At 58.5% G+C, this 57,671-nt stretch carries 51 protein-coding genes (1 of these 51 running past the window's edge); 26 read left to right on the forward strand and 25 right to left on the reverse strand.

The genetic code is table 11. The features are described 5' to 3' along the window. The first annotated feature begins 366 nt into the window (after window positions 1-366). From DW645_RS04880 to DW645_RS04910, 7 genes are all read left to right on the forward strand, one after another. Window positions 367-2,646, forward strand: coding sequence for an EAL domain-containing protein (locus tag DW645_RS04880; protein WP_147356631.1), 2,280 nt, complete (start codon window positions 367-369; stop codon window positions 2,644-2,646). Between the two features lie 127 nt (window positions 2,647-2,773). Continuing rightward, window positions 2,774-4,306: a diguanylate cyclase domain-containing protein gene (locus DW645_RS04885; RefSeq protein ID WP_118226581.1), complete on the forward strand. Its 1,533-nt coding sequence runs from the start codon at window positions 2,774-2,776 to the stop codon at window positions 4,304-4,306. Window positions 4,307-4,413: 107 nt separating this feature from the next. Continuing rightward, entirely contained in the window at window positions 4,414-5,037 is a 624-nt protein-coding gene (locus DW645_RS04890) for a flavodoxin family protein (RefSeq protein WP_118226583.1), read from the forward strand. A gap of 200 nt (window positions 5,038-5,237) precedes the next feature. Beyond that, window positions 5,238-5,579, forward strand: a complete 342-nt coding sequence (locus DW645_RS04895; RefSeq protein ID WP_118226585.1) for an arsenate reductase family protein — start codon at window positions 5,238-5,240, stop codon at window positions 5,577-5,579. A gap of 86 nt (window positions 5,580-5,665) precedes the next feature. Beyond that, window positions 5,666-6,796: a GTP-binding protein gene (locus DW645_RS04900; RefSeq protein WP_118226587.1), complete on the forward strand. Its 1,131-nt coding sequence runs from the start codon at window positions 5,666-5,668 to the stop codon at window positions 6,794-6,796. Window positions 6,797-6,891: 95 nt separating this feature from the next. Continuing rightward, the gene (locus tag DW645_RS04905; RefSeq protein ID WP_118226589.1) at window positions 6,892-7,491 is read left to right on the forward strand and encodes a tRNA (cytidine(34)-2'-O)-methyltransferase; all 600 of its coding nucleotides are present in this window, start codon (window positions 6,892-6,894) and stop codon (window positions 7,489-7,491) included. A 144-nt stretch (window positions 7,492-7,635) separates the two neighbouring features. Continuing rightward, the gene (locus DW645_RS04910; RefSeq protein ID WP_118226591.1) at window positions 7,636-8,736 is read left to right on the forward strand and encodes an ATP-binding protein; all 1,101 of its coding nucleotides are present in this window, start codon (window positions 7,636-7,638) and stop codon (window positions 8,734-8,736) included. A gap of 40 nt (window positions 8,737-8,776) precedes the next feature. Here the strand turns inward: DW645_RS04910 and DW645_RS04915 are convergent, their stop codons facing one another. From DW645_RS04915 to DW645_RS04930, 4 genes are all read right to left on the reverse strand, one after another. After that, window positions 8,777-11,269: an excinuclease ABC subunit UvrA gene (locus DW645_RS04915; RefSeq protein ID WP_118226593.1), complete on the reverse strand. Its 2,493-nt coding sequence runs from the start codon at window positions 11,267-11,269 to the stop codon at window positions 8,777-8,779. A gap of 52 nt (window positions 11,270-11,321) precedes the next feature. Beyond that, on the reverse strand, window positions 11,322-12,440 hold the full coding sequence (locus tag DW645_RS04920) for an AAA family ATPase (RefSeq protein ID WP_118226595.1): 1,119 nt from the start codon (window positions 12,438-12,440) through the stop codon (window positions 11,322-11,324). A gap of 93 nt (window positions 12,441-12,533) precedes the next feature. Beyond that, complete coding sequence (locus DW645_RS04925) at window positions 12,534-14,537, reverse strand: translation factor GTPase family protein (RefSeq protein ID WP_118226597.1); 2,004 nt, start codon at window positions 14,535-14,537, stop codon at window positions 12,534-12,536. A gap of 305 nt (window positions 14,538-14,842) precedes the next feature. Continuing rightward, a complete protein-coding gene (locus DW645_RS04930) occupies window positions 14,843-15,331 on the reverse strand; it encodes an N-acetyltransferase (protein WP_118226599.1) in 489 nt (162 codons plus the stop codon). A gap of 77 nt (window positions 15,332-15,408) precedes the next feature. Here DW645_RS04930 and DW645_RS04935 point away from each other — a divergent pair, with 77 nt between their 5' ends. Continuing rightward, entirely contained in the window at window positions 15,409-15,705 is a 297-nt protein-coding gene (locus DW645_RS04935) for a hypothetical protein (protein WP_055310006.1), read from the forward strand. 48 nt (window positions 15,706-15,753) lie between these two features. Here DW645_RS04935 and DW645_RS04940 read toward each other — a convergent pair whose 3' ends face one another. After that, entirely contained in the window at window positions 15,754-16,458 is a 705-nt protein-coding gene (locus DW645_RS04940) for a class I SAM-dependent methyltransferase (protein WP_118226601.1), read from the reverse strand. Window positions 16,459-16,892: 434 nt separating this feature from the next. Here DW645_RS04940 and DW645_RS04945 point away from each other — a divergent pair, with 434 nt between their 5' ends. Next, the gene (locus DW645_RS04945) at window positions 16,893-17,294 is read left to right on the forward strand and encodes a hypothetical protein (protein ID WP_118226603.1); all 402 of its coding nucleotides are present in this window, start codon (window positions 16,893-16,895) and stop codon (window positions 17,292-17,294) included. Window positions 17,295-17,418: 124 nt separating this feature from the next. Here the strand turns inward: DW645_RS04945 and DW645_RS04950 are convergent, their stop codons facing one another. Continuing rightward, complete coding sequence (locus DW645_RS04950; protein ID WP_118226605.1) at window positions 17,419-18,231, reverse strand: putative RNA methyltransferase; 813 nt, start codon at window positions 18,229-18,231, stop codon at window positions 17,419-17,421. Between the two features lie 151 nt (window positions 18,232-18,382). On the opposite strand from DW645_RS04950, the gene DW645_RS04955 reads away from it, so the two are divergent. Next, a complete protein-coding gene (locus DW645_RS04955; protein WP_118226607.1) occupies window positions 18,383-19,765 on the forward strand; it encodes an MATE family efflux transporter in 1,383 nt (460 codons plus the stop codon). A 27-nt stretch (window positions 19,766-19,792) separates the two neighbouring features. Here DW645_RS04955 and DW645_RS04960 read toward each other — a convergent pair whose 3' ends face one another. Next, complete coding sequence (locus DW645_RS04960) at window positions 19,793-20,659, reverse strand: LysR family transcriptional regulator (protein WP_118226609.1); 867 nt, start codon at window positions 20,657-20,659, stop codon at window positions 19,793-19,795. Between the two features lie 158 nt (window positions 20,660-20,817). On the opposite strand from DW645_RS04960, the gene DW645_RS04965 reads away from it, so the two are divergent. Together DW645_RS04965 and DW645_RS04970 are read left to right on the forward strand one after the other, a co-directional pair. Then, complete coding sequence (locus DW645_RS04965; RefSeq protein ID WP_118226611.1) at window positions 20,818-21,720, forward strand: DMT family transporter; 903 nt, start codon at window positions 20,818-20,820, stop codon at window positions 21,718-21,720. Window positions 21,721-21,807: 87 nt separating this feature from the next. After that, window positions 21,808-22,533 (forward strand): uracil-DNA glycosylase, encoded by a 726-nt coding sequence (locus tag DW645_RS04970; protein ID WP_118226613.1) that lies wholly within the window; start codon window positions 21,808-21,810, stop codon window positions 22,531-22,533. A gap of 50 nt (window positions 22,534-22,583) precedes the next feature. Here the strand turns inward: DW645_RS04970 and DW645_RS04975 are convergent, their stop codons facing one another. The 3 genes from DW645_RS04975 to DW645_RS04985 all read right to left on the reverse strand — a co-directional run bounded on the left by DW645_RS04975 (window position 22,584) and on the right by DW645_RS04985 (window position 25,766). Continuing rightward, window positions 22,584-23,264, reverse strand: coding sequence for an SDR family NAD(P)-dependent oxidoreductase (locus DW645_RS04975; protein ID WP_118226615.1), 681 nt, complete (start codon window positions 23,262-23,264; stop codon window positions 22,584-22,586). Between the two features lie 9 nt (window positions 23,265-23,273). Continuing rightward, entirely contained in the window at window positions 23,274-23,996 is a 723-nt protein-coding gene (locus DW645_RS04980) for a VUT family protein (protein ID WP_229077142.1), read from the reverse strand. Between the two features lie 156 nt (window positions 23,997-24,152). After that, window positions 24,153-25,766, reverse strand: coding sequence for a peptide chain release factor 3 (locus DW645_RS04985; RefSeq protein WP_118226617.1), 1,614 nt, complete (start codon window positions 25,764-25,766; stop codon window positions 24,153-24,155). Window positions 25,767-25,981: 215 nt separating this feature from the next. Between DW645_RS04985 and DW645_RS04990 the strand changes: the two genes are divergently transcribed. The 4 genes from DW645_RS04990 (at window position 25,982) to DW645_RS05005 (ending at window position 28,906) form a co-directional block, all read left to right on the forward strand. Then, window positions 25,982-26,362, forward strand: a complete 381-nt coding sequence (locus DW645_RS04990) for a GntR family transcriptional regulator (RefSeq protein WP_117743314.1) — start codon at window positions 25,982-25,984, stop codon at window positions 26,360-26,362. A gap of 23 nt (window positions 26,363-26,385) precedes the next feature. Then, window positions 26,386-27,267, forward strand: a complete 882-nt coding sequence (locus tag DW645_RS04995) for an ABC transporter ATP-binding protein (protein ID WP_117842966.1) — start codon at window positions 26,386-26,388, stop codon at window positions 27,265-27,267. Continuing rightward, window positions 27,264-27,962, forward strand: coding sequence for an ABC-2 transporter permease (locus DW645_RS05000; protein WP_118226619.1), 699 nt, complete (start codon window positions 27,264-27,266; stop codon window positions 27,960-27,962). Before DW645_RS04995 ends, DW645_RS05000 begins: the two co-directional genes overlap by 4 nt. A gap of 68 nt (window positions 27,963-28,030) precedes the next feature. Continuing rightward, window positions 28,031-28,906, forward strand: a complete 876-nt coding sequence (locus tag DW645_RS05005) for an EamA family transporter (protein WP_117647372.1) — start codon at window positions 28,031-28,033, stop codon at window positions 28,904-28,906. Window positions 28,907-29,000: 94 nt separating this feature from the next. Here DW645_RS05005 and DW645_RS05010 read toward each other — a convergent pair whose 3' ends face one another. The 3 genes from DW645_RS05010 to DW645_RS05020 all read right to left on the reverse strand — a co-directional run bounded on the left by DW645_RS05010 (window position 29,001) and on the right by DW645_RS05020 (window position 31,421). Next, window positions 29,001-30,299, reverse strand: a complete 1,299-nt coding sequence (locus DW645_RS05010) for a chloride channel protein (protein WP_117647370.1) — start codon at window positions 30,297-30,299, stop codon at window positions 29,001-29,003. A gap of 126 nt (window positions 30,300-30,425) precedes the next feature. Next, the gene (locus tag DW645_RS05015; RefSeq protein WP_118226621.1) at window positions 30,426-30,959 is read right to left on the reverse strand and encodes a TIGR00730 family Rossman fold protein; all 534 of its coding nucleotides are present in this window, start codon (window positions 30,957-30,959) and stop codon (window positions 30,426-30,428) included. 36 nt (window positions 30,960-30,995) lie between these two features. Next, window positions 30,996-31,421 carry a potassium channel family protein gene (locus DW645_RS05020; RefSeq protein WP_035136976.1) on the reverse strand — a complete coding sequence of 142 codons (426 nt, stop codon included), beginning with the start codon at window positions 31,419-31,421 and terminating at the stop codon, window positions 30,996-30,998. 251 nt (window positions 31,422-31,672) lie between these two features. Here DW645_RS05020 and DW645_RS05025 point away from each other — a divergent pair, with 251 nt between their 5' ends. Both DW645_RS05025 and DW645_RS05030 read left to right on the forward strand, forming a co-directional pair. Beyond that, window positions 31,673-34,477 (forward strand): transporter substrate-binding domain-containing protein, encoded by a 2,805-nt coding sequence (locus DW645_RS05025; RefSeq protein ID WP_118226625.1) that lies wholly within the window; start codon window positions 31,673-31,675, stop codon window positions 34,475-34,477. Window positions 34,478-34,519: 42 nt separating this feature from the next. Beyond that, entirely contained in the window at window positions 34,520-34,999 is a 480-nt protein-coding gene (locus tag DW645_RS05030; RefSeq protein ID WP_118226627.1) for a pyridoxamine 5'-phosphate oxidase family protein, read from the forward strand. Between the two features lie 69 nt (window positions 35,000-35,068). On the opposite strand, the gene DW645_RS05035 is transcribed toward DW645_RS05030, so the two are convergent. The 4 genes from DW645_RS05035 to DW645_RS05050 form a co-directional block, all read right to left on the reverse strand. Continuing rightward, on the reverse strand, window positions 35,069-37,261 hold the full coding sequence (locus DW645_RS05035; protein ID WP_118226629.1) for an ATP-binding protein: 2,193 nt from the start codon (window positions 37,259-37,261) through the stop codon (window positions 35,069-35,071). Beyond that, a complete protein-coding gene (locus DW645_RS05040; RefSeq protein ID WP_118226631.1) occupies window positions 37,258-38,127 on the reverse strand; it encodes an ABC transporter substrate-binding protein in 870 nt (289 codons plus the stop codon). Before DW645_RS05040 ends, DW645_RS05035 begins: the two co-directional genes overlap by 4 nt. A gap of 142 nt (window positions 38,128-38,269) precedes the next feature. Continuing rightward, window positions 38,270-38,401, reverse strand: coding sequence for a hypothetical protein (locus tag DW645_RS10165; RefSeq protein ID WP_255413287.1), 132 nt, complete (start codon window positions 38,399-38,401; stop codon window positions 38,270-38,272). Window positions 38,402-38,481: 80 nt separating this feature from the next. Continuing rightward, entirely contained in the window at window positions 38,482-39,219 is a 738-nt protein-coding gene (locus DW645_RS05050) for a tRNA (N6-threonylcarbamoyladenosine(37)-N6)-methyltransferase TrmO (protein ID WP_233540716.1), read from the reverse strand. Window positions 39,220-39,359: 140 nt separating this feature from the next. Between DW645_RS05050 and DW645_RS09930 the strand changes: the two genes are divergently transcribed. From DW645_RS09930 to DW645_RS05075, 5 genes are all read left to right on the forward strand, one after another. Continuing rightward, a complete protein-coding gene (locus DW645_RS09930; protein WP_158568685.1) occupies window positions 39,360-40,187 on the forward strand; it encodes a TipAS antibiotic-recognition domain-containing protein in 828 nt (275 codons plus the stop codon). 51 nt (window positions 40,188-40,238) lie between these two features. Beyond that, entirely contained in the window at window positions 40,239-40,484 is a 246-nt protein-coding gene (locus DW645_RS05060; RefSeq protein WP_117635838.1) for a glutaredoxin, read from the forward strand. 419 nt (window positions 40,485-40,903) lie between these two features. Continuing rightward, window positions 40,904-42,190 (forward strand): hypothetical protein, encoded by a 1,287-nt coding sequence (locus DW645_RS05065; protein WP_118226633.1) that lies wholly within the window; start codon window positions 40,904-40,906, stop codon window positions 42,188-42,190. Between the two features lie 57 nt (window positions 42,191-42,247). Further along, a complete protein-coding gene (locus tag DW645_RS05070) occupies window positions 42,248-42,514 on the forward strand; it encodes a hypothetical protein (protein WP_055252529.1) in 267 nt (88 codons plus the stop codon). A gap of 8 nt (window positions 42,515-42,522) precedes the next feature. Continuing rightward, on the forward strand, window positions 42,523-42,789 hold the full coding sequence (locus DW645_RS05075; protein WP_055252530.1) for a ribbon-helix-helix protein, CopG family: 267 nt from the start codon (window positions 42,523-42,525) through the stop codon (window positions 42,787-42,789). 131 nt (window positions 42,790-42,920) lie between these two features. On the opposite strand, the gene DW645_RS05080 is transcribed toward DW645_RS05075, so the two are convergent. Beyond that, window positions 42,921-43,874: a tRNA-dihydrouridine synthase gene (locus tag DW645_RS05080; RefSeq protein ID WP_117640864.1), complete on the reverse strand. Its 954-nt coding sequence runs from the start codon at window positions 43,872-43,874 to the stop codon at window positions 42,921-42,923. Window positions 43,875-43,997: 123 nt separating this feature from the next. On the opposite strand from DW645_RS05080, the gene DW645_RS05085 reads away from it, so the two are divergent. Then, a complete protein-coding gene (locus tag DW645_RS05085; RefSeq protein ID WP_118226635.1) occupies window positions 43,998-44,525 on the forward strand; it encodes a DUF3592 domain-containing protein in 528 nt (175 codons plus the stop codon). Window positions 44,526-44,588: 63 nt separating this feature from the next. Then, window positions 44,589-45,722, forward strand: a complete 1,134-nt coding sequence (locus DW645_RS05090) for a hypothetical protein (RefSeq protein ID WP_118226636.1) — start codon at window positions 44,589-44,591, stop codon at window positions 45,720-45,722. A 123-nt stretch (window positions 45,723-45,845) separates the two neighbouring features. Here DW645_RS05090 and DW645_RS05095 read toward each other — a convergent pair whose 3' ends face one another. The 3 genes from DW645_RS05095 to DW645_RS05105 all read right to left on the reverse strand — a co-directional run bounded on the left by DW645_RS05095 (window position 45,846) and on the right by DW645_RS05105 (window position 49,547). Beyond that, window positions 45,846-47,111, reverse strand: a complete 1,266-nt coding sequence (locus tag DW645_RS05095; RefSeq protein WP_117635842.1) for an MFS transporter — start codon at window positions 47,109-47,111, stop codon at window positions 45,846-45,848. Between the two features lie 11 nt (window positions 47,112-47,122). Further along, window positions 47,123-48,187 (reverse strand): ornithine carbamoyltransferase, encoded by a 1,065-nt coding sequence (locus DW645_RS05100; protein ID WP_117635843.1) that lies wholly within the window; start codon window positions 48,185-48,187, stop codon window positions 47,123-47,125. 121 nt (window positions 48,188-48,308) lie between these two features. Next, on the reverse strand, window positions 48,309-49,547 hold the full coding sequence (locus tag DW645_RS05105; RefSeq protein WP_117635844.1) for an agmatine/peptidylarginine deiminase: 1,239 nt from the start codon (window positions 49,545-49,547) through the stop codon (window positions 48,309-48,311). Window positions 49,548-49,786: 239 nt separating this feature from the next. Between DW645_RS05105 and DW645_RS05110 the strand changes: the two genes are divergently transcribed. After that, entirely contained in the window at window positions 49,787-50,350 is a 564-nt protein-coding gene (locus DW645_RS05110; protein ID WP_117563584.1) for a TetR/AcrR family transcriptional regulator, read from the forward strand. Window positions 50,351-50,552: 202 nt separating this feature from the next. Here the strand turns inward: DW645_RS05110 and DW645_RS05115 are convergent, their stop codons facing one another. The 4 genes from DW645_RS05115 to DW645_RS05130 all read right to left on the reverse strand — a co-directional run. Next, the gene (locus DW645_RS05115; protein WP_118226638.1) at window positions 50,553-51,833 is read right to left on the reverse strand and encodes an MFS transporter; all 1,281 of its coding nucleotides are present in this window, start codon (window positions 51,831-51,833) and stop codon (window positions 50,553-50,555) included. 159 nt (window positions 51,834-51,992) lie between these two features. Further along, window positions 51,993-55,244, reverse strand: coding sequence for an ABC transporter ATP-binding protein/permease (locus DW645_RS05120; RefSeq protein WP_118226640.1), 3,252 nt, complete (start codon window positions 55,242-55,244; stop codon window positions 51,993-51,995). Between the two features lie 221 nt (window positions 55,245-55,465). Continuing rightward, the gene (locus DW645_RS05125) at window positions 55,466-57,157 is read right to left on the reverse strand and encodes an FAD-dependent oxidoreductase (protein WP_118226642.1); all 1,692 of its coding nucleotides are present in this window, start codon (window positions 57,155-57,157) and stop codon (window positions 55,466-55,468) included. Window positions 57,158-57,383: 226 nt separating this feature from the next. After that, a protein-coding gene (locus tag DW645_RS05130; RefSeq protein ID WP_118226644.1) for a redoxin domain-containing protein crosses the window boundary here: on the reverse strand, window positions 57,384-57,671 show its 3' end. Its footprint extends 675 nt past the window's final position; only the last 288 of its 963 coding nucleotides appear in the window; its start codon lies beyond the right edge, outside the window; the stop codon is at window positions 57,384-57,386.

Here is a 57,671-nt window from a genome sequence, read left to right on the forward strand (position 1 = left end):
CTATTTGCTCAATGTGTTCGGCTGAGATCGGAAATCAACCCCTTATATGTAACAATCATACCGGCTTCCTAACGTTCAGAATGGTTTCTACTGTCTGCTGCGGTGTTTGGTTGGAATTGTCCAGCCAAAAGCCGATCCGTGGTGTTGTCTGCATTTTACTAAATACAAATTCAATGTATACAGAAAGAAATATATAAGGAGTGGGAGGGATTCCGCCGTAGTCGGCATTGTAGGAAAATCCAAAAGTTTAGATTTTCTCAAAATGCTTATCTTTTGGTCTTTGGTTCGGAATAGTGTAGTGCTGGCGGTCTATCTCTTGTTTTCGGTTGCTTGCTTCCTTACCGTACATGAGCATTTAGCTACGGAGTGTCACACGCCGACCCCGCCCTGGGCGAAGCCTCCAATCGCATGACGCTCGATGCCGATCATCGCATGTACGACTACAAGCTACGTCATGCCATGCACCTTGATCGACGCAATATCACGCAAGTCCACACCGACGACTTCGAGATAAGCGACCGCATTTTCGACGCCTTTTCGATGCTCAACGAAGGCCGTTATTTCTTTATCGAGAACTTAGACAAGGACCGCACCCTTTGGTCGCAAGGTGCCTTGCGCGATCTCGGTCTTCCTTCGGAGCACATAGACAGCTGCCGCGATTTCTGGAAGACGCGCGTCCATCTCGATGACCTCGAGGCCTACGCCAACGACATCGACCAGATCTATAACGGCTCCAAGCACCGTCGAGTCATGCAGTACCGCGTGCGCAACGCCGCCGGCGACTACGTCCTGTGCCGTGCTCGCGGGTTTCGTATCGATGGCGACGGACACGACCCCTCGCTCTATGTCGGCGAGCTCGTCAACCACTCACTTGCCGAGACCGTCGACGCCGCTACGGGCCTCGGAACGCAGCGCATGCTGATCAACGCTATCGATGCCTGCCGCCGCGATCGTTGCGAGACAGGGCTTATAGCGGTGCGCATTCGTGGCACGGCAAAGCTCAACGAGCTCTACGGGGCCGAGGCTGTCGACAACATGCTTGCCGAATACGCAGACCGCATGTTGTCGATCACCCGTGGCAGGAGTCGCGTCTACCGTTCTCGAAGCGTCCAGTTCGTCGTGCTCAGCAACGATTTGGATCACGAGGCATTCGAGCAACTGACCCATCACCTTAAAGAAGCCGTTTTCGCTCCCGTTCGAATCGCGGGCGACACCATTACTCCCGTCTGTCTTGTCGTCCCGGCCTTTTACGAGCGTCTAACCAACCAAGCGACCGCCGTTTTAGGCGAACTCGACCGTCGCCTTCGCACGGCCGGCGGACTTGTTCCCAACGACAGCCTCCCCATACCCGAGACAGAGCGCAAAAGCACCATCGTCGAGCGCATCGATACGCTCACGGGCCTCTATCGACCCAGCGAGTTTATGCGGCGCGCCAACGCATTTCTCCAGACAAGACGCGACGGTGCCTGGTGCATCGCCACCGTCGACATGGGACACATGCGGCTGTTCAACGAATGGCACGGACAGGCCGAGGGCGACCGCACGCTCGCCGACGTGGGCACGGTCCTCAAAGACATCGAGAATGCCGACATGGGCGTCGCAGGGTATTGGGGCCAAGACGACTTTTGCATACTCATCCCCTTTGAGCACGACACCGTCCATCAAATCTATAGCCGCGTTCGCGAGGCCGTGGCCAAGCACGATAACGGCGTGGGTTTCTGGCCGTCCATGGGCGTTTTCCCCATCGACCCCAGCGAGGAAATCACCATCGATGCGCAGGCCAAGGCCATGTTTACCAATCGGCGCGCGAAAAGCGACTTCAAGGAGCGCATTGCCATTTTCCGCCCCGACGAGTACGAACGCGAAATCGTGTTCCACCGCACGCTGACCGAATTCCAGTACGCGCTCTCAAACGGCCGCATTACCTACTACTTGCAGCCCCAGGTCGACATGGAAACCGGCGAGATCATTGGCGCCGAGGCACTCACGCGCTGGATCGACAAGGACGACTCCCTCATTTCGCCCGCCACCTTTATCCCCACTCTCGAGGAAAGCGGCTTTGTGATGACGCTCGACAAATACGTTTGGCAGGGCGTTGCCATGTGGCTGCGCGAGCGTATAGATCGGGGGCTTCGCGTGGTTCCGATCTCGCTTAACGTGTCGCGCGTGGATATTCTTGCCTGCGACGTTGCCGAACATATGGGGGCGCTTGCCGCCCAATACAACCTACCGCCCGAGCTCATGCGTATCGAGATCACCGAGACGGCTTATACGGGAGAGTCCGAGGCCGTGGATAAGCTGACGGCCGGCCTGCACACCCGCGGCTTCTCGACCTATATGGACGATTTTGGCACCGGCCAGTCCACGCTCGCGATGCTCAAGAACGTCAACGTCGACGTCATCAAGCTCGACCGCACGTTTGCGCCCGTCGACGGCGATCAAGGCCGTAGTGCGCACATCATTTCATCGATGCTCGAGATGGCGCAGTCGCTCCATTTGCCCGTTGTGATCGAAGGCGTCGAGACCAATGAGCAGGCCAACATGCTGCGCAACATGGGTGCCCGCTACGCTCAGGGTTTCCTCTACTACCGCCCCATGCCGGCGAAAGATTTTGAGGTATTGCTCGATGGCGGCAATAACAATTGATACGCTCGCGCGCAGAACGCTACCGTTAAGGGACATGCTTGTCCCCATTGGCTAACTTGTATTCCCAAATCGAGTTGAATTGGGGATATGATACAAACCACTGTCTCGCCCAAGGAGGTTATGCATCATGAACGAGTCCTATCGCCTGGGCGAGCAATCGATCATCGCCCATCTACAGCGACTTGCGAACGGGGCCTCAACCGCCGAGCTCGATGTTGCCGCGCTGCCCACGGAGCTGCGCGCCATCGGCGAGCAGCTGCAAAAGACGTATGCCATCCTGCATCAGGAACGGCAGTTACTCGAGCGCGGTGCCTATATCGATACACTCACCAATCTTGGCAACCGTAGTGGACTCGACCACCATGTCGATCAGCTCTGGCGCAAAGGCACCTCCTTCACCTGCGCCTATATTGATATCGACCACCTCAAGCACTGCAACGATACGTTTGGCCACGCCGAAGGCAATCGCTACATTCTGAGCATCTGCCGCGCGCTCACCGAAACCATGGAGCACGATGAGCTTCTGTTCCGTATCGGTGGAGACGAATTTGTACTTGTGTCCCCCACGACAGACGAAGCCGAGCTCGAGCAGCGCCTGGAGCGAACACGCGCCGATCTTATCGGAGCGACATCAGACGGTAAGGCGCCCATGATCGCCAGTTTTAGTTTTGGCTGTTCGCGTGTCGACCCGCTGGCAGGCGATACGCGTCATCAGATGACCATGGACGCCGACCGCAAAATGTATCGCTACAAGCTCATGCACCGTGTGCAGCAACCGAAGGAAAACGATGCTCCGCAACGCCCGATCACAGAACAACCCCCCCCCTGCAACGATCGGGTGTTCCAAGCGATCTCGATGAGCTCCGAGATACGCTATCCGTTTATCCTTAATCTCGATACCGGCGAATCGCAATGGTCGGTTAATGCCGTGCGCGATTTTGGCCTGCCCTCCCAGCATCCCTACAACTCACTCGATATATGGCTTGCCCGCGTTCACCCCGAGGACCGCGACAGCGTACGGGCCGAGCTCGATATGGTGCTAAACGGCACGTGGCACTTCCACTACATGCAGTATCGCGTCTTGGATGCCACCGGGAAATACGCGCTTTGCGACTGTACGGGCTACCGCTTGGACGGCACCGATACCGAGCCCAACATGTATGTGGGCATTATCGTCAACCGAAGCTTGGCAGATACGACTGATTCCGTGACCGGCCTGGGCGATATCCATGCCCTGGTCAACGCCATTGGCGAAATGCGTCGCGTGGCGCGCGAGGCGGGCTTGATCGCCATTAAAATCGACGATGTCGCTCAGGTCAATACCCGCTTTGGCTTTGAGGCGGGCGACCGCGTTTTGGCAGAAAGTGCCGCCTGTCTCATGGATTGCTCGCGCGGCAAGGGTCGTCTGTTCCGCTCTACCGGACCGATGTTCGTGGCGCTCTTCGACGACATCGATCCCCAAGAGACCGACGCGATCGCAGAGGAAATCGAACGGTTCTTGGGGTCGCCCGTGCTTCTAGGCTCATTTGAATATCAGCCACCCCTTCGCGTGGCCACGCTTCATCTGGACGCCGTCGACCGACAGCCCGTTTCCATTTTGAACGAACTTAATGCACTGCTTAAAGAAGCGCCGCAGGTACCGGGCACCAAGCTGGACTAGCGTCGTGGGGCGCGATGTGAAACACAGGCCGGCATCGCGCCCCACGTCACCTGCCCGCTCGTGAGATAATCCTCTGCAAAAGTCACCGACAGCAGAGGGAGTTTGTGATGAAGGTTCTCTTGGTCAATGGCAGCCCCAAGGCAAACGGCAACACCGCCCGCGCACTCGCCGAGGTCACCGAGCAACTCGGCGCCGAAGGCATTGATACCGAGATGTTTCAACTAGGCGCCAAGCCCATTCGCGATTGCATCGGTTGCGGCCAGTGCGGCAAGCTCGATTGCCGTTGCACTTTTGACGATGATGCCGTCAACGAGCTGATTGCCGCCGCCGAGCAGGCAGACGGCTTTGTCTTTGGTTCACCCGTCTACTATGCGCACCCCAGCGGACGCATCCTCTCGGCCCTCGACCGTGCGTTTTATGCCGGCAGCAAGGCCTTTGCGCACAAGCCGGGCGCCGCCGTCGCCGTTGCCCGCCGTGGCGGCACGTCGACCACGTTTGACGTACTCAACAAGTACTTCACCATTAACCAGATGCCCGTGGTGGCCTCCACGTACTGGAACAACGTCTTTGGTGCCATGCCGGGCGAGGCCGCCCAGGATGCCGAAGGCCTTGCCACCATGCGAAACATCGGCAAGAACATGGCCTGGCTGCTGCGTTGCATCGAGGCGGGAAAGGCCGCCGGCATCGAAACCCCCCAGGCCGATCGCGCTAGGACCAACTTTATCCGATAGTCCAACGACGGGCGCCTCGATGTTTTGACAATGGCAGCGAGAAGTCAACTGACGAGGCAAGGTGCCTTGAAAGAGGAGGACGCTGGGCTTTTGCCCGCGTCCGACGATTGAAAGGCAGATTGCCCGTCAGATGGCTTCGCAGCGTCGAGGTGACCGTCGTTCGTTAAAACGACGGAACTACGAGAACGGCGGAACATAATATGAATATTCAAATTTTCGGGACTAAGAAGTCCTTCGATACCAAGAAGGCCCAGCGTTATTTTAAGGAGCGCCGCATTAAGGTGCAGTTTATTGACCTGAAGGAAAAGGAGATGAGCAAGGGCGAGCTCACGAGCGTGATGCAGGCGGTTGGCGGCATCGACAAGCTGCTCAACCCCAAAGCCAAGGACGAGGAGACGCTCGCACTCATCCAGCACCTCACCCCCAGCCAGCGTTTCGATAAGCTGCTCGAGAACCAGCAGGTTCTGGCCGTGCCCATCGTGCGCAACGGCAAAAAGGCCACCGTCGGCTATTGTCCCGACGTGTGGGGAGCCTGGGAGTAGCCTGTGTTATTTGTCGGCACGTGGGTATAAGAGCAGGAGTTTGACATAAGATTCAACTGTAAGCCATGTCTAACAAAGGAGGGCACATGCCCAACAAACCCGTGAAGATCATCATGCTTACCGGATACCTCGGTGCCGGCAAGACCACGCTGCTCAACCACATCCTCGCTAACGACGGCGGCATCCGCGCCGCCGTGATCGTCAACGATATCGGCGAGATCAACGTCGACGCCAGCCTCATCGCCGACGGCGGCCTTTCCGAGACCGACGACCTCATCCCGCTCACCAACGGCTGCATCTGCTGCACACTTTCGGATGACCTGGCCAACCAGCTGCAGGGCATCGCCGATTCGGGCAACTTCGACTACATCATCATCGAGGCCTCGGGTATCTGCGAGCCTATCCCCATCGCCTACACCATCTCGAGCTTCTGCGACGAGGCCAAGGTGGGCGGCGAGCCCAAGCTCGCGCTCGACAACATCGTGGCCGTGGTCGACTGCGCCCGCATGTACGACGAGTTCAACGGCGGTCGCGACCTGCTGGCCGAGGATATCGACGAGGACGACATCGAAAGCCTGCTCATCCAGCAGATTGAATTCTGCTCCACGCTGATCCTCAACAAGACCGACACCGTGACGCCTGAGCAGATCGCCGAGCTCAAGGCCATCGTGCGCAGTCTGCAGAAGGACGCCGTGATCGTCGAGGCGCAAAACGGCGAGGTCCCCATGGAGGAGCTGCTCGACACCGACCGCTTCGACTTTATGCGCGCCTACAACTCCGCCGCCTGGATCGAGGCCATGGAGCATCCCGAGGAGCACGACGACCCCGAGGTGCTCGAGTACGACATCGAGACCTTTGTGTACTCGCGCCGCAAGCCGTTTGACCTGCAGAAGTTCACCGATTTTGTTGAGCAGGAGTGGCCCGACGAGGTCATCCGCGTCAAGGGTCCGCTGTGGCAGGCCAGCAATCCGGACATGTGCTACATGTTTGAGCAGGCCGGCCACCAGATGCGCCTGATGGAGAACGGCCTGTTTGTCGATTCCGCACCCGAGGGCGAAAAGCAGAAGATCATCGACGAAAACCCCGAGATCATGCAGATTTGGGACGACGAGACGGGCGACCGCATGACGAGCCTGTGCATCATCGGCCGTCACATGGACAAGGATGCGCTCATCGCCTCCCTCGATGCCTGCCTGACCGACTGGCACCGCGCCTAGGTTTATCAAAGCGGGCATTTTGCCGCCCACGTAACCGCCAAACCACCACGAAGGTACCCTTCGTGGTGGTTTTTCATTCTGAACCAAGGAGATTCATGTTCAACATTGTGCTGTATGCGCCCGAGATTCCGGCCAATACGGGCAATATCGGCCGTACCTGTGTGGTCACCGGCGCCCGCCTGCATCTGGTGGAGCCGCTGGGGTTTTCGCTCGACGACAAGACAGTACGTCGCGCCGGCCTGGGCTACTGGCAGAATTTGGACGTGACGACTTATGCCGGCTGGGAGGATTTCCTTGCGCGCAACGGCCTCTCCCCCGCCGACGAGCGCCTACATCTGCTGACCAAAAAGGCACGCCGCACCTATGCGCAAAGCACCTACCGCGACGGTGACTATTTGGTCTTTGGCAGCGAGAGCTCGGGCATTCCCGAGGAGCTGCTCGCTGTGGCGCCCACGCGCTGCGAGCGCATCCCGATGCTGCGCGATTGCGACTCGCTCAATAACGCCGAGACCTGGGAAGCCCACGAGGAATCGCTCGGGCATACCGAGGACAGCCACGAAGCCATCCTTCAGCAGGATATCTGCGGCAACTTCGTCGACCCGGACGACTACCGTATCAGCGCACTCAACCTCTCCAACAGCGCTGCCATCGTCCTCTACGAGGCCCTGCGCCAAACAGGCTTTCCGGGAATGTGACAAAGGGATTGTCCCTTTGTCACATTCAAGCGCCATGTCGATGACACACACGCCTAATTGATGCTCTAAATAACGGACCATCGCTTTTAATCAGAATTAACTAGAATAAAATGAAGTTAAACGGAGGTGTGAAAGGAGAGCCTTGTGGAATATCTCGAGAACCCGTTTACCCCCAGTTTTGGTGAGGTTCCTGCTCATCTCGCTGGCAGACAACAGATTATTCGGGATTTGGACCGTGCCTTCTTGAGTCAGCGCAGGCGCCCGGAATTGACCTCGATCTTCTCAGGCGCGCGTGGAACCGGCAAAACCGCTCTCATGTCGTCGCTTGCGACAAGGGCGGAATCCCACGGCTGGATTGCCGTAAAGACGACCGCGCTCCCGGGAATGCTTGAGGAAATCGAGTTCGGGGCGAAACGTGCTGCAGGCCATCTCATCGACCCGTCTAACAGCTTCGAAGTCACCAGTCTCGGAATTGCACCATTCGGCAGCATCGAGGTCAATCGCGTTCATGATGCCTCAACCTGGCGCTATCGCATGAGCGACATCATCGACCAGCTCAACGAAGCGGGCACCGGACTGCTCGTCACGGTTGATGAGGTCGATCCGATGCTCGACGAGATGATTCAGCTCGCGGCCACGTATCAGCACTTTGTGACCGATGGAAAACGCGTCGCCCTGCTCATGGCGGGACTTCCCAACAACGTCTCGACGTTGCTGAACCACAAGACGGTCTCGTTCCTTCGCCGCGCCCAACAATATCATCTGGGTCGCATTGCCGACTATGACGTGCGCGAGGCCTTGATTCGCACAATCCAGGAAAACGATCGCCTGGCAGATGCTGAGGGAATCGATAGAGCTGTTCGCTCGATCTCCGGTTTTCCCTTCCTATTGCAACTCGTAGGCTACCGTGCCTGGGATCTCACAAGCGATTCGAAGGAAATCTCGTCACGCGACTTTGACCTGGGAATCAAAATCGCGCGCGACGAGATGGACGACCGAATCCTCGCGGCAACCTATCGGGAACTCACTGCAGAGGACAAGCGATTCCTCATCGCCATGCTCGATGACGAGGAAGAGTCCACCACCGCTGATCTTGTCGAGCGCCTCAAGCGTTCGCCACAGCAGGTCTCCCGCTACCGACGCCGCATGATAGACGCCGGCATCATCGGAGAACGCGGACGCGGAATCGTCGCTTTTGAATTGCCGTTTTTCCGTGACTATCTCGCCGCTCAGTGCGTGAAATAGACATCAATGCGACAAAGGGACAATCCCTTTGTCGCATCGTCTATAGATAGCGGCCGGTAAAGCTCTTGGGGCAGGCTGCGATGTCGCCCGGCGTGCCGACGCAGACGATTTGCCCGCCTGCGTCGCCACCACCTGGGCCCATGTCGATCACGTAATCGGCGTTACGGATAAGGTCGAGGTCGTGCTCGATCACGACAACTGTGGCGCCCTTGGCGACGAGGCCGTCGAACACACTCAGCAGCACCTGAACATCGAGCGGGTGCAGGCCAATTGTGGGTTCGTCGAACACGAATACGGCATCATCCTGCACGCGGCCCATCTCACTCGCGAGCTTAAGACGCTGCGCCTCGCCGCCCGAGAGCGCCGGCGTGGGCTCGCCGAGCGTGAGATAACCCAAGCCCAGGTCGTGCAGGGTCTGTAAGCGCGCCTGAACTTTCTTGAGCCCCACCGTAGCGTCGAGGGCCTCGTCCACACTCATGTCCATGAGCCGCGGCAACGTAAGCAGGCTCCCGTCCTTGCCCTCGCGATGGATATGCGAGGCCGCGTCTGCATAGCGTGAGCCGCGACATGACGGGCAGACGATCTCGACATCGGGCAAAAACTGCACGTCGAGCGATATCGAACCCGTGCCATCGCACGTAGGGCAGCGCAAGGCGCCGGTGTTGTAGCTAAAGGCGCCCGCCTTGTATCCCGCCGCCTTAGCCTCGGGCGTACGGGCGAAGGCGCGACGCAGCTCATCATGGATGTCGGCATAAGTTGCCACCGTCGAGCGCACGTTGGCGCCGATAGGCGTAGCATCAATCAGATTTGCACGGGCAATGCCCTCGGCGTCGATCCAGCGCACATGGCTTGGCAGGCGCTCGCCAGTTGCCTGAGCCTTGAGCGCCGGGATGAGCGTCTCGAGCACCAACGTCGTCTTACCCGAACCCGAAACGCCCGTCACCGCGACCAAGCGACCGCGCGGGATATCGACTTCGAGCGGTTTGACGGTATGGATGGCATCGGTCGCCATGCGGATATGGCCCCGGTCGAACATTTCGTCATCAGCCACCTGCGGCCGCAAGCGCTTGGGCTCCGAGCGCAAAAACGGGGCGATGCGGCTGCCCTGCGATTGCTCGACCTCATCCACCGTACCGGCGGCGATCACATTACCGCCGCCCGCTCCGGCAACGGAGCCCATCTCGACCAGATAATCGGCTTCCGCCAATACGCGCGTGTCGTGGTCGACAACGACCACGGTGTTGCCGTCATCCACCAGATCACGCATCACGCCCACCAAGCCGTCGACATTGGCAGGATGCAAGCCAATCGAGGGCTCGTCCAGCACATAAAGCACGCCCGTCGATCGGTTGCGCACCACGCGGGCGAGCTGCACGCGCTGACGCTCGCCCGTGGAGAGCGTGGCACCGGCGCGGTCGAGCGAGAGGTAATCGAGCCCCAGGTCGACCAGGCGACGGGCCGTGCTCAAAAACGAATCGCAGATATCCGTCGCCATAGGCTGCATCTCGTCCGGCAAGGATACGGGCACCCCGCGCACCCACTCAACCGCATCACCAAGCGTCATGGCCGCGGCCTGCGCCAGATTGATACCGCGCACCTGGGGCTGACGTGCGGCCTCGGAGAGGCGCGTGCCGCCACAGTCACGGCATGGCCCCTCGCGCAAAAAGCGCGCCACGCGCTTGAGGCCCTTGTCGTCCTTAACCTTGGCGAGCGCATTCTCGACGGTATAGACAGCGTTGTAATAGGTAAAATCGAGCGGCGTGGCGCCCTCGCCGTTTTTGGGAACGTAGAGAATGTGCTTTTTAACCGCCGGACCGTGGAACACGATGTCGCGCTCTTGAGGCGTGAGCTGGTTAAACGGCACGTCGGTGCGCACGCCCATCTCGCCGGCTACCTGCTTCATCAGATCCCACATGAGCGTACCCCAGGGAAGCACCGCGCCTTCGTTGATGGTCTTTGACTCGTCGGGCACCAGGCTCGCTTCGTCCACCTCGCGCATGACACCGGTGCCGCCGCAGGTAGGGCACGCACCGCCGCTGTTAAAGGCAAGGTCCTCGGCACTCGGCGCGTAGAACTCGCGGCCGCATGCGGGGCACGTGAGCGACAGGCCCGCAGCCACGTTAAGGCTCGGCTCCACACGCGCCCCGCAATGTGGGCACACGTGATGGGCACAGCGGCTAAAGAGCAAACGCAGACTGTTGTTGAGCTCGGTCATGGTACCAAAGGTCGAGCGCACGCCTGGCACACTGGGACGCTGATGCAACGCGAGTGCCGCCGGTACGTGCAATACCTCGTCCACCTGGGCGTGCTCGGCCTGCGTCAGGCGACGTCGAGTATAGGTGCTGAGCGCCTCCAGGTAACGGCGCGAGCCCTCGGCATAAAGAACTCCCAGCGCCAGCGAGCTCTTGCCCGAGCCCGACACGCCGGCAATGCCCACGAGCCTCCCCAGCGGAATATCGATATCGATGTCCTTGAGATTGTGGACACGTGCACCGCGCACCTCGATAGCACTTGGTTGTTGCGACACCGTCATCGCTTTCCCTCCCGTTGATCGAATGTGACAAAGGGACTGTCCCTTTGTCACATTACTCATGCCATAAAATGCGATCGCGAATGTACTCGCCCAGCATGGGCACGGTAAACCTGACGAGGCCGTATCCGGCAGCCTCGATGACGCGCTCGCGAATCAAGCTTGCGCGATATTTACTCGCCCAGCTCTGGGTGCGGTCGCAGCGCTCAATGATATCCGCCATGCGCGTCTGCTCACCCTCGTCAGCAGCCATGGCCTCGATAAAGAGGCGCTGTGGGCTGCGCAGTCCGTAATACAGGGGCGCGTCGACCGCTTCATAGAACTCGGAGACGGCATCCGCATGGCCATCCTCGACATCGCGCCTTTCAATGACCAGCGAGTAGCGCCGGACAGCAGAGCGCCACATGTAATAGCCCACCAGCTGAACCATATAGGGATGCCCCATACTCTTGCGTGCCGCAAGGCCCGCCGTCTCCGCGTCGACGCAAAGGCCAGCATCTTTAACCGTCTGGACATATGAATCGCGCACCTTGGGCAAAGAAATCGCCCCCAGCGTACGCTGCTGAGCACGGCGCAAAAACGTCACGCTCGGCTCTTCGAGCAGGTCGTCAACCATACTGGGCAAGCCGGCAAATACCAGCGCAAGACCGCGCTGGTCGCTATCGGGCAGGCCCGTAGCATCCTGATCTCCGAGCACCTGCTGATAGAGAACGGCAAGAGCCGCCAGTTCCTCGATTGACGCAGATTGCGCCTCGTCAATCGCAAACAGGATGCCCTTGCCTGGACCGAGCTTCTTGAGGCGCTCGTTGACCAGCCCCCGTAGCGTCTCGCCCTTTGCCCGAGCCGCCTCGACCGACATCCGACCAAACGACGGCCCAAACTCCATTGACGTCACAACGGGTTTATTCGAGCGAAGCGCGTCGGCCAGGCGATCGCACAAGCCAAGCGAAGCAGAATCGGAGATAACCGCCCATCCGCGCTCGCTGGCTAGACGTTGCAGCTCTCGCAGGAGAACCGTTTTGCCGCAGCCGCGGTTTCCCGTAATGAGCATGAGCCTACCCGGCGCTCCGGCGCCGTTATCAAGCCCTTCCTCGAAATCTTCGATGACCGACTCTCGACCGATGAGCATCGGGGGCCGCTTGCCTGCCGTCGGCTTAAAGGGATTTGGATTCATGCCGGCCTCCTCGGATTGGCAAACCCTGATAATAGTTATACCAACTTATACCAAGTTATACCAATAGCATGTGACAAAGGGACTGCCACTTTGTCACATGTGGCCGAAAAACTCGGCGTCTGCCGCTCGCCAGGGACGGAAGGTGGCGGGATCGACCTTTACGTGCGCCGCGGCGGGTACGTCGTACCATTTGACCGTGTAGCCGGCGCCGTGAGAGCAAAAAACCGAGTCGGGTGTGTTGGGCAGATCGGCCTCGGGCTCATAGGCGGCCGCCTCGATGACGCGCTCGGCATCATGACAGGCCGCATAACCGGCGAACTCCAGGTACAGACGCCCGCGACCGCTCGTGTAGGCAGCCACCTCCAGCGCATAATCCTGCACCTCGGATGCCGGCACGCGACCCACAAGCTTCGCCCGGTCGCCCGCCATCGTCGGCGGCTCGTACTCGGCACCCATGCGCGTGGCATCCGAGAGCGCCCGGCCCACGCACTCCCCCGGCACCTCGAGCTCAAAGTGGTACCACGGCTCCAGCAGCACCGCCGCGCCCGCCTCGCGCGCCTGCATCAAACCCTGGCGAATCGCGCGGTACGTGGCCTGGCGAAAATCGCCGCCCTCGGTGTGTTTGGCATGCGCGCGGCCGCCCGTGAGCGTAATGCGCACATCGGTGATGGGCGAGCCGGTCAGCACGCCCAGGTGGTCGCGCTCCATGGCGTTGGTGAGTGCCAGACGCTGCCAGTTAAGATTGAGCTCGTCGGTCGAGGTCACGGTGCCAAACTGCACGCCCGAACCTGCTGGCAACGGCTCCAGGCGCAGATGCACCTCGGCATAGTGGCGCAGCGGCTCAAAGTGGCCCACGCCCTCGACCGGCTGCGAGATCGTCTCCTTATAGAGAATGCCGCCAGACTCAAACTCGACCGAAAGGCCAAAACGATCGGCCAGCACGCGCTGCACGACCTCGAGTTGCACGGCGCCCATCAACTGCAAATGGATCTGCTCAAGATGCGTATTCCAGCTTACGCCGAGCATGGGATCTTCGTCCGCCAACTCACTCAGCGCTTTAAACACCGCGTGGACGTCGTGTTCGCCCGGCAGCACCGTATAGGTGAGGACCGGAGCGATGACGGGCGCATCGCCCGCGGGCTCCGTGCCCAGGGCGTCCCCTGGGCGAACGTGCGCAAGACCCGTCACGGCGCAAATACCGCCAGCAGCAACTTCTTGGGCAAGCTCATACTTCTCGCCGTTATAGATGCGTACCTGATCGACCTTCTGTTCCCACGCCTCGGCACTGGAATGCCCGCTGATCATCTGTTTTGCGCGCAGCGTGCCGCCGGTCACTTTAACCCAAGCCAAGCGCTCGCCACGATCCCCGCGGCTGACACGATAGACGCGCGCGGCAAACTCCGGGAGCCACGCCTGCTCACGCATCAGCGCGCATATACTATCCAGTAGCTCGTCAACGCCTTGGTCCTTGAGCGCCGAGCCGGCAAAGCAGGGAAAGAGCTTGCGCTCGGCAACCATGCGCGACAGCGTTGCGACAGAAAGCTCACCCGCTTCAAGAAACTCCTCGAGCGCCGCTTCGTCCAACGCAGCAGCGTCCTCCTGAACGGCGCCGCCCGCCAGCAGCTCGTTGGCATCCAGGCAGCCCTCGGAAAGACGCTGCCCGAGTTGTGCCAGCAAAACATCGCGGCCGGGATTCTCCAAATCGATCTTGTTGATGAAGATGAACGTCGGGATGTCATAGCGCGCAAGCAGGCGCCACAGGGTTTCGGTGTGCCCTTGCACACCGTCGTTGGCACCCACAACCAAAATCGCGTAGTCGAGTGCGCGCAGCGTGCGCTCCGCCTCGGCAGAAAAATCGACATGCCCCGGCGCATCCACGAGCATGACGTGGGTATCGCCATGGTCGAGCACGGCCTGCGACGAGAAGATCGTAATGCCACGCTCGCGCTCGATCGCGTTGGTGTCCAGGTGCGAATCGCCATCGTCAACGCGGCCGCGCTTGCGAATGCGACCCGCGTTGAACAGCACGGCCTCGGCCAGCGTGGTCTTGCCGGCATCGACATGCGCCAAGATTCCAACGACCGCTTGCTTCGACATGGCTCTCCTCTTATTACAAGCCCATCGCACGCGGCAACGGGCGTTCACGCTCCACACTGGATGATACAATTTACGGGCCGGCGGGCGAAGCGGGCCCTATCCCCCGACCGAGCTCATCGCCCCGCGTTGCCGCGCGGCGATTTTCGTAGGTTCGCGCCTTGCGAAAGCCGGCACCTCCCCTTTTGCCCGCCCGGTCTCATCTGAGGCGGTAACAATGCGAGTCCCACAACGACGCGTTTTACCAAAAATGGCCCCACTCGGGGCCATTTTTTATTTGAGCTGGGTGATGAAACGTGCCCTGGCTCCTACGCCTCGCGCAGCCAGTCGAACGCAATACGCGGCGTGCCGTCCGACACATATACGACACCGGCGCGCTCGAACCCCGCCTTGGCGATGGCGCCCTGCATAGGCAGGTTGTCTTGATGTGTGTCGATACGCAGATGGTCGATGCGTTCCTTGGCAAAGGCAAACATCGCGGCCGCGACGCCATGCGTGGTGCCGTCGGATGCCACGCGGTGCAGCACAGCATACGGGGCATCGCTGCGCCACTGGCCGCCCTCGATCGCATCGTAGGAACTGTCCGGCCCCGGCAGAAAGGCAAACGTCGCCACCACGCGCCCGTCTTCCTCGCACACGTAGCTACCGCCCGCGGCAATATCGCTTTTGAGCTGCTCGGCCGAAGGCGTGCCCTCGGGCCACTGCGTGGCGTTACCATGCGCGCGCATAAAGGCGCGGGCCGCGTCATAGATAGCCATGACGGCGGGAATGTCGGTATCGAGGGTTTTTCTGATCATCACGCGGCGACCTCACGTTTATTGGTATCACTTTGATTGAGCAATGATACCAACGTTTGGAGAGGAGCGCGAAGCAGATGGGGAGCAAAAAGCGAGCCGCCTGGTCAAAAGCCAAAAGCGAGTTTTTGGGCGCTGCCACCGGCGGCGATATGAGCGACCTGTTTGCACGCGAGGACGAGCGCCGCGACGCCCTGGACGCCGAGCGCGACGAGGCTTGGCGCTATAAGTCGTGCGAGCGCAAAAACCGTTACGACACACGCGCCGAAGCCGAGGCCGTTATGGCCGACTGCGAAAACCGCGGACGGCGCGGTTTGGCCTGCTACAAATGCGAATACTGTGGCGGGTGGCATCTGACGTCGCACCCTTGGAAATAGACCCCGCATCGGCACGGTGTTGACGGAGCGCCAACCATCGCACGCAAGCTACGGGCGCGGCGGCACCAAAACATCGTAGCGAACGGCCTTGCCCGCAAGTTGATAGCTCGGCTTAACGCCGGCAAGCAGCGCCCCCTTCACCGGCCGCTTGATAACGACCTTGCGTGGGCGCACCGCAAGCGCAGCTTCGACCAGCGTTTCCTCATCGGCGCACGGCTGCTCCAAATGGTGCAAGAGCTGGAACTTCTTTTTGACCGCCGCGCTCTTGGTGCGCTCGGGAAACATGGGGTCCAGATACACCACGTCGGGAGCCGCGAGCTCGCCCCGCTCGATCAGCTCGGCCGTATGGCGAAGACCGGCAATGCTGTCCTCGCCCGCATGTAAGTGCATGCGCGCCACGGCGGCCGCAAGCGCCGGATCATCTGCCGCGCGATCCAGGGCATCCTGGAGGAGCGCCGCGATCACGCAATCCTGCTCATACAAATCGACCGCAAAACCCGCGGCAGCCAGCAGCAGCGAATCCTCGCCAAAGCCTGCTGTGGCATCAATCGCCCATGGTTGCTCAATGCCTTTTGTGCGCGCAGCCTTCACCAGTAGCTCTTGCTGCAGACGACCCTGCTTGAGCCGTGGAAGCATGCGGCCAAAATCGGCACGCAACTCCATCGTGCCGTCGGTGAGCGTAAGGCCCTCGGACGTCCGCACGAGCTCGAGCCCAGCAGCCCGAGCAACAGAAAAGGGATCGACGACGCCCATGGACACTCCTTAGCAAGCAAAACGAATACGTGAGCGCCACCTCAGTTGGCACCCAACCGTCCGCTATTGTCCCACACGCGACATGGTCCACAGCATCCCAATGCAAAGCACCGCCATCAATCCCGTGCACACGGCAGCGATCACGGAATCGCCCATACGCCTTCCTAACGAACGCGGCTCACGCACTTGCTTGGCTCCGTACATCACGGCTCCTCCTTCGGTCCAGCTCTTACCATGGCCCCATCATCGCAGCGCCGCGCATACGCTGCCATCGATTTGACTTACGCCCAGCTTTCCTTTTTGAAAGGTTGGACCGTACAGGCAAGAGACGCTTTCAAACGCATGCATCGCCCCGTTGAACTACAATGTGCTTCACCATATGTGCAGCACATAGGGTGCGCCAGGTTGGCGTACTCGTATCGAAAGGACCAGCCATGAGCTTCACTCGCAAGACACTCAAAATCCTTGCCCTGATTTATTTTGTTCTGGGCATCGCCAGTCTCGTCATTGGAATCGCCGGCATCGCGACCGGCAAGTTCGAGTCCACCTACGGACCGAACGCCATGCTCGCCACGGTCGTGCTTGTCGCCAAGGGCCTCATCGATCTCGCCGCAGGTGTTGCGGGCATCAAGGGCGCCAACAAGCCCTCGCAGGTGGATGGCGCGTTTAAGCTCGGCATCGTTGCCGCACTCGCCACGATTGCGCAGGCCGTGCTCACGCTTCCCGCGTTTGGCGGCGACGCCATCAACTATGGCGCCTTTGTCATCGTGGTGTACGACCTGTTCTTTATTCAGCAGGCACACGACATTAAGGCCGAAAACAAGGACCGCCTGTAGGCACCTGTCTCCCATAACCCCTGCTATCAAGCAACTAAAAGGGCCGATCGTGCATCCCCGCGGTCGGTCCTTTACGTTTGCCCAGATAAAACCTGCCAAAATAAACCTGTCCCTTTTTGGTAGGTTAGTGGCGGTACTCGGCGATGATGAAGTCGATGTCGGTCTGAAGGGTATCCAAATTTGCCAGGCGCTCTTTGTCGGCAGGGCGCGTGCGGTAGTAGTACGGCGTCATTTGGAACACCGCCTCGATGTCAGCCTGGGTCTGAAGCATAATGTTCGCAGACACCCGCTGCGTTCCGACCAACTCGAGCTCGGTAGTCTTCGGCAGCTTTTCATCGTTGAGATATGGCGTGTCGTAGAGCACCTCCTTGAGCCCAAAGAGATGACGGGCACCCGGCACCACGGTATAGAGCGAACCCTCGGGCGCCAGCACGCGGGCAAACTCGCGCTCGTTAAAGGGAGCAAAGAGCTCAGTCACCATATCAAAGGCGCCATCGGCCACGGGGATGTCCTTCATGTTGGCCACGAAGTAGGTCGCATCGCCGCGCTTGGCGGCCAGGCGCACCATCTCTTTGCCTAGATCGAAACCGTAAGCATCCACGCTCGGCACCGCACCCATGGCGCTGGTGTAGTAGCCCTCGCCGCAGCAAATATCGAGCAAGGTCATGGGGCCGTTCGTAGACGCGGCACGTTCAGACACCCGCTCGCGCACCAGCTCGACCATCGCATCGCGCAACGGCGCATAGTATCCGCGGTTCAGAAAGTCACGACGGCTGCGCGCCTGCGACTTGGGATCGCCCATGGAGTCGCCGCTCTTGGACGAGCGCAGCAGATACAGATAGCCCTCGCGCGCACGGTCAAACCGGTGTCCGCCCGCACATGCAGCACCGCGCTCGTCGTCTACCAACGGCTCATGGCAAACGGGACACAACAACATGGCAACTCCTTAGCGCGAACAACACAACGCCCACCATTGTCGCACGCCTTCCCCGCCTCGTCATTGGGGACGTTCTTAAATGACTAGTCGATTAGGAGTATCATCGTCTGCGCAAATAAGCACGAATGAGCATGTTAGAGATTGAGAGCGTATGGCAGACACCGCATCTAAGCACATTGACATGACCACCGGCTCGCTGTGGCGCAATATTCCCCTGTTCGCCTTCCCCGTGGCCGCCACGAGCATCTTGGAGCAGCTGTCGAACCTCATCGCCACGGTCATCATCGGTAACTTCTCGGGCGACCAGGGAACCCTCGCCATGGCGGCGGTCGGCTCCAATGTTCCGCTTACCAGTCTTATGCTCAACCTGTTTATTGGCCTGTCACTTGGCTCCAACGTGGTCATCGCCAACGCCATCGGCCGCAACGATCAGAACATGGTCAAGCGCGCCGTCCATACCTCGATTCTGATGGCGCTCGTGGGCTTTGTCGTCATCGCGCTGGGCGAGATCTTTGCCGAACCCATGCTCGCCGCGCTCAACGTTCCCGCCGAAACCATGCCGCTCGCATCGCTCTACCTGCGCGTCTTTTTGCTCAGCATGCCCTCGATCTTGCTCTACAACTTTGAGGCCGCAATCTTCCGTTCCGTCGGCATCACCCGTATGCCGCTACAGGCGCTTGCCGTGTCCACCGTCCTCAACATTGGCCTGGACCTCATCTTTGTCCCCGTGCTCCACTGGGGCGTCGCGGGCGTCGCCATCGCCACCGCCATCGCCTACACCGTCAGCGCCGCCACACTCTTTGTCCACTTGCTCAAGACCGATTCCGTCGTCCGCGTCACCCCGCGCGACCTGGCAATCGATCCTGTCGCCCTCAAGCGCATCGTCAAGATCGGCCTGCCCGCCGGCATCCAAAGCGCCGTCTTTGCCGTCGCCAACATCATCATCCAGTCCGCCATCAACAGCCTGGGTACCGAGGTCATGGCGGCATCCAGCGCCGCCATGAGCCTGGAGTATGTGTGCTACAACTTGCTCAACAGCTTTAGCCAGGCCTGCACCACCTTTGTGGGGCAAAACCACGGCGCGCGCCAGATCGCTCGCTGCACTAAGACGCTCAAGGTCTGCCTGGTCGAAGGCGGCATCGTTGCACTCACCACCATCGTCATCATCGTCGGCTTGGGACGCGAAATCCTGGCGCTGTTCAACAGCGACCCCAACATCGTCTCGATCGGCTATATCCGCGTGTGTTCGATCTTCCCGGCGTACGCCTTTAGCATGTTCTACGAAAACATGTCCGGTTACCTGCGCGGCTTTGGCATCTCGCTCATGCCCGCCCTCATCACCATGATCTGCGTCTGCGGCATCCGCTTCTATTGGGTGTTCTGCGTGTTCCCGAACTTCCGCACCTTTGCGAACATCATGATGGTCTACCCCATCAGCCTGGGCACCACAGCATTCTTTATGGTCGTGGCGGTGCTACTTTGCCACCCGGCACGCACCTACCGTCTAGCACAAGCCAAAGCGACAGCCCGCTAATCACCACGCTCAACGTCACGCCAGTCATTAATTGACAATATGCGAGCTCATATAGTCGATAAAGTGCCTCGTGGCGATAGGCATGGTGTCCCAGCTGCGCCAGGCCGCCACTACGTCGCGCGAGGGGGCATGCACGATGGGACGTACGCGAATATCGGCCTGCATGCCCTCGACGGTACGGCGATACAGCATGCTCACGCCTAGGCCCTCCTCCACCATCGCCATGATGGTGTAGTCGTCGGTGACCTCACTCGTCACGTGCGGCGACAGCCCATGCGCGGCAAACGCATCGAGCACCAGGCTCTGCTCGCCCTCGTCCAGCAGCACAAACGGCTCGGACGCCAGGTCGGCGAGCGTCACCTTTTCCTTTGCCGTCAGCGGATGCGCGGTCGGCAGCAGCGCCACCAACTCGTCGTGATAGACCACGCGCTTCTCGAGCCCAGCGGTAAATCCGCGCGCCGTAAAGCAAAAGTCAACCACGCCATCGTGCACCCACTGGGCGTTGCGCGTGTAATCGCCCTGCTTGAGGGTAAAGTGCACCCCCGGGTGCAGGGCCCCAAAGTCGCGGATCACTCGCGGCAGCACGGTACGACTCACGTTGGTAAACGTCGCAATACGAATATCGGTCGAGGAGAGCCCCAGCAACTCTTGACGCTTGCCCTCGAGCTCGGCCTCGGCCGTTACGATCTGGCGCAGATACGGCAGATACTGCTTACCGTCGCGCGTAAGCGAGACACCCTGCTTGCCGCGCTCGATAATCGTGGTGCCCAGCTCGCGCTCGAGCGCCTTGACGGCCTGGCTCACCGCACTTTGCGTATAGCCTAGCTCGTCCGCCGCACCCTTAAGACTGCCGCGATCGACCACCATACAAACAATCTGATACCGCGATGCCATCGTGCCTCCACATCGATGTAGCCGTAAAACGTTTTGCCAGCGCTTTTTCTAGTAGCATTAGTATTTCTTAATCATACTGAAGATACATTCGCTTTACTACATCCACATCTGGGAGCAGAATCCTTTTTGCGAAACCGTTCTGTAACAAAAGGAGTCCCATGGATCGCAAAAAAGCAATCGCGCTCTCATTTTCCGTTCCCGTCGCATGGGGCTTTTCGTACCCCCTTATGAAGATCGGCATGGACAGCATGAACGCCACGAGCATCGTTGCGCTGCGCTGCATCATCGCCTTTGCAGCTTGCCTTGTGCTCTTCCACAAGCACGCGCTGCGCATCAACCGCGACGTGATGGTTCGCTCCGCCATCATCGGCGCCATCATGGCAACCGAGCTCACCTGCATGTGCCTGGGCTCCAGCCTCACCTCTGCCTCCACCGCCGGCTTTTTGCAGAGCCTGACGGTCGTGATCGTGCCGTTTGCCAACGCGGCACTGCTGCGTCGCGCCCCCGAGCGCAAGGTGCTCATCGGCACCGCCATCGTCACCTGCGGCATGCTGCTGCTCTCGGGCGCCGACTTTACCAGCCTGAATCCCGGCGCGATCATCATGTTGCTCTCGGCCTTTATCTATGCCGGCCACATTATCGTGGCCAAGCGCTTTGTCGAAGAAGTCGATCCGCTGGCCCTGGGTGTTTGGCAGCTGGGCTTCGGCGGCCTGTTCTCGGGCATCGCCGCATGCACCTTGGGCGGTTTCACGCTTCCCAGCACGCCCAACGAGATCGTCGTGGTCGTCGCGCTGGCACTCATCTGCTCTGCCTACGGCTTTATCACCCAGACGCTCGTGCAGCCCCACGTGCCTGCCGAGACCACCGGCTTTGCCTTCTCGCTCGAGCCGGTCTGTTCCGCCGTCTTTTCGTTCTTCCTGGTCGGCGAGGTCCTGAGCCCCATCGCCTTCTTTGGCGCCGCCCTCATCCTCACCGGCGTCATGGTGGCAACCGTCGAGCTTCCGCGCCTTCGCGCACATGGACAGGCTCGCATGACAGGAGCGCCCGAGCACGTCTCGTAAACCCCAGTCCTTATACAGCCGCGTCATAAAGGTCTCTGGACGCCTTTACAATAGATGCCAACAGAGCATCTGCCATAAAGGAGTTCCATGGACGCCGCAACTCGCGACCGCAACATAGCAACTTGGTTGGGCGATGCGCCGCAGCCGGTACGTGACACTACGAACCAGCTGCTCGAGCGCATCGCCCTTCTGCGTGCCGAGCAGACCATCTACCCGGCACAAGACGACATCCTCAATGCCCTCGCCTACACGCCGGCCGACCAGGTCAAGGTTGTCATCTTGGGTCAAGATCCCTATCACGGACCCAACCAGGCCATGGGGTTATCGTTCTCGGTCCCCGCGACGCAAACCAAGTTGCCACCGAGCCTGCGCAACATCTATAAGGAGCTCAATGCCGATCTGGACTGCCCCTTTCCTGCCACGGGAGACCTAACCCCATGGGCACAACAGGGCGTCCTGCTCCTCAACACTACGCTCACCGTGCGCGAGCATGCCGCCAATTCGCACGCCAAGCTGGGCTGGAGCACGCTCACCGACTACGTTATCGAACGCTGCTGTCAGCTGCCCCAGCCGGTCGTCTTTTTGGCATGGGGCCGCTTTGCCCAGCAAATGGTTGAGGACAAGCTCGACGCGATCGGCGCGGGCAAGGCAACCGGCAAGTTCTGCCTAGCTTCTACGCACCCCTCGCCGCTTTCGGCCAACCGCGCCACGGCAGAACTCCCCGCCTTTATAGGGTCGCGCCCCTTCTCGGCAGCCAATCGGCTACTCGAACAGCACGGCTCGACCCCCGTCAACTGGACTTGCCTCGGCTAAAAATCAATACATCAAAAACGCGCCCGACGGATTTCCATCGGGCGCGTTTCCTATTCGGGCCAAATAAATTGTGTGCGGCCGGCCTCGCCGCCATCGATCAGCAGGCTCTGCCCGGTCATAAACCGGTTGGTCACGCCCACAAAGTAGATCCACTCGGCGATCTCTTGGGCGGTGGCCCAGCGTTTAAGCGGCGTGAGCTCCATAATCTGGTTCCACAGGTGTTCGTCTTCCATCACGCAACGGTTGAGCGGCGTGATAACGCCGCCCGGGTCCACACTGTTGGCGATGGCCTGCGGCGCCAAGCGGTTTGCAAGGTTCTTGGTGTAGGCGATAACGCCGCCCTTGCTGGCGGCATAGGCGGGAAACTCCGATCCCGTATGTCCGCTCGCCGACCCCACATTGACCACGGATTTGATAGCCGCTGTCGGCTTGGCGGCAAGCCCCTCCCCCACAAAGGCGTAGCGTTCGGTCACGTTGATGGTGCCACACAGGTTGGCGGCAATGTCGTCGGCCGAATCCTGCGTACCGGCAACGTTTACGATTACCTGGGGTTCAAGGTCGTCTGGAAACGAGTCCGGTTCGCGGACATCAACGATCAGATGGCGGTAGCGCTCGTGCTCGACCGCCGTCGGCAGCAGGTCAAAGCCCACGACCTCGTGGCCCTCGTCCAAAAAGCGCTGCACGCACGCGGCTCCGATACCGCCCGAAGCGCCCGTGATCAAAACCCGCATACTTGCTCCTTAGGCGGTTGCGTGGCGCTCGAGGTACTCGGCGCCCACATTCTCACGCTCCCAGCCACGCACGACCTTGTAGCCCACGGGGCTCAGGAAGACCTCGCACAGCAGCTCGGCAACAGCGCCGGTCAGCGAGCACATAAGGACCTGCACCCAGGTCCAACCAAAGAACGTGTGGCTCACCACAATGGCAAAGACCAAGTTGTCGATAAACTGGCCAACACCCGTGGACACATAAGAGCGGAAGGCAAAGCTCGCAAAGTTATTCTTTTTGAGCATACGACCGAGCGACTGGTTGAGCGTGGAGTTAACGACGGCAGAGACGAGCATGGCGAGCGAAGAGCCCAGCACCACGTACCAGGTGCCGCCGATGGTGGCGTTAAGGGCGGTGTTGACCTCGATCATACCCGTGTCGTAGTAGGCGCCCCACATGCCGGGCGTGAGCGAGCATGCCCAAAAGCACAGGCTCACAGCCAGGTTGACCAGCAGTGCGAGGATAGAGATTTTGATGGATGCCTTGGCGCCAAAGCGCTTGCAGATCATGTCCTGGCACAAAAACGAAACCCAGCTCACCACAAAGCCGCAATCGAGTGCCAGATACGGCAGGCTGATGAGCTCTTTGTTGGCCAGCAGGTTCATCATGATAACGCTCACGATAAACAGCGAAACCGTTGCCGCGGGAATGCTCCGCAACAGGACCTTGTAGTCCTCCATGACCTTCTTGATCATTATGTACTCCTTTGGTTTTAGGTTTAACGAGCAGGATATCGGACCCGAACTGCTCGGCCGCCACGGTCTTGAGGCGACGGTGGGTATGATAGCCGCTCACGCGGCGGCAGGCAAGCAAACGGCGCGGCGGCCCCACAGGATCACCGCGCCGGTGCGCTAAAACGTTACGTTGCCGAACTCCGACAGGACAAGGTCGGGGTTGTGGTCGGTAGCCCAGTCCACGTTCCACGGGCTCGTGAACAGCAGCAGTTTGCCGCCGCGCATGTCCTCGACGCGCAGGGTATCGCGCGTGAGCGAAAGGCCCGGGATATCGATGGTGTCGGGGTCGTTTTGGATCCAGCGGATGTCCGTATAGGGCAGCGGCTGGCGACGAACCTCAACACGGTACTCGGCCTTGAGGCGGCGCTCGAGTACCTCAAACTGCAGCACGCCGACCACGCCCACGATGACGCTCTCCATGCCGGCACCCAGCTCGCGGAAGATCTGGATGGCGCCCTCCTGGGCAAGCTCCTCCATGCCCTTCACAAACTGCTTGCGCTTGAGCGTGTCGACCTGCGTAATGCGGGCAAACATCTCGGGGGCAAACGTCGGGATCTGCGGATACTGCACGTGGCGCTTGCCGGAGCACACGGTGTCGCCGATGCTAAAGATACCGGGATCGAACAGGCCCACGATGTCGCCGGCGTACGCCTCGTCCACGATGGCGCGATCGTCGGCCATCATCGAGGTGCCCGTAGCCAGCTTGAGCTTGCGGTTGCCCTGCACATGGAAGGCATCCATGCCGCGCTCGAACTTGCCCGAGCAAATGCGCACAAAGGCAATGCGATCGCGATGGTTCTTGTCCATGTTGGCCTGGATCTTAAACACGAAGCCGCTAAAGTCGTTCTCGGCGGGCGCGACCGGCTCGCTGGTGAGTGTATCGGTATAGGCGCGCGGCGTCGGGGCCAGACGCAGGAACTCTTTAAGGAAGGGCTCCACACCAAAGTTGGTGAGTGCCGAGCCAAAGAACGCCGGGCTCAGCTTGCCGCAGGCCACGGCATCCAGGTCGAGCTCGTCACCGGCGCCATCGAGCAGCTCGATGTCGTCCATCAGGTTCTTGTGGTTCTCCTCGCCAATGAGCTCGTCCATGGAAGGATCGCCCAGCTCGGCCTCAACCTCGGCAACCTTCTTGGTGGCGTTGGCATGGCCGTCGCCCTCAAAGGCAATGACGCGACGGGTCTGGCGATCGAACACGCCGCGGAAGTTGCGGCCGCTGCCGATCGGCCAGTTCATAGGATACGTATTGATGCCCAGGACGTTCTCGATCTCTTCCATGAGCTCAAACGGATCGCGAGCCTCGTGGTCGAGCTTGTTCACAAAGGTAAAGATGGGAATATGGCGCAGCGTACAGACCTTAAAGAGCTTTTTGGTCTGGGCCTCGACGCCCTTAGCGCCGTCGATGACCATGACTGCGGCGTCGGCGGCCATAAGGGTACGGTAGGTATCCTCCGAGAAGTCCTGGTGGCCGGGGGTATCGAGGATGTTGACGCAGGCGCCGTTGTAGGTGAACTGCAGCACCGAGGAGGTAACGGAAATACCGCGCTCCTTCTCGATGTCCATCCAGTCCGAGACGGCATGCTTGGCCGAGCTCTTACCCTTGACCGAACCGGCGGTCTGGATGCTGCCGGTATAGAGCAGCAGCTTCTCGGTAAGTGTGGTCTTACCGGCGTCCGGGTGGCTGATGATCGCGAATGTGCGGCGCGACGAGATTTCATCCGACAGGCTTGCCATGCGGATCCTTTCTTGCATTGAGTGCATTACGTCGTTGTAACCGCACTATTGTAGCCGCGAAATCCCGCTCTAGGGCGCCTATCAGGACAAATTCATCAGTTGGGGCCTGGGTAGCCGGCCCAATCCGAATTTGTCTCTTGCGTAACTGTGCATAGTGTATATATACTGTGCTTACCGGTTATATACACGTGTAGCCCAACAGCTAAGGAGCCGCTGTGGACATCATCCTATCCAATTCGAGCGACAAGCCCATCTACGAACAGATATCCTCGCAGGTCAAAGCTCAGATCCTTTCGGGCGCGCTCGCTGCGGGAGCCAAACTCCCCAGCATCCGTGCACTCGCGAGCGATCTTGGCGTGAGCGTCATCACCACCAAGCGCGCCTACGCCGACCTGGAGCAGCTCGGGTTTATCTGCACCGTGCAGGGCAAGGGCTGCTTTGTCGCCGAGGGCAACCAAGAACTCTTGCGCGAAAACCAGCTCTGCCATATCGAAGAGCTGCTCGCACAGGCAGCAACGCAAGCCGAAACCCTGGGCGTCACGCGCGACAAGCTGCACGAGATGCTCGACCTGGTAGCCCCCGAAACCATGCAGTAGCCATCTGCAAGAAAGGCTATACCATGCAATATTTGCTAGAACTCAAAGGTGTATCGCGCCGCGTGAGCGACCGCTTTTCCCTCCACGACGTCACGCTTGCCGTGGAGCCCGGCCAGATCGTTGGCTTTGTGGGCGCAAACGGCGCCGGCAAGACAACGACCATTCGCGCCGCGCTTGGGCTTATAAAGCTCGATGCCGGAGAGGTGCACCTGTTTGGGCAGCACCGCGACGCTAACGCACCCGACGAGACGCAGTGCCACCTGCGCTCCCGCATCGGGCTTGTCCTGGACACGTGTCCCTTCCCCTCCACGCTCAAGGTGGGCGAGGTCGAGGCGCTCGTAGGCTCGGCATACCCCACGTGGGACCGCGAAACGTTCGCCAGTCTCATCGACCGATTTGGCCTCGATCCCAAAACGAAAGTCAAGGACCTCTCCCGCGGCATGGGCATGAAGCTGCAGCTCGCCTGCGCACTCAGCCACAATGCCAAGCTGCTCGTTTTGGACGAAGCCACTGCGGGCCTCGACCCCATGGCGCGCGAGGAACTGCTTGACGAGCTGCTCGCCTTTGTTTCCGACGGCCAGCGCAGCGTGCTGCTCTCGAGTCATATTACGTCCGACCTCGATCGCGCTGCCGACCGCGTCATCTGCATCGATAACGGCTCGATTGTGTTTGACCTGCCGCGCGAGGACATTACCGACCGAGCCGGCATCGCCCACTGCACCCAAGCACAAGCGTCCGAGCTCATGGCTTGCGTCGAAGGCGCCCGTGCCGCCCACCACGCCTATAGCGTTGACGTGCTCGTGCCCAACCGTCGCGAGGCGCTCGAAGCCTTCCCCGAGATTCCCTGCGACCGGGCAACCATTGATGACTATCTTCGCCTCATGCTGAAAGGGGCTTCGAAATGAAACGCGCCTTTATGTCTGAGCTCGCCATCGTCCGCACGCTTGTCCCGAGCATCGCGGGCGTCGGCCTGTTCATCTTCGTCGTGTTGACCCTCGCCAACGCATCGAATGGCGATTCCGGCATGAGCGCCGGCGCCTGCGCGGTCAGCGCCATGTCGCCTATCACGGTCATGAGCTCGCTGGCCGGCTTCGACAATCAAAACGGATGGGAGCGTTATCGGGCAACGCTGCCCCTCTCGCGCAAAGACATTATTTGTGCCCGCTACCTGTGCATCGTTGTCTTCTCAGCCGTCATGGCGTGCGCCGCCGCGCTTTTGAGCATCATCACCCTTCCGTTCTTCGATCACACGGGCATGCCCTCGACGGGACAGATCGTCTTTGAGACCACAATAGCCTCCGCCGCATCGATGCTCATCTCCCTCATGATGGTGTTTTTGGCACAGCCGCTGTTCTTTCGATTTGGACACATGGAGGCGCAGCGCCTTTCCGTCGGCCTGTTTGCCCTGATCGGGTGCCTTGCCATGGCAGCGTTGAGCTCCTCCAACCCCATCAGCAACTGGCTCATATCGATTGCCGGGGCGAATCCCGATCCCGCCGTCCTCGGCTGCCTGTGCGCAGGAATTGCGGTACTGGCCCTCGTGCTATGTGCACTTAGCTGCATCGTCAGCGCCAAGGTCTACCGGACACGCGACCTGTAGGCAAGCGCGGTATCATCGGGCATGCGCCGCAGATCTGGCGCGGTCTTTTATGAGGAGGCGCTCAACCCGTGTCGTGGGTTACAGCAGCATTTGCATCAGCTTTCTTTGCCGGCATCACATCCATTTTGGCCAAATGCGGCATCAGGCACACCGACTCCGACGTTGCAACCGCCATCCGTACTTGCGTGGTGCTCGTATTTGCCTGGGCAATGGCGGGCATTTCTGGATCCATCGGAGCAATCGGCGCCATTCCCGCCAAAGCCTGGCTATTCCTCACCCTCTCGGGACTCGCCACCGGTGCCTCGTGGATCTGTTACTTTAAGGCGCTCAGCATCGGAGACGTCAACAAGGTTGTACCCGTCGACAAGATGAGCACTGTGCTCGCCGTGCTTATCGCCATAGTGCTTTTTGGTGAGACAGGCAACCTGGCGGTCAAGCTCGTGGGAACCGCCGTCATCACGCTCGGCACGTTTTTGATAATCGAGAAAAAGCAGTCCATCGGCGCAGAGCAAAAGCAAGACCGAGCCTGGCTCGCTTACGCCCTCGGCGCCGCCGTGTTCGCGGCACTCACCTCCGTCCTCGCCAAGATCGGCATCGAAGGTGTCGAGTCAAACCTGGCCACGGCGATCCGTACCTGTGTGGTACTTTTTATGGCATGGGCAATCGTGGCTGCCAAGGGAAAGCTGGAGCAGGTCGCGCGCATTGACCCGCGCGAACTCGCATTTCTCGCGGCATCGGGCATTGCGACCGGCGCGTCGTGGCTGCTGTACTACTACGCCATCGCTGCAGGCCAGGTGAGCGTCGTCGTGCAAATCGACAAACTATCGATTGTCGTATCGGTGCTGTTCGCACGACTGGCCTTCAACGAAAAGCTGTCGCATCGAAGCGCCATCGGCCTTTTCCTCATCGTGCTGGGCACCGCCGCGCTCGCGATTTGGAAGTAGCGTCGGTGCCAGGCGAGATTCAGTCCACCCGCAAATCCGTGACACAGCGCCCACACCGGGCTTGAGATGTTTGTATTGCCCGCGCGCCACCGTGCTACTTGCGCAGCGGTTTGGGCAGCGGAATGCCGGCGGCGATAACGGCGGCGATGATCATACAGACGATACCCTTGAGCGGGAAGCACATGAGCAGCAGGCCCACGACCATGACGGGCTGACGCATAACGGCGCCCATCGTCGAGGCGGTGCAGACGGCAACGCAAAAGACCGGATCGGCGCCGGTGAGGATGGCAAGGCCATAGCCCAGACTTACGCCCGAGAAGATAACCGGGAAGAAGTGACCGCCGCGCCAACCAAGGTTGATGAGGGCGGGCGTCAGCATGGCCTTGACCAGACCGGTCGCGATAAGCACGCCGGCGGGAATGGTGAGGTAGGTCTCCATGAGCACGTCGGCCTGGGTCTCGCCGGCAAACATGGTGTAGGGCAAAACCGTGCCGCAGATAGCGAGGGCCAGACCAGCCAGCATCGCCTTGACGACAGGGCGCTCCCCTATGGCATGGGCAAGCGCTTCGCTCGCGTGCTCCGAGACAAAGTACAGCCAGCCGCATACGGTACCGACCAACGCCAGCGGAATGAGCCAGGCAAGCTCGAGGTTACCCACCTGGGCAGCCTCGAACCTCGGCATGCCCATGCCGCCACCCATGAGCTGGCCGAGCAGCAGATAGGTGCCCAGACCGCCGGCAATCGCGATGCCGTAGACCACGGTCTTTTGTGCCTTGGGCAGCTTGATGGTGATCTCGTCGGACGCGGAGTCCTCGCCAGCGCCCTGGCCGTCGGCGCTACCGGCGAGCGGCGCCACAAAGCCAAACACGGGCGCGGTAAAGAGCGCCGTCAGGGCAGCCTGGGTGCCCAACAGCGTGAGCTCCCTAAACTCGGCGCCAAAGCGACGCATGCGGTCGCCGACCCAGCTGCACAGACCCGCGATAACGCCGGTCAGGCCGGCCTCCGGTCCAATACTTCCGCCAAACAGCAGCGGCAGCAATGCCGCGAGTGAAAGCTTGCCCAGGTTGTCGTACGGGTAGCGACCGTCTTGTTTAACCTTGGCCATCACCTGGTTGAGGTCATCGGTCTTGGTGCCCGTCATCTTTGCGTACAGACCGATCAGCAGGCCGCCCAGCAGGCAGACGAAAAACGGGTACGGCAAAAAACCGAACGGACCGCTTGCGAGCTCAGGCGAAGCGACGCCCAGCATATGCGGAATCTCGGTCCATAAATAGTCGATACCGTGCTCCATCGCAAAGAAGAACAGCCAGACCGCGGCGCCTGCAAACGCACCGGTCACAGCCACGCTCACTAAAAACAGCGCACGGTTTTTGGGTTTTGCAAGGTTGTCCATCGGGACCTCCCGTGGTCAAAATCGACAAAGATACGTTTTATTGTAAGACGGGCACAGCGCGGACGTGCCGACCATCCACGCCGCAAACGGCGCCATTGGGCGCCGCATGTGCGATAGGCCTACGGCTTAGTTGCCGATAATCGATGCGATCTCGTGCAGGTCCTCGGCAAAGTAAATGCCTTGCTGGCGCCTCGGGCTCGAAAGCCCCTTATCAATCATGTGCTCGAGCAGCGCCTTGAGATCGTTGTAGTAACCGTCCAGGTTATACAGGATGCACGGCGCGCTCAGATGCCCCAGCGACACGGCCGACATGACCTCGGCAATCTCCTCGAGCGTACCCGTCCCACCGGGAAAGGCGATGAACGCGTCGCCGAGCTCAATCATCTTGGCCTTGCGCTCGGCCATATCGCTGGTCACGATGAGGTCGTCGATACCGTCATGTTGAAACTCGGCCTCGATAAAAAAGCTCGGTTCAACACCCGTCACGTGTCCACCTGCCTCGAGTACGCTATCGGCAAGAGCGCCCATCAGGCCCGATTTGGACCCGCCGTATACCAGCGCGTGCCCGTTGGAGCCAATCCAGTTGCCCAGCTCTTGCACTGCAGGCAGAAACGCTGGGTCGTTACCGACGCTGGCGCCCAGGTATACCGTGATATTCATATTCAGTCCCCCTCGTCGTGACGCGCAGCGCCCCCTCTAGCGTTGGCGTCGGCGATATTCGCGCACACGGCGCGATAGATCGGCAAGCTCGTCACGATCGAGCTCTTCCAAATGCTCCAGATCATCCATAAAGCGCGCCATGGTGTCCTTTTGGCGCATCTTGATGAGCGTGTTGCAGTAGTTCACCGCCACGCCCGTGAGCATGGCGATGTAGAAGATGCTGATGACGCTCAGGACAACGGTAATCGCGCGGGCAACCGGCGTCTCGGCCGGGATATCACCGAAGCCGATCGTCGATACGGTCTCAAAGCTAAACCAGAGGCCGTCGCCAAACGTAAGGGTCGTGGGCTCGGACAGCCAGACAGCCGTCGAGCACAGCAGATAGAAGATAAGGAACAGGCCCGTGATGCGCGCAAAGCCAGCCTGGCGCAACACGTCGGCAAGCGTCCTCAACTTGTTCATCGCGACCCCTTTTCCCAGACGCCCAATCACATTCGCTCGGTATTGTCCCACGCCTCCCCCGCAAACGGAACTAGTCATTGGGGACGTTCTTGTTTGACTAGTCATTTAAGAACGTCCCCAATGACTACAACTGCCGGCAGAAAGGAACTGTCCCCAACTGCCGGGAGTGACCGTTTAGCGGTGCGGTGGCTGAGTGGGCAGGTTGAGCTGGTATCCTTATGTGATATCGTCTCGACTCGATAGGATTTCATGTGAAACCTTCCGCCGTCCTTCGTTTGGCTCTATATCGCACCCTGGCCGTCGCGCTTGCCGCGCTCGCCGTACTGAGCGCCGTCATGCCCGCCCCCGCCTTTGCCGCCGACTCCGACCAGCAGGTCAAGACGGTCCGCGTTGGCTGGCTCGTCAACAACAAAGGCTTCCAGGAAGGCATACCGGGCGAGCGACTCTCGGGATGGGGCTACGAGTACCTCCAGACCCTCTCGTATTACACAAAGGGCTGGCGATACGAATACGTTAGCGGCACCTTCTCCGAGCTTATGGACATGCTCGAGGCAGGCGAAATCGACCTCATGCCCAACATCTCGCATTCGGCAGAACGCGAGCAGAAGCTGCTCTTTTCCTCGAACCCCGAGGGCACCGAGCGCTACTACATCTACGCCAGGCCCGACCGCGACGACCTGGCCAAGGGTGACCCCCAGGCGCTCCAAGGCCTCACCATCGGCTGCAACTCTGGCGTTATGCAAACTATCGTCGGCCAGCAGTGGCTCGCCGACGAAGGCGTTACCTGCACCTATAAAGAAATCGACACCGGCAGTGCCCTCTTTGAGGCGCTTGCAGACGGCGAGGTCGACGCCGTCATCATGAACGACACCATTTCGTCGCCCGATGCGTCACCCATGTTCTACGTAGGCTCGAGCGACTACTATTTTGCCGTTCCCAAAAGCCGCCCTGACCTGATGAACGACATCAACGCCGCCATGACGACCATCGCCCGCGATAACCCGCGCTATAACGAGGAAGTCAAATCGAGTTACTCGACCCAAAACAGTGGCTCGTCATCGCTCACCGGTACCGAGACCACCTGGCTCAAAGAAAACGGCAATACCATCACGCTCGGCTATCTTAAAAACCAACTTCCCTACTGTACGCAAAATGACGACGGCGAGATGGAAGGGTCGCTCGCCTCGCTTGCAACGACGTTGCACGACAAGTTTGGCATTACGGTCAAAACAATCGCACTCTCGAACAACAAGCAAATGATCAAAGCCCTTTCCAACGGAACCATCGATGTCGCCCTGCCGTTGTTTCGCGACTACTGGCTCGCCGAGCAGACAGGGGTCATCCAGTCAAACTCGATGGGAACGGTTTCGCTGACCGCCATTCACAGTGGCAAAAACCTGAACAGAGACCTTAAGAACATCGCTTGTACAAAGAGCACAATCGTTAACCGTTTTGAGCTCGAAAGTCTCTTTCCGAACGCAACGGTAACCGAGTATTCGAATGACGGCGAGGTGCTCAAAGCCCTCAATGAGGGGAAGGCACGTTGCATCATTGTCCCCAGCACGCGCCTGGAAACTCTCCGCGACATCTACGACATCGAGGATTTCGAAACACAGGAACTCACCAACACGGCGCAACTATCGTGTTTAATTTCGCGCGGCAAGCCCGAGCTGCTGGGAATCATCAATAAGGGCATCGTCAATGCAGGTGAATCGCTCTCTGCAAACAGCTATTTCCCCACATCGTACTCGGCGCAAGAATCGGATGCGTTCCGACTTCTCTACCGCAACCGCATCGTCATTGCGGCAGTCGTCATCTGCATTTTGCTCACCGGCATCGTCATCCTTGTCTGGTCGCTTTACCGCGCACAGGAGGAACGGCAGAAAGCCGATGCCGCCAACACCGCCAAAACCGCTTTCCTCACGCGCATGAGCCACGACATCCGCACGCCGCTCAACGGCATCCTGGGCCTTATCGAAATTGAGGAATTGAGAGAAGGCGACATGCAGGTCGCCCGCGAAAGCCGCGCCAAGGCGCGCGTTGCCGCCAATCACCTGCTCTCGCTAATCAACGATATCCTCGAGATGGGCAGGATCGAGGAGCGCAAAGTGACGCTCGAGCACGAATCATTCAACCTTAAAGAGCTGTGCGACAATGCGCTCGTACTGTGCAAGCTCCGCGCATCGGACCGCGGCATAACCATGCTCGACACCAGCGAGCCCTACGCTGTCGACCAATATATGATCGGCAGCCCCACCCATATTCGGCAGATCCTTGTCAACCTGCTCGACAACAGCATCAAGTACAACAAGCACGGAGGCACCGTCACGTTCTCATCGACCATCAAACCGGTCGACGACGAGCACGCCGTGTTTTGCTTTAGCGTCTCGGACACCGGCATCGGCATGTCGCCCGAGTTTCTTAAGCACATCTACGAACCGTTTGCCCAAGAGGGCAACGATGCCCGCAGTAAATTTCAGGGAACTGGCATGGGCATGCCGATCGTCAAATCGCTCATAGACATGATGGGTGGCACGATTGAGATTTCGAGCGAGGTCGGCGTGGGAAGTACGTTCAACGTCCAGATTCCGCTCGATATCGACAAGAACCCTCAGGCAAGAGAAGGTGCGGACGAGCAGGCGATCAGCTGCTCGCTTGCCGGCATGAACGTTCTTTTGGCCGAAGACAACGAGCTCAATGCCGAAATTGCCCAGGCCCTGCTCGAAAGCGAAGGCATCGTCGTAACTCGCGCCGCCGACGGCAAAGAAGCGGTCGAACTATACACTAGTCGTCCCGCCGGCAGCTTCGATGCGATCCTGATGGACATTATGATGCCGGGCATGGATGGCTACGAGGCAACCCGCGCGATTCGCCTGAGCGAGAAGGCCGATGCAGCCGACATCCCCATCATCGCGCTCACCGCCAACGCCTTTGTCGAGGACGCACAAGCGGCACGTGACGCCGGCATGAACGCCCATCTGCCCAAACCGCTCGACTTTAACAAGCTCAAAAGCATGCTCGCCCGCATCAAGCAAAACGGAACTGTTTCGCTATAGTTTGTGCCCAACTGTCATGCACAGTTAGAAAGGAAGCCGACGATGTTTAGACCCTTACGCCGAAAGAAACGTGCCATCACCGACGAGGAGGCGCGCGAGCTGCTGGCCACCTGTAAGCGCGGCGTCTTTGCCGTTAACGGCGATGATGGCTACCCATACGCCATTCCCGTCAACTACTTCTTTGACCCCAAACACGACAAGATTTATTTCCATGGCGCCAAGGCTGGCCACAAGGTCGATTCGCTCAAGCGTGACGATAAAGTCTGCTTTACCGTGTACGGCAACGAGTGGTACAAGGACGACGACTGGGCTCCCTACGTTATGAGCACCGTGGTCTTTGGCCGTTGCCGCCTGGTAGACGAGACGCCTTCGTTTATCGAGGACAAAGTCCGCCAGTTAGCGCTTAAGTACTACCCTTCTGCCGAAGAAGTCGAGGAGGAAATCGCCAAAGACATCAAGGGCGTCCAACTCTACGAGATTTCGATTGAGCATCTTTGCGGCAAGCAGATCCATGAAAAGTAAGCCCAAAAACAGGTCCTGCAAATAGCAAAATGGCTCGGTTCCAACCAGTATTGGAACCGAGCTATTTGTTTATGAAGCGTCGGCGGCTATGTGCGCAAGCGCCTCAACGAGATCCTGAGAACTCACGGGTTTGCTCAGATGCGCGTTCATGCCCGCCTCGCGCGAAAGCCTACGGTCGTCGGCAAAGGCATTGGCGCTCACGGCGATAATCGGCGTGGTCGCGGCGTCCTCGCGATCGAGCGCTCGAATCTGACGCGTGGCCTCAAGGCCATCGATGCCGGGCATCATGATGTCCATCAACACCACGTCGAACTCGTGCGGCGCACTCGCGGCAAACGTCTCGACGGCAGACTCGCCATCTTTGACATGTGTCACGACGGCACCGGCGCGGTCGAGCGTAAACTGTGCGATCTCGGCATTCAGGTCGTTATCCTCTACGAGCAAAACGCGCAGGCCCTGGAGCACGTCGCTGTCGCCTGCATCCACGCGAACTGCCTGAGGAATCTCGGAACTCTTGCACTTCTCAAACGGCAGGCAAATGGTAAACGTCGTCCCCTGCCCCAAGGCGCTCGTAAAGCTCATGGTTCCGCCCATAAGCTCGACCAACTGTTTGGCAATAGACGCGCCCAGGCCAGTTCCCGATGAAGCGCCTTCCACCTGTTGTTCCTCGCGGCTGAACGGCTCGTAGAGGTGCTGTTGAAACTCCTCGCTCATGCCAATGCCGTTATCGGCGATCGTGTATTCATAGACGGGGACGCCATCCACCGGCTCTACCTCGCGGCATGTCAGGCGAACATAGCCGCCCTGGCGGTTGTACTTGACGGCATTACCGGCAATATTGAGCAACAGACGCTTGAGGTGCGTCACGCTCACCCGGGCATAGGGATGATCAAGAGTCCGTTGGTCGCAGATAATTGTCACCAGGCGCTCCTCGGCCTGGCGCTCCAGAATATCGCACACCTCACGGTTGAGGGCCACCATATCTGTAGGCACAAGATTCAGGTCGACCTGCCCGCTCTCCAAGCGGCTCATATCGAGTGCCTCGTTCGCAAGGTCGAGCAGCAGTCCCGACGCCGTCCAGATCTTTGAGCGGCACTCAGTCTGCTTTTGCAAGTCGTCCGCGTTGGCATTGCCCACCTCGACCATACCGCGAATGCCGTTGATGGGCGTGCGCAGGTCGTGACTCATGCGACGCAGGAACTCCGTCTTTGCAGAGTTGGCAGACGAGGCTTCGCGCGCTGCCTTTGCCAGCTTGTCGCCATAGTCGCGCTCCTGCAGCAACAGGTCGGCAAAGCGTTGGCTCTCGGCGCGGCGGCGCACCAACACAACAGTGGCTATAACACCGCCGTAGAGTGCCAACACACTGGCAACAACAGCGGCAACAACCTCAAAGTAACGCTGCGCGGGAGCATAGGTGTACACGTAAAAATCACGCGCTTTACCAAATGTGCCCAGATACCACTCACCGCTGTCGTTGACCAATCTGACCTTACCAGCCAGGCAACGCTCCTTAATGCCGTTGACAACGATGGCATCCGTCGCAGGCAAATCGAACACGCCTGACACGGCGGGCTCAACAGCGTTGGTCGCAACGACCTTACCGTCGTTTTCAATCACGATGTTACCGCTATCGATGGTCTCATAACCATCGAGCAAGCTCTGCAACTTGAGCGTATTGCTCGCGACCGCCTTGGCGCTCTGGTGCCTCACCGCGACAACGATGCCCTCACCGTCCCGCCGGGCCACGCAGCCAATGTCTGCGACCGAATCGTCCGCAAGCGTAATGCGAGCGGTATAGGACTTAAGCGGATGGGCTGCCACCTCCAGCACAGGCGCCTCTTTGAGATTCGCAGCGAGCGACTCGTAGCCCACGTCATCCTTCGAGGACTCGGACACCAAGTTGCCCGATGCATCCGTTACGATCAGCGCTGTCACATTAAACTGGTCAGCATATTGCTCCAACGTAGCGTTATCCACCGAGCCGTCGCGCTCCATATCGCGCGCCGCCTCTCCGGCGATCTCCATAACGCGAATCAGGTTTTTGGTCGCATAGGCGCTGTTGAACGCATCGTAGGAAAGGCTCTGTGTCGCCACGTAATCGACAACGTCGGCAAAGCGCTGTTCGGCCTGAGCTGTCGTGTAGGCGTAGCTCGTCACGCCGGCAACAATCGAGAGCGCTATCCCCAACAGGACGACGATGAGCCATTCCCGTGCCGAACGATCGCCCCGCTCCTGAGCGGTGTGGTCGGACGCATCAATCATGACAGGCCCTCCACATTCAAAAACGGCGAAGGGTCATCATAGTACTTTGACACCAGGCGTTCCATGGTGCCATCGGCAAGCATTTCTTGATAGGCATGGGTGAGCTTAACGTCGATGCCGCGTGCGTCGTTGAGATCGAAAGCGGTGCCCAACCCAACCTCCAGCAGCGGCTCAGACAGAATGCGATACGTCACACCATAGTCTTTTTCGTAAGTAAGCAGCGAGGACTCATGCGCGGCGACGGCATCGACCAGGCCCTCGACGAGCGCCGGGTTCAGGTACGAGCGGTCCGAAAAGCTGTAGAGCTCCTTGATCTGCGGAACGTTTTCACTGGTACGATTGAGCAGAATCGACTCGGGCTTGGTGGTGGACTGGACCGCCACGACCTTACCCTCAAGATCGGCAAGCGTGTAGATATCGCTCTCGGGATCGACCGCGACCACCTGGCGGCTCGCAAGGTACGGGCCGGCCCAGCAATATTCGTTTTCGCGACCCGTCATACTAAAGCTGCCCATGACGCAGTCGAGCTCGCCGCTCGCCAGCAGTTCTTTCTTCTTTTCCCAGTCGATCAGCTGGTATTTTGGCTTGTAACCAATGCGGACCAAAGCCTCGGTCAAAATCTCGACATCCAGGCCAACGATATTGCCGTACTCGTCGCTATACACAAACGGTGGATAGAGGTCGCTGCCGACGTTGAGCGTCTTAAGGTTGTCGTCTTTGACCTGCGAGGCGGCCGCGCCTTCTGATGCAGACGCCGCGGCCCCGTCATTCGACCCGGAACAGCCAGCTATCGCCACGACAAAGGCACTCACCACTGCAAGCGCAACAAACAACGATATGGCGGCCGAGCGACGAGGTCTTTTCATCGAGCTCCAGACGTTCCTGTTTACAGACTCAAGAGCAAAGATATTAGCAGACAAAACCGCGCTTGCGCTCAATGGTTACAGATGCTTTACCATACGGGGCCTTCCAGCCAATCTGGCAGACGGCCCCGCATGCAGCGCTCACTTACCGTGCATTAAAAACGTAGCGGTCCAGGCGGTCGCACGCCTCCCTTACACGCGAAAGCGGCAGCGCCAGATTCACGCGAATGTGGCAGGGCCCGTGGAACGGACGGCCGTCCTGATAGCCCACGCCCACACGCGCCCCCTCGTCGAGCAGCCACTGAATATCGCAGCCATGCTCGCGGCACCACTATGGGAATGCGGACAAATGGCCGGTTAGTCCTGCGCGTCGTCGACGGCGGTTACCGTCAGCCTGGTTCCGTCAACCGTAAACGATATGTCGAGTCCGGCGTAAGCCAAGTGGTACACGCGGTTTGGCTCGTGCTTGCTGCCCGCGCGGCGCGGATCTTGGCGAAGGACCTCTATCAAGCCGGAGAGCTTTGCGGGCGGGACCATATCCTGCAGCGCATGCGGAAACTCAACGTCGAGCTCTTGCCATGGCGCATCTTCAATCCAGCCGCCGGTCGCATCCGGGTGACAGTCCGCAAACGGAATGTAGGGCTTGATATCGTAGATGGGCGTGCCGTCGCGCAGATCTGCTCCCAGCACATGGATGATGGGGCCGTCGTCGGTAAGCTCGACACGATCGAGCTTGACGCAAGTAAGACCGATGGGATTGGGGCGAAACGGGCTGCGTGTGGCAAATACGCCCACGCGCTCGGCTCCACCCAAGCGCGGCGGTCGCACGGTCTTCGACCACTTGGCGTTGGTGCCGGACCTGTCCTGCGTCTTGGCATCGGCGGCGATGTCTTCCGCCGTGCCGCCGGGCGTTCCGTTTTCAAAGCGCCAGAGCAGCCACAGGTGCGAGAAGGAGTCCAAGCCCTCAACCGCCGCGTTGGAAGCATATTCCGGCTCAAAGACAATGCACCCCTCAAGATGGGGCGCCAAAAAGCTGTTGCGCGGGATGCCGAACTTCTGCGGCAGGTCGGTATGTATGTGTGCAATAGGTTCCATGCCGGTCATTGTACGGCATGAGGACATGGACGCTGCGTGCAATCCCCCACCACGACCGCCCTTTTTGCAACCAACGGTTGCTTGGAAGGGCATCGGCCGCCGCGTATGCTTAAAGCCGCAAGCAGCAGAAAGGAACTATCATGGCCTTTGCAGAAAAACTCATCGCCGTCCGTCGTGCCAACAGCCTCACCCAAGAGCAGCTCGCCGCCAAGCTCTATGTCACGCGCCAGGCAGTGAGCCGCTGGGAGCGCGGCGAAGTCATCCCGGGCATCGACATGATGAAGCTCATTGCCGCCGTAACCGGAGAACCGCTGTCGCACCTGCTCGAAATGCCCGAGCACTATTGCCAGAGCTGCGGCATGATACTCACGCCCGATGACTGCGGCACCAATGCCGCGGGCGCCAGGACCGATCATTACTGCAAGTGGTGCTACGACCGCGGCAAGTACACCTATGAGACCACGATGGAGGCAATGATCGAAGATTGTGCCCCGCGGCTGGCACAAAGCACCGGCATGTCGCTCGATGAAGCCGTCTCGCTCATGGGCGCCGTGCTGCCGCAACTGGAGCGCTGGCGCTCCGTGCACGAAAACGAGGACCGCTACGGTGCCGAGGCGCGGGCGCGCTATGGCGATGAGGCTATCGATACGGCAAACGAAGCGCTGTTGGACATGGACCCCGAAACCTGGAACGACATGAAAGAACTCGAGCGCGCGATTTTAGGCCAGCTCTCGATTGCCATGGACGACGGCGATCCAAAGAGTAACGAAGCCCGCAAGCTTGTCGCAATGCACCGCCGATGGGTTGGCCTTAACTGGGGACACGAGCCCCAGGACGAAGCATACCTGGGCCTCGCCAATGGTTATCTTGCCGACCAGCGCTTTGTTGACTACTACGACAAGCCCTGCGGCACCGGAGCCACGGCGTTTCTGGTACAGGCAATCGAGTCGTCGTTGACGCGTGCATAGACCGCGGCGGCTTTGGGTATTTCAATCGAAACCTCAACCGATTGGAGACCTATGGCTACTGATCACGAGCTCGCGCTCTACGTTATGACCGGCTGCCCGTATTGCATAAAGGTCAAGCGCTTCCTGGCCGATAACGGCGTGACCATCCCCGAGCGTAATATCTCGACCGATTCCGATGCCGAGCAGACGCTCATCGCCGTCGGCGGAAAGCGCCAAGTTCCCTGCCTGTTCATTGACGGCACGCCACTCTACGAGTCGGGCGACATCATCGCGTGGATACAGAAGAACCTGCTCTAGTCCGCGCGCCGCGGTCGGCCGGCCCCAACGCACAAACCCATACGAACCAAACATGTACGCCAGCATCCAAAGTCGACATTTTCCGACATCTTTGGATGCTGACGTACAGCTATTTGTGGGCAATCGTTGGGGACGTTCTTAAATGACTAGTCGTTAAAGAACGTCCCCAACGACTAGTATCGATTTAATAGAACATACGTTTGCTTTTTATGCTATACTCGCCTCAAGGCATGAGAAGGGTCGAGAGTTCCCGCGGAGGTCCCCAATGACACGCTGGAGCGAGCCCGGTAAGTAAGATCGGTGGTTACCGCACTCGTCCATCTCAGACAGGCTGCGCTCCTGTTCGTCGTCGCCGTCAAAGAACGACACTCACAACCAAACGTTTCCGTTATCCGTGAGCCACACAGGAGTGCATCGTTATGGCAAAAAAGATTCCAACCTTTACGTCCGACACCGTATCAAGCGCCTGCTCAGATATCAGCAAGATCGTTGAAGCCAAGAGTCTCAATCAAAAGAGACTCGATCATGAGACTTCGTTAGAGGGGGCGTTGCTCATTGGGCGCCGCCTCGAACAAGAGACTGCCGGATACCCCATTACTAATCTCAAAGGACTGCTCTCCCCCGTCGGCGGCCATCTACACAAGCACTATGGCCCCCGCCTAGGACAATCCTATCTCGCACGCTGCATTAAGTTCGCTCGCGCCGTTCCCAAATACGCACCTTTTCGATCAGAGCTTGACCTAGCCCACTATGAGGCACTCGCTCGCGTCACAAACGAGTACCTGCGTCTTGAGCTCATGAACGTCGCGGCCGACAACAGGTGGCCCTCATCGCACATCGCGCTTCACGCCAGATACCAGAATCCACAAGATGCTCCAAGCAACAGAGAATTCCGCGAGCTCACAGCGAACCAGGAAGTTTGGCGCTTTGCCCGCGCTTATACAGATGCCTGCGGAATCATTTCGCTCGAGAAGTTTGTTGAGCTTTACAATTCTTGCGCTCCCGAACCAGTCTCGATATTCGAAGTAAATGAAACTATTTGGAAAATCAAAGAGGAGTCGGGGCGCATCGACAACCCCTGCATACTTTCCAAGGACGGAGAGCTGTACCTCATAGCGCCGGAACTAGACGACACGGTCGAAAATAACCCTTATTACTACGACGACTACGGATATTCCTATCGAAGATACGAACGCCATAGCGAGTACACCCAGGAAATGCGCTCGTTACGCGAGCGACGTGTTCAGAGCAGGAGGGCGGCCATATTCACTGGCCATAAGCAGCATCCAATCGAAAAACTAGACTATGAGGACATCGTCTGTGGATATGCCAGCTACACACAATCTGTTAATAATCTCAAATTGTATATCTTGAATGATTCCAAGCTGGGTGCCGCAAGCCTTCACGCAAGAGAGGACGAGTTCGATTTCATCATGGCAAAGCTCTTGCGTTCTATTGGTCTCAACGGCATGCCGACAGCACAACAAACAACCGAAGATGCCGAATTTTTATTGATCGTCGTACGACCCGATTTTTACAAACAAGCGGAGATAAACAAGGTCTCCAAGCTCCTCGCAATAGTCTATGAAAACACTCCCCTCTGGGAGTTCAACGGACGCTCATACACCGAGCTAAAGAGCGAAAAAACGCTAGAGCCTCTCGTGCCAACTATGCAACCAACAGTCCAACCAAAACAGGCTGCTTAACCGTATTAACTGCTTGTATTTTTGTCTACAAAACTGTATACATAAAGAGAGGTCCCTATGGAGCTCATCGCAATCCACCCCCATGCCCTCAAACATGGGCTGACAGAGACGGATATTACCTGCGCTTGGAACTCCGCTTTCGCATGGTTTAGGCGTGATCTTGAAAATGGAGGCATCGATTACGTTCTCGTTGGACTTGATGGAAAAAACCGCCTCATGGAGCTCATTGCTCGATGTTGCCCCGACCGAGATGGTTACATCATTTACCACGCCCTTGTCCCTCCTACGCGCAAGGTGCTCAGGGAAATCGGAATCGATCGATAGGAGGCGCTATGGACGCTAAACAGCTCGAAAAGATGATGGGGTTTGCTCCCGGTGAGCTAGAAAAAGCCGCAGCGGCATACGAAAAAGATGAGTGGCCGAAGGGCCACACCGTCAAGTTGGGAAGGCCGCCGATTTCCGATGAACCAAGCGTTGTTTTATCGGCACGTGTGGGCGAATCGGTTCTTGAAGCATTTGACGCAAAGGCAAAGCGCCATGGGCAAACGCGCACGGAGCGACTCAGGGAACTCATTACACTCGATGCAATGATTGCCTAGTCCCCTGCCGAACCAAACATGTACGTCAGCATCCAAAAACGATATTTTTCGACATCCTTGGATGCTGGCGTACAGTTTTTTGCATGGGTCCGGCACAGGCGATCCGTTCTTCTCCGTCCCCAAGGGATCATTTAGCCACAAAAGCGGGCGATGGGCGCAAGCTGCTGCTCGCGAAAGACACGGTCGACAGCAGCACGGTATTCATCGACCTTTTTGGTCTTGCGTACGAGTTTGTGAACGGTCGCGGGATCGGCGAAGGCGCATTTGGCGTAGAACCACCACTCCTTCATGCGAAAGACCGCGTTGCCCCCAATCTCGTCCGCATAGGCCGCAAACAGCATGTCATGGAAGCGTTGCAGCTCAGCGGCGGTAGCGGCAGGGTCGCCCTTAACCATGCGAGCCAGCGCGGGATTCGCAAGCAAGCCGCGCCCCAACATTACGTGGCGTGTTCCGGGATAGGCCTTCACCAGCGCATCCATGTCCTCAAGATCAAAGATGTCGCCGTTATAGGCCACGGGGAACGGCGCCCGTTCCAGCGTCTCGCCGTAAAACTCTTTGCGCGGTGAGCCCGTATAACGGTCCTTTTGCACGCGCGGATGCACGATCAACTCCGCCAGCGGCATTCGGCAATAGAGGTCGAGCACGCGCTCGTACTCGTCATCGCATTCGAGCCCCAGTCTGGTCTTGACCGACACCGGCAAGGGCGAGCGTTCGCACACGTCGCTCAAGAACACCTCGAGCTCATCCAAATTGCGCAGAAAGCCCGAACCCTTGCCCTTCGCGACCACCGTACCCGAAGGGCAGCCAAGGTTGAGGTTGACCTCGCGGTAACCCATATCGGCAAGCACCTGCGCCGCCCACACAAACTCGTCCGCATTCTTGGACATCAGCTGGGGCACCACGTTAAGTCCCTGGTTGTTGGCAGGATCGACCTCTTTAAACGCCTTGCCGCCAAAGCGATTGCCCACCCGCGGCGGCGGCAAAAACGGCGTGTAATAACAATCGAGCGCGCCGAAGCACTCCGCATGCACGCGACGGAACACATGCCCGGTAATCCCCTCCATAGGGGCCAGCGATAAATACATCAACATCCATTCTCAAATCAATGTGACAAAGGGACTGTCCCTTTGTCACATAATACGCCCATCGAGGGCGGGGGTCCTCTATACTGAGTCACATATGACGGTATCGCGCCAAAGGAGAACGCCATGACCACGTCGCAGATATCCCTGCTCGCGCTCATTTTGGTTGGGGGCATCGGCATCCTGCTTATCGGAGTGAGCGCGCTCATGAAAGCCGCCGCTCGCAGGAAAGCCAAGGCCTGTACCGCCGTGACCATGGGAACGGTCATCGACCATCGCTTTATGGGCGAAGGCAGGATGTATCCCGTTTTGGAATACACCGTCGACGGCACGCAATACCGCGCGAAAAAACAATTCCGTGGCATAAAGACCAAAAGCTTGTCGGGACTCCCCATCCGCACGCAAGCCACCGCCTACGAAGACGCCAAGGGCTGGCTGCACGTGCAGACAGGCCCCATCGCCCGCCTAGGCACCCTCGCGGAGCAGCTTTGGCCTCTCGGTAGCCAAATGACCGTGTACTACAACCCCAGCAACCCAGACAAAAGCTATGTCGAACGCCCCATCGTGGGCAACTTTGCCACACTGATGTTTAACCTCGCAGGCTTCTTGCTCATCGCGATGAGCATCTTGTTCTATGTTCTTATCCAGCGCTAGCTCAAACTGATGCGCCCCGCGCCCCATGCGCCGCAACGACCGTTACGACACCAAGGACCAGCTATGGCAACACTTTCCGAACAAGAACGCAAGCGCATCCAGCGATATTGCATCTGCCCCAAGATTGCCGGTGCAGCGCTTGCCATGGCGTTTGTGCTGCCTTTTTTGATCATTCCCTTCGAAATGATTGACGACATTGTCTTCCACCACGAAGGCTTCCAGGATACGGGCATGACGGCCGCCCTGGTGCTCACTGCCATCGAGCTCGTCATATTCTGCTACTGCACTCTCGCGCCGCGCTTTGGCATGCGCGGCAAGCAGTGGAAGGAAATGCAGTGCCGACTCGTCGTCGAGCAGTCCGAGAAAGACCGCTCGGCACAAATCGCAGGCGTTATCGGTACGCAGGCCGCCGCACGCCTGCTCAAGAACAGCGACAACGAGACCGCGCGCAACCTGGGCGGCGCGGCAGAAGTCGCCGCTGCCGTTGGCGCCGTCGCCACTGCAGCTGACGTGCTTACCGAGAGCTTCGCTAATGCAAAGGCCATGGCGGAGGCCTGTGGCGTGCCCATCCCCCGTGCAAAAAAGTGGATCGTCACACTTGTGGCGCTGCCCCTCGCAATCGTGTGCGGTGCCTATATCCCGCAGCTGGCGCAGGGAAACATCAAGATGCAACAGAACGCCGCGGCCGCGGCCGAGCAAATTGCCATCGCCCGCAAGACGCTAGAACCCGCATGCGAGTACGTGTCCGCCGATGACCCTTACGAGCGATATCAAGATTACGGCTATCACGTCCGCGGCTACCTTCACGACGGCGACTCCGATACCCAGAAGACCTATACGTACCTGGATTTCGATAACAAGGGGACGCTCAAGGAAGTGAGTTACATCGCAGAGATCGACCCCGACGCGAGCCTTGAGGACAACCTCGCCCGCGTCGAGCTCGACTTGGATGAGCTTTCCTCTGTCGTCCAAACCGTAGACGTCAAGACCGTGAGTCCCGAGCTCCTAGCACCGCAAAAGCTCCCCGAAGAGTTTAGGCAGGCTTTTTTGAACGGTTCGCTCTACGAGAGAATCTCCATCAGGACGAGTGACGACCTCATCAAAACGTACTATTCGTTTGACACGGAGCCCGAGGACGAGTTTGACGAGTACACCCATCCAAGCATCCGTATCACGTTGGTGGGCAAAACGAGCTAGGCGCCCAATGTGACAAAAGGACTGTCCCTTTGTCACATTCCATGAAAAAGGGCACCGGCGTTAGCCGATGCCCTAAAGCTGCTGCAGATTAACTCCTACAGCGTATGACTAAGACGAATCGAACTATTCGTCCCAAGAGAGGCTCTTACCAGTCTTCTTTGCCAGCAGCAAGAACAGACCGATGATGACGTTGCATGCAATACAGAAGATGAAAACGCCCTGGAAGGAGCCGACAAGCTCGTATACCTTCATCATGACGGGCATGCCAAAGGCGCCGACGATATAGCCCACGGAGCAGATGAGCGCGAAGATGCGACCAAAGTCACGGGAGCCAAAGACGTCCATCACCAAAACGGTCAGAGCGGTGCCGGCGATGACGTACATGACGTCGTTAACACCGGCAGCAAGAATGCTGAGCGTCGAGTTGCCGCTGCTCATCATGAGCATGACAAAGGAGAGAATCGAGACGGCGAGCCAGCTCAGAATGGCCTTGGTGCTGCCAAACTTATCGCAAGTGGTACCGACGATCGGGTTGAGGAACAGGTCGAACAGCGATGCGGCGGAAACCATGAAGCCACCCACCATGGGGCTAAAGCCGACCTCGGCGGCATAGGTGGGGAACAGCTGGTTCATGCAGCAAGTAAGCTGAACGAGGCAGAGGAAGCCGATGCAGAAAAAGAATGCAGGCGACTTAATAGCGCGTGCGTAGCTAACGCCACGTGCACTATCCTCGGTCGTCTCCTCGGTCTCGGCGACCGTCTCGCCTTCGACATAGCCATAGGGCAGCATGCCCTTGTCCTGGGGCTTATAGCGGATAATCAGGATGGAAGCGGGAAGAATGAGCACGGCGGAGACGCCAGCGAGCACCAGATAACCAGTCCTCCAGCCAGCAGCCTCAATGACAGAGGTGATGACGGGACTCATGATGAGCATGTAAATCGAGTTCACTGCCCAAGCGAGACCAATTGCCAGGCCGCCAGATTTTTTGAACCACTGGTCAATAACATCGGACATGGCGACGCCGGTAGTGAAGGCGAAGCAAACGCCAATCAAAGCACCAGCTGCGATGAACATCCAGACTTCGGTGTAGAAGGCCATGCCTGCGCCAGCGGCGAGCAGAATAAGCTCGACGACGGGGAGCCAAAACTTGCCAACAACCTTGGGGATGAGTTTTCCGACAAACGGAAGAGCCGCTGCAAGACCAATGAGCGTTGCAGTGAAGTAATACGAGAAGATGGAGTAGTCAAATCCGAACTCCTCGCACACGGGCGCGACGAAGGAGCCAGCGATTACGCTATAGGATCCGGTCGTACCGGCAGACATGAGGCCGAGCGCGATCACGAGAACCCATGCGTAAACCTTGCTGCTCTTTAACTTTGCATTTTCCATTGATACAGCTCCTAGAGACCCAGAAGGGCGCACATAACGGCCTTGATGGTGTGCTGACGGTTCTCTGCCTCACGGAAGATGACCGACGCGTTGGCCTCAAAGCACTCGTCCGCAATCTCAAAGCCCTCGGTGATGATTTCACGATGCAGGTCGTTCTTGCACTGGTCGAGCAACATCTTGCCAACGCGGTGATTTGCGTTGTGAACAGAGGGGAGCTCGTGCATGCAGAAGATGTCGGGGTTGTTGGTGCGCTTGCACAGCTCACTGGTGACGCGATAGGGGTACAGGGACTCGGCGTCGCCAAGCCAAGAGTTGTAGTCGTCAGGGTCCAGAACCTCGTCGCCGCACTCGGGGTTGATGTAGCGCCACTCCTCGGTAACGATTACGTCGACACCGTCCAGAGCATCAAGGTCAGAGGTGATGGTGAAGGTCCTGTTAGGCGCGTACTTGGCGTAGCAGGCCTCAACCTCCTCGATCATTTCCTTGCACATCTGGTGACGGAGGTCGTCGGGGCCGATGGCGAGGAAGTCCATGTCGAGCATCGCGCACAGACGGCCATACCACACGGGGGCGCCGGCGCAGTTGCCAACGAAGGCCATCTTCTTGCCACGGCTCGTGCGCAGACCACCCCACTGCTCCTCCATCGTGAGAGCGTCAGCGAGCATCTGGGTCGGGTGATCGCCGAGGGTGAGGGCATTGATGACTGGAATATCGACCAAGTCGGCGACATCATAGAGGAACTGCTCGTCCTTTTGTGCACGATAGACAATGAGATCATACATGCCGTTGAAGACGCGCATGGCATCCTCGATGGTCTCGCAATCGCCCATGTGGGAGTTGGTCAGATAGGTGAAGCCCATGCCCAGGTCGTTGCAAGAGGTCTCAAAGGCGCAACGAGTGCGGGTCGAGCCCCACTCAAAGTTGGCGAGAACGTTCTTGCCGGGGAAGTAGCGCTGGTCGACACCGGACTTTTTCTGGGCCTTGAGGTTCCAGGCAAGATCGATGAGGTAACGGAAATCCTCAGAGGAAAGATCGTGGATGTTGAGGTAGTCGCGACCGCGAAGGCTGTTGTTCATGCCTATTTCCTTTCAATTGTTTGATGGGTAAGTGTCGAATGCGCCCCCGAGGGAAACACGGACATCCCTCGGGGACTGTAAATGTGGCGCTTGGATCAGGCAGCGCAAGTTTAAGAACTTGCTAGCAGCTGGCGGCCACGTCCTTGGTCCAGCAGTGCACGCCGCCGCCGGACAGGTTAAGCGCGAGAGAGTCGATCATGATGACCTTGCGATCGGGGAAGCAGCTCTCAAGAACCGCCTTGGCCTGCTCGTCCTTCTCCTTCACGACTTCGCTCATGCCTTCGTGGTAATAACGCTGGCCAAGAACGACGCCGTTGCAGATGAGGAAGTTGCAGTAGCTTGCTGCGGCATAAAAGTGAACGGGGCCTTCGGGCCAAGGGGTGCCATCCATGAACTTGCCGCCCATTTCGTCGATGAAGCCCTTATACAGCTCGTAGTCCTCGTCGCCGGGAGCGATGACAACCTCGATCGGCTCGGCAGTGGGCATGCGGACGATTTCGAAGGGCTTGCCCTCCCAGTCCGTCTCGGCGCGTAGAATCTCGTAGGCGGCGTCGATGCGACGATGCGATTCCGCGCCCGCCTTGCTCGAGGCGGCCTCCTCATCGGATACCTCGGCAAGAAGAATCTTGTTCGGGGTGATAAAGCGGCACATCTCATCGATGTGGGCGGCGAAGCTCATGCCGAAGACAGGAGTTCCATCTTCCTTCTCGTCGAGGATGCCCAGTCGATAGTCGTCGTCCTCAAGCATAGGCTGCGGCAGCCAGATAACCTTGTTGAGGTTGTAGATGCGCTTGTACTCGGCCTCCACTTCCTCTTTTGAGAACTCGGGATTGCGCTTGCGGCATTCCGTGTCCTCGATGGCGATCAGGGTGCCGTGACCGTCAAACTCGCGGTCGCCGCCCTCCGAAACCATTTCGGAATTGACGATATCGAAGCACCCGAGCGCAACCGCCATGTGAACAGCTGCCCTGCGTGCGGACTGGCACTCTGGGGAGTTCTTGTCCCACACGCCATAATAGGTCCAAGCGGGGTTGACCATATAGGAATGGCCTTCGTCGTCGACCATGATGCTGGGGCCGTTGTCGCGAACGTAGAAGTTGGAGTCTTCGAACTGCGTAATCTGGATACGGTCGAGATCCACCCCTTCTTCTTTAAGGCGCGAGCAGGCTTCCTCGTAGGAGCCGGGGGTGCCACAGTTGAGATTGACCGTAACGTCGCCATACTCAAGCAAAGCTTTAATTACGTCAACGCAGGGCTGGCGATTATCGAAGCCCTCTGCGCGAATGTAATCGGGAAGCCATGTCACATAGACGTTGGAGCGCTTCTCAAACTCGCCCGGCATACGATAGTTCTCGTACATGGTTGGTCCTTCCGTCGGGTTTCCCGCAATGCTGTCCGGCCGCGACAATAGCGGGGTTACACCAGCTATAGTACTACTATACCTACCGTTCGGTAGGTGATTTTGTATAATTGCCATTCGCCTGTCGATACCTACCGTTCACCGTTTATAGTGGTCGTGTTTGGACACGAATTGATGTTCCGTTGCCATTCTTAATAATGTTGGCAATGCGGAAGTGATTTGCAATGGAGAAGTGAAGCGTGAGCACAAAGGGAAAAATATTGGACGCAATGTATGATCTTGTGGCAGAAGTCGGTTACGACAAGGCGTCCATTGGAAAAATCTGCGACCGTGTCGGTATATCCAAGCCATCGGTGTACTACTACTTTCCCTCTAAAGAGGATATTTTCACCACGCTCTTAGATAGTATGTTTCCGACTATCGACTATCAGCGCGACTATTCGCTAATAGTCGATAGGGACGGATTCAAGGCGGCGCTTATCGAGCTCGGCAATTCGGTTATAGGTGGCTATCGTAGTGATGAAAAGCGCCGTCGCGTGCTGGCCGAGGTCAGTATTCAGGCAAATCGAATCCCTGCAGTTCAGGAACGTCAGGCAACGGCGATCAACCGAACTATGGACGCGCTTAAAGACATCCTTCTCCATGGCCTAGAAATTGGCGCGTTTTCCGATGAAACAGACGTCATGCTGTACGTGCAGATTCTTTACACCGTACTTGAGGGAGCGAGCAATACCGTTGCCCAAGATGAAGACATCGATGAAAAGGCTGTTTGGGCAGGGATCGTCGAACTCATGTTTAAATAGGCGCGTAATAACAGAGGCACCTTGGCAAGCGCGATGCGACGACTTGCGGGGTCGCGGAATGGTTCGAAACCCGTGTTCGCGATGATTGCAAAAGTTGTTGAATAGAAATTGGGGCCGATTCCAGCTATGTTGGAATCGGCCCCAATTTCGTTTTAACTTGCGGAGACAAATGACAGGGCTGAAGGGCAGTTCGTTGGTCAGGTTATTTCGCGGTAGTCTTATTGAGGAGACCGGAAACTAAAGCAAATGTCGCAATCAGAAGGTTGCAGATGATACAGAAGACGAATACTCCTTGGAAAGACCCTGCCATACCGTAAACCTTCATCATGACTGGCATTCCGAAAGCTCCGACAACATAGCCCGCTGAGCAAATAATCGAATAGATCCTTCCAAAATCGCGTGATCCGAAGAGCGAGAGGAGAATCATCGGCATTGCAGTTCCAACGATGGCGAACATGACGTCGTTTACGCCGGCCGCGATGATGGAAACGGTCTCGTTGCTTCCGCCAAAGATGAGAAGTAGGAATGAAAGAATGCTGACTCCCGTCCATGCGACCGTTGCTTTAATAGCACCGAGCTTGTCGCATGTTTTGCCTACGAAGGGATTTAGGAAAATATCGGAGAGCGAAGCCGCCGAAACCATTAGGCTTCCCACGATGGGATTGAAGCCGACCTCGCTTGCATAGGTCGGGAACAGCTGGTTCATGCAGCAGGTGAGTTGCGCCACGCAGAGCAGAAGGGCACAGAGAATAAAAGATGGCGTTTTCGCGGCATCGCGGAGCGCCATGCCCGAAGAGACATCTTCCTTTTCATCGGCGCTGTAGCTCTCATGGGTTTCGGAGGTAGTCTCTCCGTACGGAAGCATATTGCGATCAGAAGGCTTAAGGCGAATGATAAATGCGCTTGTGGGCAATATCATGGCTGCAGAAACGGCCGCAAGTACGATGTAACCCGTACGCCAGCCTTGCTGCTCGATGACCAGTGTAACGACAGGACTCAATAGCAGCGTGCAGAGAGAATTAACGCCCCACGCAAGGCCGATGGCAAGACCAGACGATTTACTGAACCATTGGTCAATGACATCGGACATGCAGACACCCGTTGTGAACGAAAAGCAGATGCCGATCACTGCGGCGGAGACGATGAACATCCAGACCTCGGTGTAGAACGCCATTGCGGCGCCGGCGGCAATAAGGACGAGTTCAACGCAAATATGCCATGGTTTGCCGATTACTTTTGGAATGAAACGACTCAAAAGCGGAAGCCCAAGCGCAAGGCCAAGAAGAATCGCGGTGAAATAGAAAGAGAAAGAAGTGTAGTCAAAGCCCAGGTCTTCACATACAGGAGCGATGAATGAGCCGGCAATGATGCTGTAGGTGCCGGTTGTTCCCGCAGACATTAAACCGAGCGCAATAACGACAATCCAAGCAAATGCGCCGCTCTCACGGGGGCGGTCCTTTTCGGCTGGTGCGATGAGAGTCATGGTTACTCCGTTTCTATCGGCAATGCAACCTATATGCCTACCGATAGGTATATAAAGATGGAGATTCTTCGTCAAGTGTTAAGCGGGGAGCGGGGACCCTTAACGTGCCGAACGGTAATTGGGCCCCCAATGTGACAAAGGGGCAGTCCCTTTGTCACATTATTCGGAGCGTAGGGCTTCCACAGGGTCTTTCTTGGATGCGCTGCGAGCCGGCAGCAGGCCGGCAACGACCGTCAGCAGCACCGAAATTACAATGAGCATCAGCGCGTCTTGAACGGGCAGGCTCATCAGGTTGGGCACCTGCTTGGCCGCAAGCGCCCAGGCATTAACCGGAAAGCTCACGGCCACCACGACGACAATGGCAAAGACGCCGGCAATGAGGCCTTCGATAAAGGTCTCGGCATTAAATACGTTGGCCACGTTGCGCTTTGACGCGCCGATCGCGCGCAGGATGCCAATCTCCTTTTTGCGCTCCAGCACGCTGATATAGGTGATAATGCCGATCATGATGGAGCTCACCACCAGACTGATACTCACGAATGCGATGAGCACCAAGCTGATAGTATTCACGATGTCGGTCACCGAGCCCATGATGATACCCATGTAGTCGGTGTACGAAATTACCCGCTCATCGTGGCCGGCGGCTTTGACCTGCTTGTTGTACGCATCGATGTGATCGAGCACGCGCTCCTTGGCCTCAAAGTCGCGCGGGAAAATCTTGACCGAAATGGGGTCCGCCTCGTCCGCATAGCCCAACGTGGTCAGATTGTTGTCGTAGGTGAGCTTCGATGCCTTGGCATAGCTCATCATGAGCGAACTCAGGTCCTCGGCGTCCATGTTGAAGTGGATGGCACGAGCAAAGGCGCCCGCATCCACGCGCATGGCGCTCGCCAGGTTGGCAAAACTCGAAGACATCTGCGTCGCCATCTGGTCCATAAGCCCTGCCGCGCTCGCCTTGAGCTGAGCTGATACCGTCGTGGCAATCTGCTCGCTGATCGTCTTTGTCACCTGGTCCATAGCCTGCTGCAAATACGGAGCCAGCTGCTTTTGCACATAGTCGCCCATCGCCCGCTGCAGGCGCTCGGCCAAGGCATCGCCGCCCAACGCCTTGAGCTGAGCCAGGCATTGCTGGGCTGCGGCATCATTCTCAAGATACGCCGAGAATGCGGCAGCAAGCTTTGACGCGTCCTTAAGATCTTCGGGCGACAGCGCCTTAAACTGATCAGACTGCAGAAAGCCCTCAAACAGCTGGTTGGCAAGCGTTCCTACCTGCTGCATCTGCTCGGGCGTGAGTTCCAGACCGTCAAAGATGCCCGAGAAATCTGGGGCCGGCGCTTTGGCCATGATGTCGCTGAAGTCAATGCCCTTCCCAACGCCCGAAAGGTCAAGGTCCAGCCCGGACAAGTCGATACCAGAAAGGTCTATACCGCCGGCCGCACCCGAGAGCGCCGACGAATCGAGAGAGAACGCACTCTTCAGCGCCGCTTCGTCCACACTGAACATGCTGCCCAGTTCCACGCTCTGTTTGGCCTCGCCTTGCAGTTCATCGAAAGACTTGCCCGTAAAGACATCCGTCTCGGGGTGGGCAAGCTGCTCCTGCACGATTTGCGAATCGGCAGCACGCTCCATAAGCTGGCGAGTCAGCGCATGCGTATAGGCAATGCCCGGGGACAATGCGCTCGCGTTTGCCGCCTCGTTGGGTCGCACCACGCCCACAATGCGCACGTCAATACCGTCGGCAACCTTGGCCGCCATAAAGTCGGCATCGCCAGACATGTCAGTCCACATGCCGGTCTCTTCGTTTTTGCGATAGGCATCGGACGGCGACAGCACCTTAAACGTCGTGGACAGCGCATCGTCGTAGCTAAAGTCGGTGCCGGCCTTGGGCGTCTCGACCTTGCCGTCGGCCGTCATGGCACTGTTAACCAGGTCGTTAAGCTCATCGATATCCAGCGCACCGATGCTATAGAGGGTGTAATCGCCCACCGTGCCGCGGCTCGAAAGCACCATCACGGCCTCGTTGGCAGACGTAGGCCAATGGCCGGCAACGACATCGTACTGGCTGTCGAGCAGGCTCTGGTCGTCAATCATCTCGTTAAAGACCGAGGTCCCCATGGAATCCATGCTCACCGTTGCCGCCGAACTTGCGCCGCCGCTCATGGCCTCGGTCATGGCGTTGGGCACCAGCCGGACAGGCTTCTCATCGCCCTTGCCGGCACGATAGACAACCGGCGATACACCGTAGCCGTACTGAATGGCGTTGACCTCTTTATCGATGCCGTCGCCACCGGCATCGAGCCATGCCTTAAAGCTCGTCATGTCGTTGGACTTAACGCTTGCGAACATGTCTTTTACGGCCGTGACCACAGGGATCTTATCGGTTCCCTTATCTTTGCCACCGGTGGCGTCGGATGAATCCTCGCCCTCGGACACCTCATCATCCGTAGCCCCATGCCCGCCCATCATGGACGACAGGTCATAATCTTGTTTGGAAATCGTCAGCGGGTAGCTCGAGAGCGTGTCCTCCTCGACCTTTTTGATGTAGTCGTTTACGCCGTTGGAGAGCGCCAGGATCGCCGCAATGCCGATAATGCCAATCGAACCTGCAAAGGCCGTCATGGCCGTGCGGCCCTTCTTGGTCATGAGGTTTCGGGCAGAAAGCCCAAGCGCCGTCACAAAGCTCATCGAGGTTTTGCGCGTGGGCTTGGCCTCGCGACGCGCGGCCTCGGCAGCATCAAAGGGATCTGAATCGTCGGTGACCTTGCCGTCCGCCAGGTTGACAATGCGCGTGGCGTACTTGTACGCCAGCTCGGGATTGTGCGTGACCATGATGACCAGACGGTCGCGCGCAACGTCCTTGAGCAAATCCATGACCTGGACGGACGTCGTTGAATCCAAGGCGCCGGTCGGCTCGTCAGCCAGCACAATCTCGGGGTCATTGATCAGGGCGCGGGCAATGGCCACGCGCTGCATCTGCCCGCCCGAAAGCTGGCTCGGGCGCTTGTCAACGTGCTCGCCCAGACCGACTGCCTCGAGCGCCTTGCGCGCACGTTGGCGGCGCTCGGCATGCCCCACGCCCGTGAGCGTAAGCGCCAACTCCACGTTTTCCAAAATGCTCTGATGCGGAATGAGGTTATAGCTCTGGAACACAAAGCCAATGCGATTATTGCGATAGGCATCCCAATCGCGGTCGTTGAAGTCCTTGGTCGAGATGCCGTCGATCAGCAGATCGCCCGAATCGAAATGATCGAGTCCACCGATGACGTTGAGCATCGTAGTTTTACCCGAACCCGAGGGACCCAGAATGGCTACGAACTCGTTATCGCGAAAAGACAGGCTTACGCTGTCGAGCGCTACCTGCGTAAACGACTGCGTAACGTACCTTTTGCAAATAACTCTGAGATCCAGCATGGACGGCAACCTCTCTCGCGCGGGCGCGCTCGCCCGCTCCCCCGCCGTTCACGTTCGGCGCGTTTGTCCTACTCTATCCTCATTTTTGGCCGATACCAGTGAGGAATGTAACGAACCGCGCCAAAAAACGAACGGGACAGCACGCCGCATGGCGCACCATCCCGCATATAACATCCCCGATGCGACAAAGAGGCTGTCACTTTGTCACATTCCAATGCGCGCTACTTTTCGAGCCCGCACGGCATAACGTTAGCGCTGCCGCGGCGAGCCTCAGTCACGGCTGCAAAGAAGCGATAGCCGCCCGAGAAGTTAAAGCACTCAAAGCCATGCTGCGCCAAAATGCGGCAAGCAATGTAGCTGCGAATGCCGCTCTGGCAAATCACGTAAACCGGCTTGGCCCGGTCGAGCTCGCCCAAGCGATTGCGCAGATCATCGACGGGAATGTTTACGAAACCATCGATATGCCCGCGCTCGTACTCCCCTTCCGTACGAACATCGAGCAGCTGCACGCTGCCATCGCGTGGCAAGTTGGGCTCATCCTCCCAATGCCACTGCGCCAGTATGCCGCGATTGAGGTTCTCGATCATAAAGCCCGCCATATTAACGGGATCCTTCGCCGATGAATACGGCGGCGCGTATACTAGGTCCAAATCCTTAAGCCTATCGCCGTGCATGCCTGCCTGGATGGCAGTCGCCAGAACGTCGATACGCTTGTCCACACCATCGATGCCCACGATTTGCGCACCCAGCAGGCGCAATCCCTGCTTCTCGAAGACAACCTTCATGGTCATGGGCGTTGCACCCGGATAATAACCCGCATGCGAACCGGGCGACAGGACCACGCTGTCGCAGTCAATTCCCGCCGCGTGTGCCGCCTTTTCGGATAGTCCCGTGCTTGCCGCCGTCAAGTCGAATACCTTGATAACCGATGAGCCCAACGATCCGAGGTAGCAGCTGTCCATGCCAGCTATGACATCGGCGACGACACGCCCCTGCTTGTTGGCGGGGCCGGCGAGCGAAATGACCGCGTCCTCGCCGGTCACCTGATGCGTGACCTGCACGGCATCGCCCACGGCATACACGTCGGCAGCAGAGGTCTCCATGCGGTCGTTGACCACAATAGCCCCCTTGATGCCCAGTTCGAGCCCCGCCTCTTGCGCCAGATGGCTCTCAGGTGCCACGCCAATGGCAAGCAGCACCATATCGGCTCCGATAGGGTCATCGCCCGCAACATGGGTGACAACGCGGCCATCAACTTCCTCAAAACCTGTCACATCGGCTTTGAGGCGCAGATCGATACCGTGCTCACGCACCTCGGTATGCAAAAGGGTCGCCATGTCGTAATCCAGGTTGTTCATAAGTTGGACGGGACGCTGCAGAAGGGTCACCTGGAGCCCCAGCTCGCACAGATTCTCCGCCGTCTCGACGCCAATGAAGCCGCCGCCGATCACGACGGCACTGCTCGGTCGCCGCTCTCGAACATAGCTGTGAATACGCAGCGTGTCCTCAACGGTGCGTAGGCTAAAGATTTTATCCGAGTCGATGCCCGGCAACGCAGGGCGAATCGGCTTTGCACCCGGCGACAGGATGAGCTTGTCATACGTCTCGACAAATTCCTCGCCCGTCAGCATATTGCGAACCTCGACCGTATGCGAATCGGGATGGATGGCAAACACCTCGTGACTCGTCTTGACCGCAATGCGAAAGCGATCCCAAAAGCCCTTGGGAGACTGCAGCGTCAATGCGCTCTCTTCTTCTATCACGCCGCCAATGTAGTACGGAAGCCCACAGTTGGCATACGATACAAAACCCGTGCGCTCAAAGATGACAATTTGGGCCTGTTCGTCGAGTCTGCGCAAACGTGCCGCCGCCGACGCGCCGCCCGCGACGCCTCCAACGATAACCACCTTCATAGCTAACGCACCACCTTTCCCGTGTAGCCGCTTATGCCGCCGATATTCTTGACACTGCCATACCCAGAACGCTTAAGAAAACTCACAGCTTGGTTGCTTCGCGCACCGCTCAGGCAATGCACGAAAAGCTGCGTGCCCTTTCGACGTATACCCATGATGCTACCCCGAAGCAGAAAAAAGAGTCGCTGTTTCCAGCGACTCCCCTTCAGTTGTCTGTCCCACGGACTTACTGTTCGCTCTTCGCGAGTGCCTGATCGATCAGTTTGTTGAGCGCCTCGCGCTGCTCGGCGGAGTTGATACCGCCCATGATCGGCTCTCCCACGATGTTGCCGTTCTGGTCGATCACGTAGGTGGTCGGGAACGAGTACAGGTTGGAGGTGAACTTTCCGGCCTCGCTGTCCGACTTAAACCAGATGTTCTTATACGTCACGCCCTTCTTGGAAAGCACGTCCTTAGCATCGGCCACCTCGTCTTTGTTGCCATCGAGCGTAAAGGAATTAACGCCCACGACCTG

This window comes from Collinsella sp. AM23-17 (assembly GCF_003470945.1).
Classification (GTDB): domain Bacteria; phylum Actinomycetota; class Coriobacteriia; order Coriobacteriales; family Coriobacteriaceae; genus Collinsella; species Collinsella aerofaciens_O.

Coding starts and splice junctions, on each gene's coding strand:
- DW645_RS04885 (WP_118226581.1), top strand. CDS start 2,774: ATGAACGAGTCCTATCGCCTGGGCGAGCAATCGATCATCGCCCATCTA.
- DW645_RS04890 (WP_118226583.1), top strand. CDS start 4,414: ATGAAGGTTCTCTTGGTCAATGGCAGCCCCAAGGCAAACGGCAACACC.
- DW645_RS04895 (WP_118226585.1), top strand. CDS start 5,238: ATGAATATTCAAATTTTCGGGACTAAGAAGTCCTTCGATACCAAGAAG.
- DW645_RS04900 (WP_118226587.1), top strand. CDS start 5,666: ATGCCCAACAAACCCGTGAAGATCATCATGCTTACCGGATACCTCGGT.
- DW645_RS04905 (WP_118226589.1), top strand. CDS start 6,892: ATGTTCAACATTGTGCTGTATGCGCCCGAGATTCCGGCCAATACGGGC.
- DW645_RS04915 (WP_118226593.1), bottom strand. CDS start 11,269: ATGACGGTGTCGCAACAACCAAGTGCTATCGAGGTGCGCGGTGCACGT.
- DW645_RS04920 (WP_118226595.1), bottom strand. CDS start 12,440: ATGAATCCAAATCCCTTTAAGCCGACGGCAGGCAAGCGGCCCCCGATG.
- DW645_RS04925 (WP_118226597.1), bottom strand. CDS start 14,537: ATGTCGAAGCAAGCGGTCGTTGGAATCTTGGCGCATGTCGATGCCGGC.
- DW645_RS04930 (WP_118226599.1), bottom strand. CDS start 15,331: ATGATCAGAAAAACCCTCGATACCGACATTCCCGCCGTCATGGCTATC.
- DW645_RS04935 (WP_055310006.1), top strand. CDS start 15,409: ATGGGGAGCAAAAAGCGAGCCGCCTGGTCAAAAGCCAAAAGCGAGTTT.
- DW645_RS04940 (WP_118226601.1), bottom strand. CDS start 16,458: ATGGGCGTCGTCGATCCCTTTTCTGTTGCTCGGGCTGCTGGGCTCGAG.
- DW645_RS04945 (WP_118226603.1), top strand. CDS start 16,893: ATGAGCTTCACTCGCAAGACACTCAAAATCCTTGCCCTGATTTATTTT.
- DW645_RS04950 (WP_118226605.1), bottom strand. CDS start 18,231: ATGTTGTTGTGTCCCGTTTGCCATGAGCCGTTGGTAGACGACGAGCGC.
- DW645_RS04955 (WP_118226607.1), top strand. CDS start 18,383: ATGGCAGACACCGCATCTAAGCACATTGACATGACCACCGGCTCGCTG.
- DW645_RS04960 (WP_118226609.1), bottom strand. CDS start 20,659: ATGGCATCGCGGTATCAGATTGTTTGTATGGTGGTCGATCGCGGCAGT.
- DW645_RS04965 (WP_118226611.1), top strand. CDS start 20,818: ATGGATCGCAAAAAAGCAATCGCGCTCTCATTTTCCGTTCCCGTCGCA.
- DW645_RS04970 (WP_118226613.1), top strand. CDS start 21,808: ATGGACGCCGCAACTCGCGACCGCAACATAGCAACTTGGTTGGGCGAT.
- DW645_RS04975 (WP_118226615.1), bottom strand. CDS start 23,264: ATGCGGGTTTTGATCACGGGCGCTTCGGGCGGTATCGGAGCCGCGTGC.
- DW645_RS04980 (WP_229077142.1), bottom strand. CDS start 23,996: ATGATCAAGAAGGTCATGGAGGACTACAAGGTCCTGTTGCGGAGCATT.
- DW645_RS04985 (WP_118226617.1), bottom strand. CDS start 25,766: ATGGCAAGCCTGTCGGATGAAATCTCGTCGCGCCGCACATTCGCGATC.
- DW645_RS04995 (WP_117842966.1), top strand. CDS start 26,386: ATGCAATATTTGCTAGAACTCAAAGGTGTATCGCGCCGCGTGAGCGAC.
- DW645_RS05000 (WP_118226619.1), top strand. CDS start 27,264: ATGAAACGCGCCTTTATGTCTGAGCTCGCCATCGTCCGCACGCTTGTC.
- DW645_RS05010 (WP_117647370.1), bottom strand. CDS start 30,299: ATGGACAACCTTGCAAAACCCAAAAACCGTGCGCTGTTTTTAGTGAGC.
- DW645_RS05015 (WP_118226621.1), bottom strand. CDS start 30,959: ATGAATATCACGGTATACCTGGGCGCCAGCGTCGGTAACGACCCAGCG.
- DW645_RS05020 (WP_035136976.1), bottom strand. CDS start 31,421: ATGAACAAGTTGAGGACGCTTGCCGACGTGTTGCGCCAGGCTGGCTTT.
- DW645_RS05030 (WP_118226627.1), top strand. CDS start 34,520: ATGTTTAGACCCTTACGCCGAAAGAAACGTGCCATCACCGACGAGGAG.
- DW645_RS05035 (WP_118226629.1), bottom strand. CDS start 37,261: ATGATTGATGCGTCCGACCACACCGCTCAGGAGCGGGGCGATCGTTCG.
- DW645_RS05040 (WP_118226631.1), bottom strand. CDS start 38,127: ATGAAAAGACCTCGTCGCTCGGCCGCCATATCGTTGTTTGTTGCGCTT.
- DW645_RS05050 (WP_233540716.1), bottom strand. CDS start 39,219: ATGGAACCTATTGCACACATACATACCGACCTGCCGCAGAAGTTCGGC.
- DW645_RS09930 (WP_158568685.1), top strand. CDS start 39,360: ATGGCCTTTGCAGAAAAACTCATCGCCGTCCGTCGTGCCAACAGCCTC.
- DW645_RS05060 (WP_117635838.1), top strand. CDS start 40,239: ATGGCTACTGATCACGAGCTCGCGCTCTACGTTATGACCGGCTGCCCG.
- DW645_RS05065 (WP_118226633.1), top strand. CDS start 40,904: ATGGCAAAAAAGATTCCAACCTTTACGTCCGACACCGTATCAAGCGCC.
- DW645_RS05070 (WP_055252529.1), top strand. CDS start 42,248: ATGGAGCTCATCGCAATCCACCCCCATGCCCTCAAACATGGGCTGACA.
- DW645_RS05075 (WP_055252530.1), top strand. CDS start 42,523: ATGGACGCTAAACAGCTCGAAAAGATGATGGGGTTTGCTCCCGGTGAG.
- DW645_RS05080 (WP_117640864.1), bottom strand. CDS start 43,874: ATGTATTTATCGCTGGCCCCTATGGAGGGGATTACCGGGCATGTGTTC.
- DW645_RS05085 (WP_118226635.1), top strand. CDS start 43,998: ATGACCACGTCGCAGATATCCCTGCTCGCGCTCATTTTGGTTGGGGGC.
- DW645_RS05090 (WP_118226636.1), top strand. CDS start 44,589: ATGGCAACACTTTCCGAACAAGAACGCAAGCGCATCCAGCGATATTGC.
- DW645_RS05095 (WP_117635842.1), bottom strand. CDS start 47,111: ATGGAAAATGCAAAGTTAAAGAGCAGCAAGGTTTACGCATGGGTTCTC.
- DW645_RS05100 (WP_117635843.1), bottom strand. CDS start 48,187: ATGAACAACAGCCTTCGCGGTCGCGACTACCTCAACATCCACGATCTT.
- DW645_RS05105 (WP_117635844.1), bottom strand. CDS start 49,547: ATGTACGAGAACTATCGTATGCCGGGCGAGTTTGAGAAGCGCTCCAAC.
- DW645_RS05115 (WP_118226638.1), bottom strand. CDS start 51,833: ATGACTCTCATCGCACCAGCCGAAAAGGACCGCCCCCGTGAGAGCGGC.
- DW645_RS05120 (WP_118226640.1), bottom strand. CDS start 55,244: ATGCTGGATCTCAGAGTTATTTGCAAAAGGTACGTTACGCAGTCGTTT.
- DW645_RS05125 (WP_118226642.1), bottom strand. CDS start 57,157: ATGAAGGTGGTTATCGTTGGAGGCGTCGCGGGCGGCGCGTCGGCGGCG.